Below are 57,671 nucleotides of genomic sequence, written 5' to 3' on the forward strand. Positions count from 1 at the left end.
CTTCAAAAAAAACACCATTTTCTAGCCAACCCAGCTACATGATAAAAGTATTTTTCTAATGATATTTTACCATATAAGTAATATAAGAACATATAAACTTACATGATCTTACATTTCTTATATGGTTAGAAACCGTTTGAGGTATTGCACCTGAAAAATATATTTTTACAACCTAAGTCACCTTAGTATTTCATGAGATTAATAATTATGTACTTCAAACTTACCTGTGACGAAGGTGGTGAATGAATACCCCGGGTGTTTCTAGACTCCTACCTTACGGTTGTGAACAAGGTTAACCGGAATTAAAATTATATATTTATTATTGCGATTAAATCATCCCTAACCTCATGTACAGATTTCTACTTGTTATTTTATGCTTTCTAACTGGTTACCATGCCTCCGCTCAGGATCTTTTGGGTATTCCGCAGATTGTAAATTACAATAACGAACAATATAACGGGGGGATACAGAACTGGGAGGTTAAGCAGGATAAAAATGGGATCCTGTATTTCGGGAATAATGAGGGGCTACTCACCTTTAACGGCCGGTATTGGAACCTGTACCGCCTGCCTAATTATACTTCGGTCCGCTCTATAGGCATCGACTCTAAAAACAGGATTTACGTTGGCGGACAGGATGAATTTGGTTACTATTATCCAAACGAACATGGCATTTTAAAATACACCTCTTTATTAAACCTGGTGCCTGAAAATTTGCGTAAGCTGGCCGATATCTGGGATATCTCGATCGTTAACGACGAAGTTTTCTTTAGATCGGTTAACGCCATTCTCCATTATAAAGATGGCGTAGTTAAAAGCTATAAAATCAGCACTACCTGGCAGTTTATGGGGATGGCCAATAATCAGGTTTTCTCGCAGAACCAGTTGGTTGGACTCATGGTTTTCGACCACGATTTGTGGAAGCCCTTTTGCACCGATACCATTTTAAAACGTTTTGTTGTTACGGCTGTTTTACCCTACGCCAAAGATACCTTATTGGTTTCTACCCTGAAAAAGGGTTTCTTTCTGATTGCCAACAGTAAGCTTATTCCACTGAAAACGAAGCTTGATCCGGTTTTTTTTAACGACAGGATTTATTTTGCCAACCGGATTAACCAAAATTTATATGGAGTGGGCACAACATCGGGCGGGGTGTACATCATGAACAAACGCGGCGAACTGGTACAGAAGTACAACTATAGGGAAGGTTTACAGAACAATAATGTGAGGGGCATCCTGCTCGACAGGGATAAAAATATGTGGCTGGCTTTGGATGATGGCATTGCCTATGTGGCCATTAACAGTGCCATTAAAAACATCTTCCCCGACCGCAACAAGCAGATTACCAGTTATGCTTTCAGGAAGTTTAACCAAACGGTTTATATCGGCACTTCGAACGGTTTATACACGGCGAAAGTAAATGTTGCCAGCCCCGATTTAAGCTATGCTACTGCAAATTTTGAGGAAGTGAAAAATACGAAAGGGCAGGTGTGGGGATTGGACGAAATCAACAATCAGTTGCTGATGGCGCATGAGGATGGTACTTCTGTGATTCAGAACAACACGGCCAGATCGCTCTATAATTTGCCGGGCACCTGGATGTACCAAACCGTAGATAATGTATATCCCAGCAGTGAGGTAATTGCAGGTACCTACTGGGGCCTGCAACGGTTGGTATATAATGGCAGTACTTTTACCAATGGCGGTAAAATTGAAGGATTAAGAGAAACCCTGCGTTTTATTGTAGCTGATAATAACAATCCCGATCATATCTGGGCCTCGCATCCCTACCATGGGGTGTATAAAATAGAATTAAAGCCCGATCATAAAAGCATATTGCGTACCACTATGTTTACCGACAAGGATGGATTGCCGTCTAAACTCTATAATTATGTTTATCACGTAAAAAACAGGGTGTTAATTGCCACGGTTGATGGCGTATATGAGTACGATGCGGTAAAAAGGAAGTTTATCAGGCTAAAACTGCTGGGTAATGCACTTAACGGGGTATCTATTCAGTATATGAAAGAAGATAATGATGGCAATATCTGGTTTGTGAGCAATAAAAAAGTGGGTGTAATTGATTTCAGAAAGCCCGCCGGTGGCAATGCCTTTACTATATTTTACCTGCCCGAGCTTGATGGGAAAGCAGTGGGTGGTTTCGAATCCATTTACGCATTAGATAGCCGCAATATATTTATTGGTGCCAACAAGGGTGCTTACCACATCAATTATGATAAATACATCGAGAACATTACCAAACCAAACGTGGTGTTGGGGATGATTAAATTATTCGGTAAAAAGGATAGTGTGGTTTTTGGGGGTTATTTTGTTAAAAACGGCGCAGTTGCAGGTAAACAGGACGAACGGAATTTGCCGGAGTATGTGAACAGCTTAAATTCCATCCATTTTGAATATGCATCTACACTGTTTGAGCACGACAGGAATATCAAATTCAGCTACCAGTTGGTTGGTTTCGACCGCGACTGGTCGGAATGGGGCGTTAAAAGTGAAAAAGACTATACCAATTTACCTGCAGGCAAATACACCTTTAATGTTAGAGCCAGAACCGATGTTGGCAACGAATCTGCAGTGGTGGGTTACACCTTTGTGGTTTTACCGGCCTGGTATAATACCATCTGGATGAAGATGGTTTACCTGATCCTGGTTGTTTTACTGATCAGGTTAATCATCAGGTGGCAAAAGCAAAAACACATTAAAGAGCAGGAGCGGATGAGTTACCTCCACCAGCTCGAGCTAGACCGTAACGAAAAAGAAATTGTGCGCCTGCAGAACGAAAAGTTAGAGGCTGATGTAAACTATAAAAATAAAGAACTCTCTACCATGACCATGCATCTGGTACAGCGTGGTAAGGTATTGGCAAAGATTAAAGAGGTGATTTCTACCGTAATCAAAAACCACGATATCAGCGAAAGTTCGCCCAGTTTCAGGCACCTCATCAGGCTGATCAGGGATGTGGAGAAGAAAGACCAGGAACTGGATCACCTGAGCGTGCACTTTAACCACGTAAATACCGAATTCTTTAATAAACTTAAAGATCTTTATCCCGATTTAAGTCAGAATGATTTGAAGTTCTGTGCCTATTTATCGATGAATCTTTCTTCAAAAGAAATGGCACAGCTGATGAATGTAACCATTAAAGCCATCGAAGTGGGGCGCTATCGCCTGAGAAAGAAACTCCAGCTTAAACCGGAAACCAATTTATATGAGTTTCTGATCGAAATAGCACGGCAAAAGAACGCATAAATCAATGTTTTTGTTACAATTGTAATATTGCATGGTGTTATTATTTAAATAACTGTTTATCAGTTATATTATGTTTGCTGTGTAGGGCTGATGTAGGCCTGTATTTCTTCTTTTTTTCTTAAATGAGGGCTTGTGTATGGTTTGTGTAGTAGCACTAAATTGTGCTATTGTATTGCGCCTCTATAGATTTGATTTTAATAATGGGCACCAAAGCCCACGGTGTTAACTAACCAAATATTAACTTAAAATTAAATTCTATGAGAGGAAGATTTACATTCGTATTCTTCATGTTCTGTATTCTGGCATTTCCGCTGGCCTTACTGGCACAAGACATTCCGGTTACAGGAAAAGTAACAGAACAAAATGGCGGGCCGTTACCGGGTGTAACGGTTAAACTTGACGGAACAAGCAAAGCGGCATCAACTGATGCCAATGGTGTTTTCGCTATCCAGGCACCGGTAGGTGGAAAATTAACCATCAGCCTGATTGGCATGGCCACGCAAACCGTCACTGTTCCGGCAGGCGGCCGTATCAATGTTTCGCTTAAAGCCGATTCGAAAGATTTAACCGAGGTGGTTGTAGTAGGTTATGGTACACAGAAGAAAAGTGTGGTAACTGGTGCAATTTCGAGCGTTAAAGCATCAGATCTGGAAAATCAACCGGTTGTGCGTATCGAGCAATCGTTACAGGGTAGAACTTCGGGCTTAACCATTGCGGCTACATCTGGTCAGCCGGGTTCGAGTTCAACAGTGCGTTTAAGGGGTTTTACTTCTTTCGGTAACAGTAAGAACGATCCGCTTTGGGTAATCGATGGTGTGGTAATTGATGCCGGTGGTATTGGTTACCTAAATCAGGATGATATCGAATCAATCGAGGTATTAAAAGATGGTGCATCTGCAGCTATTTATGGTACACGTGCTGCAGCCGGAGTAATTTTGGTAACCACCAAAAAAGGTAAAGCAGGTACGCTGAACATTAATTACAGTGGTTATTACGGCATACAATCGCCGGCCAAAAAACTCGATCTGCTAAATGCTACACAATATGCTACATTGCGTAATCAGGCATTGGTAAGTGCAGGTAAGGCTCCGGCTTTTGCCAACCCGGCTGCTCTTGGCGAAGGAACAGACTGGCAGGATTTAATTTTTAATAACAGTGCGCCAAAACAAAGCCATGAGTTTAGCGTATCAGGAGGAAGCGAAAAAGCAACTTATTTTACCTCTTTTGGCTATACTGATATTACGGGTATAGTAGGTTCTCCTGTTTCTAAATTTAACAGGGCAAACGTTCGTATCAATACCTCATTTAAACCGATTAAACAAATTACTTTTGGCGAGAACTTAGGTTATAGCCATGGGGTAAACAGCGGAATTGGCGAAACCAACCGCGAATTTGGAGGGATATTAAGTTCTGCAATCAATTTAGATCCGATTACACCATCGGTAATTACCGACCCTACGGGCCAGTCTGTTTTTTATCCTGCGTTAGGTTCGCCGCAATACAATGCTGCAACTAGAAATGGCGACGGTCAGTTATTTGGTATTTCTCCTTACGTAGGTCAGGAAATGAAAAACCCGCTTGCCCAGATCCAGAACAGACTAGGTAATTACGGTTATGATCATAATATTGTAGGTAATGTTTTTGCAGATGTTGAGCCGATTCCTGGTTTACATGTACGCTCATCATTAGGTACAAAATTAGCTTTTTACGGAAGTAATTCGTTCAGTCCGGTAGCATACTACAATACTTCTACACCAATTAATCAATCTGGATTAACCAGAGAAAACACTTATGTAATTAATTGGAATATAGAAAATACCATTTCTTATAATAAGATTTTTGGCAAGCATAATGTTACCTTCTTACTCGGGCAGGGAAAATATAGCGATGGTAATGCACGCAGGGCAACAATTGTTTATAATAATATTCCTGCTAAAACTTTTGATGAAGCATCTTTCAGGTACAATTCGTTACCAGCTGACAGGCAGAATAGTACTGGTGGTGATGGTACCGACCACAGGATCAACTCACTATTTTCGAGGATCCAGTATAACTATGGAGAAAAATACTTATTATCTGCTTTAATCAGACGTGACGGATCATCGAGATTTGGTGGTAATAATAAATTTGGTTATTTCCCTTCTGCATCTGTAGGTTGGGTGCCAACTTTAGAAGATTTTTTCCCTAAAAACAATGTATTAACCTTCCTTAAAGTAAGGGCAAGTTATGGGGTAACCGGAAATGATGGTATTGGTGATTTTTCTTTTATCCCGATTGTAGGCGCAGGCGCCGATCGTAATTATGTGTTTGGTTCAACTAACGAAACCGTTTATGTAGGTTATAGTCCTGGTGCTCCGGCTAATCCTAACCTGAGATGGGAGGAAACCCGTCAAACAGATATTGGTATTGATGCAACCTTATTTCAAAACCTAACCCTAACAGTTGATATTTACGATAAAAAAACTACGGGTATCCTTCAAAATCCACCAATTCCGGGTTATGCAGGTTATGGAAGTTTCGCACAGAATGTTGCTGATTTACAAAACAGAGGTTTAGAGATCGAACTTGGCTATAAAAAGAAATTTGGCGAGGTAGACTTCGGAGTGAACGGTAACGTTTCTTTTTATAAAAATAAAGCAACCAAATTGTTGCCGGGCAACCAGTTCCAGGAAGATAACAGTGCTACGTTCCAGAATTTGGGAAATATTACCAGAACAGGATTAAACCTGCCATATCAGCAATATTTTGGATATAAGAGTTTAGGTATTTTCCAAACCCAGGCAGAGATAGATAGTTATGTAGGTGCTGATGGTGTAACCAAATTACAGCCAAATGCAAAACCAGGCGATATAAAATTTGCAAATTTAACTAACGATAACCTGATCAATCCTGACGACCGTACTTACTTAGGCAATCCGAATCCAACAGTAAGTTATGGTATCACCATTAACCTGGCTTATAAAAACTTCGATTTTACTGCTTTCGGAAGCGGATCGGGTGGCAACAAAATTTTTCAGGGCTTAAGAAGACTGGATATTTCAACAGCAAATTACCAAACTAAATACTTAGATGCGTGGACACCAACCAACACCGGTGCTTCATTACCAAGAATTGTTGATGGTGATCCAAACAGAAACTATTCGAACTTTACCGATTTATATTTAGAGAACGGAAACTTTTTCAGATTAAGAACAATGCAGCTGGGTTACTCTTTGCCTAAAGATATCATCAATAAATGGGGTATGAAAAGACTTAGGGTATATGTACTTGCCGAAAACTTATTTACCATAACTAAATATACGGGTTACGATCCTGAACTGGGTGTAACAGGCGACTCGGGTGGCGGTGCTCAATATGGCATCGATCGTGGTGCATATCCACAGGCAAGGGCATTTTTGTTTGGATTAAATGTTGGATTTTAATATAATTTAAATCATGATGAAAAAGAATTTTTTATACTTTACAGTGATGGCAATTGCTGTATCGTTGGGTTCCTGCAAAAAGGAATTAGATACAAACCCCCAGGAAAGGATAACTTTAGATAATTACTATAAAACACAGGCTGATGCTTTTACAGGCTTAGTTGCCATTTACGATAGATTTGCATTCCAGTCAGGCGGTTTGTATGATAAATCGGCTATAATGGATGTTGCCAGTGACGATCAACTGGCAGGAGGCGGTAGTTCGGGCGATATTAATGACCTGCAGGTAATGCAAAACTATACCCTTAATGCGAGCACAGGGCCTCATGGCTACCTTTGGAACAGGGGTTACAGTGGGATATTCAGGGCAAACGTGCTGTTGTCTAAAATTGACGCCATCCCGATGGATGCAGCTTTAAAAGCAAGATACATTGCAGAAACAAAAGCCATGCGTGCAGCATTTTACTTCGATCTGGTTACTTTTTTTAAAAACGTTCCGTTAATTGAAGGAGTTGTTGAAATTGGCGATATCTATAACATTACCCAGGCACCACCAGCTTCTATTTATGCTTATGTAGAAAAAGACCTTAACGATGCTATACCTAATTTGCCCAACACTGTTCCTGCTGCAACAGAAGGTGGCCGCTTAACCAAAGGTGCTGCACAGGCACTATTGGGTAAAGTATTATTGTATGAGAAAAAATGGCAGGCTGCTGCAGATCAGTTTGCTGTGGTAAATGGTACAGCACCTGGTGTTTCACCCTCAGTGTATGGTTATAAACTATATCCTGTATTTGGCGATTTATGGAAACCAGCAAATAAATTCAATTCAGAATCAATTATCGAATTTGTTCATAGCAGTAAATCGAATGGAAACTGGTCGGCTGCTGGTAATAGTGAAGGTAACTTATTATCCATTACTACTGGTCCGCGGGGATATAGCAAAGTCTTAAGTACAGCACCTGATTATTTTAGTGGCTATAGCTTTCTGGTATTTACCAAAGATTTCTTTGATTTTATTCATAAAGACCCAAGAAATGCAGCAACTGTAGCAAATTTAGATAGCTTACAAACCAATGGCATTGCGAAATACACGCCGGGCTATAATAACACAGGGTATTTCTTTGCTAAATATATGGGCTTAACCACTCAGGCTGCGGCAACTATCCCTGAATTAAATTTCGGTATAGACGAATACGAAATCCGTTTGGCCGATACATATTTAATGGAAGCAGAAGCTTTAATGAATGCTGGCGCTGCTGTTGGTGCAGGCTCCAGGGCTTATATTTTACTGAATGCGGTGCGTGCAAGGGTTGGCTTAAATCCAGTTGCAGTAACACAGGATAATATTGAAAAAGAGAGACGTTTGGAACTTGCGGGCGAAGGTCAGCGTTTCCCGGATTTGGTACGTTGGGGTAAAGCTGCAGCAACATTGAAATTCAAAGGCTTTATTGCTGGCCGTCACGAAGTTTTCCCGATTCCACAAAACGAATTGAATAACACCAAACTCGAACAGAACAAAGAGTGGGGTGGAACAAAATAATTGCTCATCATCTATAATGCTTAAAGTTTAATTGTCAACAGGGAGAAAGCTAAACCTTTCTTCCTGTTTTTTAATCTGAACCATATTTTACCTATGCTATCTACAAGACTATTTCAGCTTTTGGCTGCCTGCATCATTACCTGTTCATCATTTTCGGCTATTGCACAAAACCAGGCCGATGTTTGGTTAACCAGGGCCGATCGCTCTGTCTTATTCACAAAACAGGCCACAGGTTTAAGTTTTTCTGCTGCAAAAAACGATTATCCAACCATTGTGGTTAATGAAAAAGAAACTTTTCAAAGCATTGATGGATTTGGTTATGCCTTAACCGGTGGCAGTGCTCAGCATATCATCAAAATGTCGGCACCCGCCAGGGCGGCTTTATTAAAAGAACTGTTTGCTACCGATGGAAATAACATTGGTGTAAGCTATATCCGTTTGAGTATCGGCGCTTCCGATTTAAACGAAAAAGTATTTTCTTATAACGACCTTCCCGAAGGGCAGACCGATTTAGCACAGTCAAAATTCGATTTGGGCCCCGATAAAATGGACGTGATTCCGGTAATGAAGGAGATCCTTGCAATTAATCCCAAACTAAAAATTATGGGTTCGCCATGGTCTCCTCCCTTATGGATGAAAACCACTTATGATGCCCGTGGAGGTATGCTCAAGCCAGAATATTACGATGTTTATGCTAAATATTTGGTCCGTTATGTGCAGGAAATGCAAAAACAGGGAATCCCGATCGACGCCATTACCATTCAGAACGAGCCTTTGCATCCGGGTAATAACCCGAGTTTGTTGATGGTGGCACCAGATCAGGCGTTTTTTGTAAAGAAATTTCTAGGCCCTGCTTTTGCAAAGGCCAGTATTAAAACTAAAATTCTTATATACGATCATAATGCCGACCGGCCTGATTACCCGATCACCATTTTAGATGATCCCGAAGCCAAAAAATACATCGATGGCTCTGCCTTTCACCTTTACGGCGGTAAAATTGATGCCTTAACTGATGTGCACAACGCCCATCCCGATAAAAATATCTACTTTTCAGAACAAATGGTGGTTGAGCAGCCAAACGCTGCAGGAATTAATATTGTAAACCCGGTCAGGCGCTTAATTATTGGCGCTACCCGCAATTGGAGCAAAAACGTACTCGAGTGGAACCTGGCTGCCGATCCTGAAAATAAACCTTACACCGATAGGGGAGGCTGTTCCATGTGCCAGGGTGCAGTAACCATTGATAAAGATCATTACAGCAGAAACCTGGCATATTATTCCATCGCACATGCTTCTAAATTTGTGCGCCCCGGTTCAGTGCGGATTGCCACAAACGATTTACCCGATCTGCCAAATGTTGCTTTTAAAACACCTGATGGAAAACATGTTTTAATTGTAGCCAGCAGCGGCAAAAATAATACTGAATTTAACATCAGCATTAACGGTAAAACGCTTGTAGCCACGCTCGATAAAGGATCTGTAGCTACTTATACCTGGTAACCTCTAAAACCTAACCTTATTTTTATGAATTTTACAAAATCAATTTTATATACTTTTTTGCTCTCTCTCCTTTCATTTACAGGTTTTAGTCAGGGGTTTTTAAAGGCCGGTGGTAAAAAAATAGTGAACGAAAAAGGCGAAAATGTGCTGCTCCGTGGCATTGGTTTAGGTGGCTGGATGTTACAGGAAGGTTACATGTTGAAAATCAATAAAGAATCGCAGCAGTACCGGATCCGAGAGCGGATAGAAGAATTAATGGGCCCCAAACAGACACAGCAGTTTTACGATGCCTGGCTGGCCAATCATACCCGCAAAATTGATGTCGATTCGATGAAGAGCTGGGGTTTTAATTCCATCCGTTTGCCCATGCATTACAATTTGTACACACTGCCGGTAGATCAAGAACCAGTTGCCGGCCAGAATACCTGGCTGGAAAAAGGTTTCGCTTTAACTGATAGCCTTTTAGCGTGGTGTAAAGCCAATAAAATGTACCTGATTTTAGATTTACATGCCGCACCCGGCGGACAGGGAAACGATGTAAATATTGCCGACCGAGATCCATCAAAACCCTATTTGTGGGACAGCGAAGCCAATCAGCAAAAAACAATTGCCCTTTGGAAAAAACTGGCCGAGCGCTATAAAAACGAAGCTTATATCGGTGCCTACGATATTTTAAACGAGCCGAATTATGGTTTCGAAAACCCGAATGAGGATAAAAACGGGACAAAAGAAAAAACGAATGCACCGTTACGGAAATTAATGGTCGAAATTACCAAAGCCATCCGTGAAGTTGACCAAAAACACATCATTATCATCGAAGGAAACGGTTGGGGCAATAATTATAATGGTATTTTTCCCCTTTGGGATAAAAATATGGTATTGAGTTACCATAAATACTGGAATTATAACGATCAGAACTCAATTGCGCATATTTTGAAAGCTCGTGATGAGCAAAATGCACCGGTTTGGCTGGGCGAAACAGGAGAAAACTCCAATGTGTGGTTTACCGATGCCATCCGCCTTTTAGAAAAGAATAATATTGGCTGGTCGTGGTGGCCTTTAAAGAAAATCGGTTCAAATAATCCGATGGAAATTAAATCGAATCCCAATTATGATGCATTGGTGCGTTATATGAACAACGGTGGCAATAAACCAAAGGATAGTAATGTGTACAGCGGCTTAATGGAACTGGCCATTTATTCGAAACTGGAAAATACCATTATCCATCGTGATGTAATTGATGCAATGATCCGCCAGCCTTTTAGCAACGAAACCAGACCTTTTAAAGCTAGTGTAATTAAAGATAAAAGCATTGTTTATGCCGTAGATTACGACCTCGGTAAAAACGGTTTTGCTTATTTCGACACTGATACAGCTGATTATCATGTTTCAACCGGGAAAAGATCGGCCGGAAACAGGGGCAGGATTTACCGTAACGATGGGGTAGATATTGCAAAAGACTCCATCCGGTACGAAAAATATTATGTAAACCACATCGAAAATGGCGAATGGTTGCAATACACGGTAAATGTTGCACAAAGAGGCACCTATACTTTAAAACTAAATACTGCTGCCGATAACGCTGATGGCAAAATTACCATTCTGATTGATGGGAAAGAGGTGGCAAAGGCTGTTGCCGTTCCAGATACCGGCAATGCGAAGAAGTTTATGCCTTTCGAAATCAAAAACATTGCTTTAAAAGCAGGTAGACAAAAAATTAAGGTACTGGCCGCTACAGGAGGTTATAATTTTAGTTATATTCAGTTCGTAAAATAACCTAACCAAAACATCATCTTGAAAGGCACAAAACGAATCCTGCATATTTTAGCGGCAATGGCAATTGTCATTATTGTCCTTTCAAGATGTATGAATGTTGCCGGTCAGTTGCCAAAAGATATCAGGGGCGAGGCTTATACCGGGGCCGCTACCTGTATCAAATGCCATAAAGATTTATCTCAGTCTTATGCGCACAGTCCACATGGTTCAACCTCTAAACCTGTGGCAGATGCACAGCTGTTAAAGGTTTTTGCCGCTGATTCAAACAGTTTTTTATTTGATGCACATCAAAAAGTAGTCATCGAAAAACGGGATAGCGGAATCTTCCAGGTGGCTTATCAGGATGGTAAAGCCCTTCGTGCCCAAAAGTTCGATATTCAGTTCGGTTCAGGTGAAAAAGCTTATACTTATGCTTACTGGCAGGGCAAAAAACTGTATGAATTACCTTTATCGTATTTTGCTGCCATTCAAAACTGGGCCATCAGTCCTGGTTTTCCCCGCGACAGATTTTATTATGATAGAGGCATCACCAGCCGCTGTCTCGAATGCCATGGTTCTTATGTAGAAAAAAAACTCAGCCAAAAATCAGCTTTTGTAATAGATGAGGAAATGGAAAAAGGTTCGTTAATCTACGGCATCGATTGCGAACGCTGCCATGGTCCCGGCAAACAACATGTGATATTCCACACGGAAAACCCTGAAGAAAAAACCGCAAAATTTATTGCCATTTATAAAAAATTATCACGCAAGCAGAAAATGGATGCCTGTAGCGTTTGCCACTCAGGCAATACTTTGGTTACCCAGAAATCAGTTTTCGGGTTTAAACCCGGCGATAATTTAGATGAGTACTATCAGCAGGATTTTGTAGGTTTTGGGGGTGGTAACCCTGATGTACATGGCAACCAGGCCAGTATGCTAAGGGGCAGCAACTGTTACCGGAAAAGTGAAACCATGACCTGCCAATCGTGCCATAATACCCACGAAAGTATAAAAGGCAACTTAACTATTTATTCGCAGCGCTGTATCAGCTGTCATCAAACTACCAGACACAGCAAGGCTACTTTGGCAAAAGGATCGCTCAGCACCAATTGTATCGATTGCCATATGCCCAAAGAGCCCTCAAAACTCATCACTTTTCAGCAGGCCGGTAAAAATGATTTAAGTGCTTATCTGTTGCGCTCACACCATATTGCCATTTATCCCGTTAATAAGTAATAAAACCAAACTTGTATTAAGAAAATCCCGATTTCCCCTTAAAAGGGCATGGATTTCGTACATTTGGTTTCCATCTTAAAAATTAGATAGTAGCCGATATGCTCATAAAACACTACTTAGCTTTATTCCTCCTTCTTTTTTCCGGTACAGCCCTTTTTGCTCAGAATAAATTTACCCTTAGTGGTACCATCCGCGATGCGGGCACAGGCGAAACGCTGATTGGTGCTACTGTAAAAATTTCTGGTACCCCTGCTGCTGCAACCCTGACCAATAATTATGGTTACTTCGCCCTCACACAGCCCGAAGGAACCTACACGGTAACAGTGAGTTATACGGGTTATGCCTCCATAATCAAAACGATTAATTTAACAAAAGACACCAAGTTAAACGAGGAGCTAAAAAGTGCAAATGATTTGGCAGAAGTAACAGTAAGTGCAAATAACCGTAAAAATGAAAACGTTAAAAGTGCACAAATGGGGCTCGAAAAGATTGATATGAAGCTGCTTAACTCGATTCCGGTATTATTGGGTGAAAAGGACATTTTAAAAACCATCCAGTTGCTGCCGGGTGTGAAATCGGGCGGGGAAGGGAATACCGGTTTTTATGTGCGTGGCGGAGCGGCCGATCAAAACCTGATTATCCTGGATGAAGCCGTAGTGTACAATTCATCACATCTTTTGGGGTTTTTCTCCACCTTTAATGCCGATGCCATTAAAGATGTGAGCTTATATAAGGGTGGCATGCCCGCACAATATGGCGGCCGTTTGTCGTCTGTTTTAGATGTTAAAATGGACGACGGGAACAGCAAGGAATTTAAATTTCAGGGCGGAATTGGCTTAATTGCATCGCGTTTAAAAGCTGAAGGACCGATTGTAAAAGACAGGGGTTCGTTTATGGTGAGTTTCCGCCGGACATATATCGATCTGTTTTTACGTTCCTCTCCAGATTCGACTGTGAATGGCAGTACGCTAAATTTTTACGATATCAATGCCAAAGCGAACTACAAAATAAACGATAGGAATACGATTTACATCTCAGGCTATTTTGGTAAAGATAATATCGGGGTAAAAGACCTTTTTGAAAACAACTGGGGCAATGTAACCACCACCATTCGTTTAAACCATATTTTTAGCGACCGGTTATTTTCCAATACCTCCTTAATTTACAACAACTATAATTATACGGTGAGGTTATTAAACGATGCCACAAATTTTAAGGCTACTTCTTTGGTCCGCGATTTTAACTTTAAAGAAGATTTTCAGTATTTCAGCAATAAACATACTTTAAGGTTTGGTTTAAATGCTACACAGCACCGTATTTCGCCGATTGATATTGATAGCGATGAAGCTTCACAGGTAAACTCGCTTACACAGGAAAGACGTTATGGTATAGAATCTGCAGCTTATATTTCTGATGAATGGGCCGTTAACGAACATTTAAACTTTTTGTATGGCATGCGTTTAGCTGCTTTCTCTTTAATGGGGCCGGGCAATTTTAGTACTTATGATGCGGATGGAAATATCCTTTCTACCCAAAATGTAGCCAGGGGCAAATTTTATAAAAACTATTTTAATCTCGAGCCGCGTTTTTCGGTAAGCTACCTGTTTAATGAGCAAAACTCAATAAAGGCATCTTACAACCGCAATACGCAAAACGTACATATTTTAACCAATGCTACCTCCAGCTCACCTACCGATCAGTATGTGCTGAGCAGCAATAACATTAAACCCGAAATTGCCGATCAGGTAGCTTTAGGTTATTTTAAAAATATTGAAGATAACAATTACGAATTTTCGGGAGAGGTTTATTATAAATGGCTGCAAAACCAGATCGATTATAAAAATGCGGCAGAATTGTTGGCCAATTCGAATGTAGAATCAGAATTGTTATATGGCGTAGGCCGTGCTTACGGACTGGAGCTGTTTTTTAAAAAGAAATTCGGTAAACTGAATGGTTGGGTGGGTTATACCTTATCGCGCACCGAGCGCAAATTTACAGAATTGAACAATGGCAAGTATTTCCCGGCAAGGCAAGACCGTACGCATGATGTTTCGGTGGTAGGTATTTACAACATGAGCAAGCGATGGACGTTCTCCTCAAGCTTTATTTACAGCACAGGAAATGCGGTAACTTATCCGGCAGGAAAATATAGCATTGGCGGCCAAATGGCTTATTATTATACACAGAGAAATGCCGGCCGGATGCCTTATAATATGCGTTTAGATGTAAGCGCCACTTTAGAAGGAAAACCCGGAAGGAAATACCAGTCGAGCTGGAATTTTGGCGTGTACAACTTATTAGGAAGGAAAAATCCTTATTCTATCGAGTTTATTACCGATCCGAACGACCCGAATAAAACGGCTGCGCAGCAAACTTCTCTGTTTGGCCTTATACCTTCAGTTACCTGGAACTTTAAATTTTAAAACAATGAAAAAACTGATTATATATCTTTCGCTGTTCACTTTTTCTTTTGCCGGTTGTAAGAAAATTATCTCTATTGATACCGAGAATGCCGATCCCCAGATTGTAATTGAAGGGAAAATTAATGATCAACTGATCGATCAGCAGATTAAGATCAGCAAAACCATCGGTTATACCGAGGCCAATGTTTTTCCTAAAGTTTCGGGAGCGAGCGTAACCGTAACCGATAATAAGGGAAATACCTATGTTTTTAAAGAAGGTACCACACCAGGCACTTATATCAATAAAATGAAAGGGGTACCGGGTGTAACTTACAGCTTAAACGTTACTGCCGAAGGACAAACCTATACGGCCAGTTCGAAAATGCCCAATGTGGTTAAAATGGATTCGATCGGCGTAATTAAAAACTTTTTCTTTGGAAGAGAGCGCAAAACCGCAGCTGTATTTTTAAAAGATCCGGCTAACGAAACTAATTTTTATCACTTTAATTTATACGTAAACGATATATTATCTGAGCGTTTTTATGTCAATAACGATCGGTTAACAAACGGTAACGACCTCAGGCTTCAGTTGTTTTTTAAACCGCCTACCAACGATCATGACAGCGACGAGCTGAATTCCAACGATAAAATCAGAATAGAAATGGAGTGTATAGATTCGAATATTTTCGATTACTGGTATGCGCTAAGTCAGCAATCTAACCGCGGGCCAAACCAGGGGACTACACCTGCTAATCCAACTTCTAATATTTCGAATCAGGCTTTGGGCTATTTTAGCGCGAATACTTATGAGGTGCTGTCAGCAACAGTGAAATAATATTTTATTGATTCGCATTATCCAAAACACCTCAAAAGTTTTACTGTTAAATAAAACATGAAAGTATTTATAAGCGGCAACATTGCTCCGGTTGGATTAAAAGAACTGGAAGAGAACAACATTTCGGTTACCCAATGGAAAGAAAACAGGCAGATTACACCAGAAGAACTGATTGAGGCCTGTAAGGATCAGGATGCATTGATCAGCGTAGGTCCGAATAAGATTACCACTGAATTTCTGAAAGCCTGTAGTCATTTAAAAGTGATTGCGCTCCATTCGGTAGGTTACGATAATGTTGACGTACCTGCAGCAAAAGCATTAAATATTCCAATCGGTAATACGCCAGGCGTGTTAAGCGCTGCCACCGCCGATACAGCTTTTTTATTGATGCTTGCTGTTTCGAGAAAGGCCTTCTACTCACATAAAAAAATTATAAAAGGCGAATGGAAAAACTATGAACCCAGCCCTGAATTGGGGATTGAGGTAAATGGCAAAACCCTTGGTATTTTCGGCCTTGGGAAAATTGGTTTGGAGATGGCAAAAAAATGCATTGGCGCATATAATATGTCGGTAATTTACCATAACCGCTCACGCAATGAAGAAGCTGAAAAGGAAATCGGTGCCAGGTATGTATCTTTCGAAGAACTTTTGGCACAAAGTGATGTGCTTTCCATTCATACCGCGCTTACACCAGAAACAAAGGATAAATTTACGCTTGATGTGTTTAAACAAATGAAACCCAATTCGATTTTCATTAACACGGCCAGAGGCGGCATTCACAATGAAAAAGATCTGATTAAAGCTTTAGAAGAAAAAATAATCTGGGGGGCAGGTTTGGATGTTACCAACCCCGAACCGATGGATAAAGATAATCCTTTGTTATTGATGGAAAACGTTGCGGTTTTACCGCATATCGGTTCTGCCACCGAAGAAACCCGCGCAGCCATGGCACAGATTATTGTAAAGAATATTTTAGCCGGACTGAAAGGGGAGAAACTACCTTTTGAGGTATAATGGTTGATGGAAGATGTTTGATGTAAGATGGATAAGGGGCGAAAAGTCATTTCCATCATTCATCTTACATTTTCCATTTTAACGGATGCTTTGAGATGTAAGATGGATAAGGGGCGAAATGCCAATTCCATCATCCATCTTACATTTTCCATTTTAACGGATGCTTTGAGATGTAAGATGGATAAGGGGCGAAATGCCAATTCCATCATCCATCTTACATTTTCCATTTTAACGGATGCTTTGAGATGTAAGATGGATTAGGGTCGAAAAGTCATTTCCATCATCCATTTTACCTCTTACATTTTCCATTTAGGCCTTTTGCCGTCTTACTTAACCGTATATCTCAGCACCGATCGTCCTAAATTTCCGTTAGCATCAATACCTTCAATAATCACTTTGTACTGGCCTTTGCCATCTGCGTTATAATATTCGAAAGAGGCATTTCCTGTTGCATCTGTTACTACTTTAGGATTCCAGTAGATTGTTGTTCTTAAATCGCTGCGGTTCATGCTTGCAGGCACGTCATATTTTGGCGAATAGAACTGTTTTTCCTTGTTATATCCTTGTGGTGAGAAAGTAAGCTCGTAATATTTAGGCAGCATATCCATTAACTGCGCTTTCGAAATTTTAGTCCCTTTAGGTGCTTTCTTCTGGTTAAATACAATTACACCATTTACATTGTTGGCACGGTTTACCAAACCTAACTCATCTCTTAAAAATACCTCAACCGATTCGATCTGGTTGGCATCAAGTGTATTAATCTGGTTTACATCAACGTTCATTCCATTGATAAAAATACCCATCGGGATTTTTTTGCCCTGGTTATAATCTCTGCTCACATAGAAGTTGTTATCAACAAAGGTTACCCCGGCAAGCATGCCTTGTAAACAATTAATTAAAAGGCCACAGCCCTTTAAACGATCGCCACTGATCTCGTGGTCAGCCATCTGACTAAGTCCCGTTAATGCCGGGTAGTCTTTATGACTTACTTTCGGAACCACGGCTGCCTTAATGGTTACATCTTTTAAAGTATGTAAATAAGCATATTGTCTTTTGCTGTTATCCAGGTAACTCGTTAAAGCACTGTCTATATTTAAAACCTCTTCTGCTGCACTAAAGTTTCTGGTTAACGAAGGAACCGGTGCACCATTTAAACTTAAGGTCATGTTTTTATAGTTTACATTGTATTTAGCCGAAATGGTCACTTTCGATGAATCGTTAAAAACCAGGTTCGAAAATTTAAAATTTCCAACCGGGTCGGTAGTGCCTTCCAAATTGAAACGTTTATCCGGAATACTCAACAATAACGCACCTTTCCTCACCGGAATACCATTATTCTGACGTAAAATACCAGAAATTTCAATTCCCTGTTCTGGAAGGAAATCTATTTTAGGCAGTTTATTGGCAATTATATCGGTGTATTTAAAGCTGCGGTATCCCTGGGTAAGCAACAATACATCCAAATCGGCATTTTTCTTGGCATCTGGTGCGTTAAAGTAATAGTTTGCCTTTTCAATATAACCTTTAACATCACTGCTTAATAGCAAGCCTGTTAAAATGGTACTGGTTGCATCCTCGCTGGATGGTACTTTTGTTTCATCAGCTACCGTAACAGAAAAACTTCCCTCTATCGGAGCGCCATCCTTTTTAGCGGCTACGTTGATTTTTACCTTTTTCTTAACTCCATAAGTAGTTGCAGCGGTGGTAAGATTAACCGCCATCGTATTTTTTTGCTGTACAAAAACCAGTCTCTCACTTAAGGGTTTACCAAACTCGTTAAACAAGGTAAACTGGGCAATTCCATTAGGGAATTTAGATTTAAGTACCGTGGTATTGTATTCTTTGTTTGATAAGGCAGTTTGCGCACCATAACAGATTACGCCTTTGCTCTGTGCAATTAAATAAAGCTTTTTGCCCTGATTCTGCTCAAAAAAAGCATCATTCGCCGAGATTTTTATCGCTACCTGTTCTGCACTGCTGTTATCAATGCTGATGGTTACGCCATTTGCAGCAACCGAAGGTAAATTATAAGTCTGACTGGTGCCATCGGCATAAGTAACCGCGGCTTTGTAGGTTTTTCCAGCCTCAGCAGCTAAATTGAAACTGCCCATACCCAAATGCTGAGCGGTAAAAGTAGCTACTGTTTTGCCATCGTTATCGGTTACTGTACCTTTAGAGCTGATGCCCAAACCATCGCTTTTAATGGCTTTAAACGCAACTTTATTGGTTAAACCGGCAATTAAACTCCCACCTTCAGGGAAAAACTGGAAATCTTTGCTTAAAATGGCATTTTTTAATGAAAAAGTACTGTTAGCTACATCTTTATCAGTAGTATTGATGGCGGTAATCAGCTGGCCTTTTTGTAATTGGTATTCAGCCTTTTGTGCATTGCTCATTGCGATGGTTAAATAACCATTGGCATCGGTTGTGCCCCTGCCTTTGGCAATTACAGTATAACTCGTAACTACCTGCCAGCTTACATTTTTGTTGGCATAGGGCTTGTTATTTGCATCTTTAAACTGTACCCTGGCATCAATTTTTTCTAATTTATCCGTTGAGGTATTTTTATAGGTAATGTGCGTTTTTACTTCTTTATCAATTGCTTCGCCCACATAAAAAGTTTTGTTAAAATAAGCGGGATCATCGTTGTTCAACATCCACAAAGTATAGGCCCTGATGTGATAATTGCCCTGTTTATAATTCACCTGATCTAAGGGGAAGTTCCCATAGGCAAAACCTCCTGTAACCGGTAATTTAAGGGTCTGAATAAGTGAATCATTCTGGTTGATCACATCTACATAGATGATTTTACTGATTCCTGATAAGAAATTCTGATTTTCGGTTACATAAGCCTTAAACCAAACGGTATCAGCAACAGCATAATAAGGTTTATCGAAATGAAGGTAAATTTTTTCGGCTGGATAATCGCTTAAAACCTTGTTGGTTTTGGTAATGATGGTATTTATACTTACGGTATCGGTTTGGGCCGACGAAGAGAAACTGAGCGCTGATAAAAGAGAAAGTATAATAAAAGATAGTCTAAAAATCTTCATGGATTGGTTATTAAATGCTAAGCGCGTAAATATATCCAATTATAAAGAGAGCGCCTAAATTGTAGGGAGGTTTAACATTTTTTTACAAAAGATTTAAGTTCATTGGTTCATTAGTCATTGGTTTATTGGTCATTGGTTCACTGGTTATTTGTTTATTGGATTAACTGTTTGCCCTTCGACTACGCTCAGGGGGGTAATCGGTTAATTGTTTAAATCGGTTAATTGTAAACTGCAAACTGATAACCGGAAACCGGTTAATTGCCACTAAACACCAACGGCTTTACGCTATTCGCACAAACAAAACAAGCCGCTTAAAAGCGGCCCGTTTTAAATATAATAGTGTTTGCCTGTTATTTAAACTCGATTAAGAATTCCTCTTTAGGAGAACGTACTTTTTTAAGGTTTACCAACCAGTCGCCGGCTTCATCTCTGTTTCCTAGTGGTAATAAGGTAACACTTTTTAAGCCTTTTTTATCTAAACCTAAAAGTTCATCTAATGCTGGTCCGTTAAAACCTTCCATTGGGGTAGCATCTACCTTTAACAAAGCTGCTTCTGCAATGGCAATACCGAAACCAATATAAGCCTGACGGGCAGCATGGTTAAAGTTTTCTTCGGCAGTTCTCGATAAGATCATGCCTTTTAATTGTGTTTTGTAAGCATCTGTTGCATCCAATGGCAAACCGCGCTCAGTATTCATTCTGTTAAAAACAGCGTCAATTCCTTCTTCAGTGTAGTTTTCATTAGCTGCGAAAATCAACAGGTGAGAAGAATCGATTACCTGCGATTGATTAAAAGCAATCGGCGCAATTTTCTCTTTTAATTCCTGATTGGTTACCACGATTACTTTAAAAGGCTGTAAACCTGATGAAGTTGGCGCTAAGTGGGCAGCTGCAATAATTTTATCAACCTTTTCTTGTTCAACAGGCTGACCGTTCATTTTTTTAACGGCATAACGCCAGTTTAGGGCATCTATTAAGCTCATATTTTTGGAGATTTTTTTTAAATTTTATGCAGCAAATATGCAGATAAGCTTTAAACCTAATGTTGATGTATGGTAAGAAAATTTTTTGTTTAGGCTCCGTTAGCCAATAGCCGTTGACTTCAGTCAACGAGAATAAAATGCGAAATAGAATTAGAAAATGATTGGCTTGTGGTTCTTGGCAGTTGGCAGTCCCGCTTTCGCTTATAGTCCTCGCTACGCTGCGGGCTATTCCGCTCAATCGGGTTTATTAACAAGGGTTTTTGAAGCAATCGCAAAAATGAAAATAAATAACCGTTGACTGAAGTCAACGGGAATAATCGTAAAATAAACTAAGGCAAAAACCTCAAATCGCTCCGTACCGGGAAATGGTCGGATAATTTGGCCTGGGTAATTTTGTAGTTCAGCACCTCTAATTCTTTAGAAGTAGCAATATAATCGATCTGAAAATTGGGGAACTTGCCATTATAGGTTTTGCCAAAACCATTTCCCTTTTTAATAAAGCTGTTGTTCAATCCGGCCGTAATCTGCGTAACCACGTAAGAAGCCGGTGTATCATTAAAATCGCCTGCAATAAGGTAAGGCGTTTTACAGGCAGCCATTTCCTTTTTCATAATATCCACCTGACCGCTGCGTTTTAAAAAAGCACTTTTCAGCATGCTCAAAATCCGTCTGGATGGTTTTAATTCTGTATTCATTTCTTTTACCTTATCCAGGTATTCGTAATCCTGTTTTTCAAAAGAAATAGACTGGAAATGTACATTATAAATCCTTAATGTTTTTCCTTTAATGTTTAAATCGGTATAAATACTCATGTTACCCGGATAGCCGGTAACAAAAGGGATTTTACCTGAGTTTTTAATGGGGAATTTTGAAAATATGGCTAAACCAGTGGCTTCGTAATCGTTTTTATTGGTTGGAACGAAGTAATAATATTTAGTGTTCAGCAATACTTTTAAGCTATCAACAATATCAAAAGCCCCTTTATAACGGGTAAAAAACTCCTGAAAACAGATGATATCCGGATTTTGGTCTTTAACTACCTGAAGCATTTTTTCCTTCACCGATTCGGTATTGTCTTCGCCGTAAAGTTTAAAGCTATGTACATTATAGGTCATCATCCTGATGCTGTTTTCTGTTTTTTCTGCACCACCTTCATCGCCACCAATGGCAAAGGTTGCCTTTAACGTTTTGGCGCCAATGGCAATAACCAGAACGGTGGCAATGGCGAAAATCCATTTTTTACTTAAAAACCACCAGATCAGAAAAATAATATTACCAAATAAAACGAAGGGGTAGGCAAGGCCAAAAAAAGCTATCAGTGCATGTTTGCGCGGATCCATATTCCCGGCAAGCACCCCCAAAAGCAAGGCTATGGCCAGTGCAACAGCAATGGGCAGGAGGAGTTTATCCAGAAAACTGTACTTCTTCTTTTTTGTAGCCATTAATCTTTACTTGCCTTAAACAGTTTTTCTTTTTCTACAGCGCTTAGTTTATCATATCCCGAAGTAGATATTTTATCTAAAATGGCATCAATTTCCTGTTGCGAAACACCACCTTTAAACTCTGGCTTTTTAACCGGTTTTTCGTTACGTACTACCTTTAGTTTAGGTTTGCGCCCGAACATTTTACTCCAGTCGCTTCCGCTTTGCAGGCGTTTAATAAAAACAAAACCAAGCAGCGCACCACCAATATGGGCCAAACTTCCTCCTGCATTTACCGATCCGATGGCAAGAAAATCAAGAACGAAATACACAATGGCAATCCATTTAATTTTAACTTCCCCAAAAATGAACAGCATAATGGTGTAGTTAGGTACCAGCGTTGCCGCCGCAAAAATAATGGCCATTACCGCTGCAGAGGCACCAACAATGGTTACACCCGCTAATCCACCTGCATATACCGGGAATATATTTAATACTGCAACTGCAAATAACCCTCCGAATAAACCACCCGCCAGGTACACAAAATGGAATTGCCTGCTTTTTAAAAAATTCATAAATATGCTGCCGAACCAGAACAATCCGAGCATATTAAACAGGATGTGCAGAATCCCATCATGGATAAACATGTAGGTAAATACTGTGTAAAAACGTTCGGGTAATTTGGTGATGCTTGCCGGTAAGCCCACATATTCTCTAACCAGCGGACTAATCAAATCTCCCTTGCCGCTGAGCCAGCTAAATACCCCAACAATGGCGATGATCAGAAATAACAGCACATTAATGCCAATGTAAAAGAATATCGGGTTGCCAGATTGAAAAACCTTGTATTTTAAATCTTTGAAAGTATTATTCATAGAGTGTATAAAATGTATCGTTTTTATCTTTCCATAATTTAACAAGTATAAAGCCGATTAATGCACCACCCAAATGGGCATAATGTGCAACAGAATCGCCTTCAAACTGTGCTACACCCAGAGATAATTCTACCAGGATGTAAATGGGTATAATGTATTTTGCTTTTACCGGAATTGGGATAAACATGATTAATAATTCTGCATTTGGATACAGCATGCCAAAAGCAACCAGTAAACCGAAAATAGCCCCCGATGCACCTAGCATTCCGCCAAAATATATGCCGAATAACGTTTTAATTTTAGCTGGCGAAGCTTCGGTTGCATTGTATAAATCACTTAGGTTTAACTTATTCTGTGCTGTAAAAGTTCCTAATATCTGATGAACCTCGAAAGCTTGCACTGCCCATTGTAAAAACAGGGCACCCAAGCCCGTTACAAAATAAAATATTAAAAATTTCTTTGCCCCCCAGCGTGATTCCAGTAAACTTCCAAACGAATACAGCGCAAACATGTTGAAAAAGATGTGTGCTAAATTACCGTGCATAAACATGTAACTTATGGGCTGCCATATTTCGAACTTTGGCGAATCGAAATAGTAAACGGCCAGTATATCTTCCAGATGAAGGCTCGTTAACAGGTAAGTAGCCGCGAAAAATAAAATATTAATAATCAGCAGGTTTTTTACTACCGGTGGAATATGTATGTTGTTCATTTATTTTTAAAATCGGTTAATTGTTTAATTGTTTGAGCAGGTTAATTGTTTAAACTGGTTAATCGGTTAATTGTCTCCGAACTCCAAGCTCCGAACTCCAAACCTGGGCCTTCTGGACCTCCGTCTTCGGACTTTCGGACCTCCGACTTTAGACTAAAGACTCCTGACTTAGGACTCCAAACTTCTCAGTTCTTCTCAAACTTCTTATCCAGCTCTGCTAAAGTAATGGTTTGGATTACCGGTTTCCCACTCACGCTAAAGTTAGGGGTTTTGCAGGCAAAAAGCTCATCAATCAGCGTATTCATTTCTTCCTGACCAAGGCTTGTGCCGGCTTTAATGGCGCTGTTCTTTGCCAAACTCCGGGCCAGGCTATCGCGTTTGCTCAGTTTTAGCTCTTGCTGCGAGTTTTTAAACCCTTCAATCAATTGTTCAAATAACTGTGTTTCGTTAATGTTGCTGCTGCCCAGATCAACCGGAACGCCCTCTACTACCAACGTATTTTTTCCAAACTCACGTACATCAAAGCCCAAACTTTTTATATCATCCAGTAAACTTTTGGCCAGTTCAAAATCGTTGGCGTTAAGTGTAATGGTTTGTGGAAATAAACTTTGCTGCGATGCGCCTTTGCGGTCATCCAGATGTACGAGAAAACGCTCGTAAAGGATCCGCTCATGTGCCATTTGCTGGTCGATTACCATTAATCCCGATTTAATCTGCGAAACGATATACCTGTTGTGCAATTGCATGTACTGCTTTTGCTTAGTTTCTAAAACGGTTTCGTCCTCGTAAATCGAAGTTTGCTCAACAACAGGCTGTTCCGTGATATCGTAAAGTGAGCCCCAGTTTTTTGCACTCGGTTTTGCATCATAATTTCTGGGCGATGAAGCGTAGCCCGATACAGAACTCTTATCGCTGGTAAAAGGATTAAAATCAGGGTTGAAATTAATACTCGGTGGCACAATGTCTTCAACCGCTTTGTGCGTAATCATATTACTAAAGCCCGTTTCCTGATCAAAATCTAAAGTTGGCGCAATGTTGTAACGACCAATAGAGCGCTTTACTGCCGATTTCATGATCGCATAAATGGATTTCTCGTCCAGATATTTAATCTCGGTTTTGGTAGGGTGGACGTTTACATCAATTTTCGAAGGATCAATCTCGATAAATAGCACATAAAGCGGATAACTGTCATCTGGTAATAATTCTTCAAAAGCAGAACTTACCGCATGGTTTAAATAAGGATCTTTAATGAAACGGTTGTTTACAAAAAAGAACTGTTCGCCCCGGGTTTTCTTTGCAAAAGCAGGTTTGCCGATATAACCTTTAAGGTTGATGATAGTCGTTTCCTCCTCAACCGGAACCAGACGTTCGTTGTAATTATTGCCAAAAAGATGGACAATACGCTGTTTTAAATTGCCTTTGGGCAGGTTAAAAATTTCTACGCCATCGTGGTGCAGACTAAAAAACACACCCGGATGCGCCAATGCTACCCTTTGAAACTCGTCTAAAATGTGGCGCATTTCTACCGGATTGCTTTTCAGGAAATTCCTTCTGGCAGGCGTATTAAAAAACAGATTTTTAATCGAAATCTGTGTTCCCGCTGGCGTAGCAACAGGTTCCTGGTTGGTTATCTGTGCACCTTCGATAGAAATACAAGTGCCTATTTCATCTTCATGCCTGCGGGTTTTCATCTCTACCTGGGCAATTGCCGCGATAGAGGCCATAGCTTCTCCACGGAAACCCATCGTGCGGATGGCAAACAGATCTTCAGCCTTTTTTACTTTCGAGGTAGCATGGCGTTCGAAACACATCCTGGCATCCGTAACGCTCATTCCACAGCCATTATCAACAATCTGAATCAGTGCCTTACCGGCATCTTTTACCACCAGTTGGATTTTATCTGCGCCGGCATCTATCGAATTTTCGAGCAATTCTTTCACTGCAGAAGCAGGTCGTTGTACAACTTCTCCGGCAGCAATCTGATTGGCAACAGCATCAGGCAATAAGTGAATAATATCAGTCATGTATTAAGGCAAAGTGAATTCGCTAAATTATGCAAAATAAGCTTAAAGAACCCGATTTGTTTAAAACTCAACATGTAAATGACTGTAGGTAAATAGATTTAATTGCTTCTCTGTCATTCTGAACGAAGTGAAGAATCTTTTAGTGATAAAGGATTTCTTTTTACTTGATCCCTGATGGTAAATGGTGAAAAATGAATATATGCAGGGGAGATAAAGATTGTCATTAAAAGCAATGCCTTATTTTTTTTGGAAAGCAGGGTTCTGCGTTAATCGCTTCCGGTTAGTCCTGCTGTACACTGTATGCCGATAGAAAAAATCGGGATGCCGTTCCCATCAGGTTTATTTTACAAAAGCTTGTGATGCAGTACGCAGGAAAGAATCAGGCCCATAATGGAAACCAAAAATTCGTAGTCCAGTGGTCTGTGGGGACACAGACCACTGCTTATTCGCGTATTTTATTCTACTAAAGCTATATTCTCTGAGTTTCCGTGTCTCCGTGGCAAAAAAATACTGATCAATAGTTTTAACGAAACGCTAAGAAAAAAGAAAGTTGTCTGTGGGGATACAGACCACAGCTTATTCGCGTATTTTATTCTACTAAAGCTATATTCTCTGAGTTTCCGTGTCTCCGTGGCAAAAAAATACTGATCAATAGTTTTAACGAATGCTTAAAAAAAAGAAAGTGGTCTGTGGGGGGGTACAGACCACAGCTTATTCGCGTATTTTATTCTACTAAAGCTGTATTCTCTGTATTTTCTGTGTCTCCGTGGCAAAAAAATACTGATCAATAGTTTTAACGAAACGCTAAGAAAAAAGAAAGTACTCTGTGAGGATACAGAACACAGCTTATTCGCGTATTTTATTCTACTAAAGCTATATTCTCTGTATTTTCCGTGTCTCCGTGGCAAAAAACTGATCAATAGTTTTAACGAAACGCTAAGAAAAAGGAAAGTGGTCTGTGGAGACACAGAGCACGGCTTATTCACGTATTTTATTCTACTTAAGCTATATTCTCTGAGTTTCCGTGTCTCCGTGGCAAAAAATACTGATCAATAGTTAACGAAACGAAGAAAAAAGAAGTGGTCTGTGGGGACACAGACCACGGGGTAAGGGGTAAGATGTGCTGATCGGTTACAGATGCTTCGTGCCTCAGCATGACAATAGTCCTTTCTGTAAAGCTGAATTTACAAAACCAAATGCTTTCAATTTTCTATCTTTATCGGTATGAAATCCATCTTACCCTGCCTTTTTATGGCTTTGCTTTTCGCTTCCTGCTCCAAAAAAGAGGAAGTTGATGTAATTGTTTACAACGCCAAAGTTTATACTGTTAATAGCAATTTCGATACCGTTGAAGCTTTCGCCGTAAAGAATGGTAAAATCCTTTCGCTAGGTAAAAACGATGAGATTAAAGGAAAATATGCTTCTAAAGAAGAGATCGACGCTGAAGGTAAAGCCGTTTATCCGGGTTTTATTGATGCTCATGCCCATTTTTATGGCTACGGACAAAGCCTGCAAACGGCGGATTTAAGAGAAACAAAATCGTGGGATGAAGTGCTGGCCCGTTTAACTGCTTTTGCCAAAACCCATCCCGATGGCTGGCTGATTGGTAACGGCTGGGACCAAAACGATTGGGCAAATAAAGCTTTTCCTACCAATGAAAAACTTACCGCGCTTTTCCCCGGTCGTCCGGTATTTCTAAACCGCATCGACGGTGATGCTGCAATTGCCAACCAAAAAGCATTGGATGCTGCAGGCATTAAAGGCGAACAAAAACTGGTTGGTGGCGATATGTTAACGCAAAACGGGAAACTAACCGGGGTTTTAATCGATAATGCAGTTGCTCTGGTAGAACGTAAAATCCCTTCGCCAGACGCTAAACTAGCTGAGAAAATATTTACAGATGCGCAGAAAAACTGCTTTGCTGCTGGTTTAACTACCATTGATGATTGCGGTTTAAGTTATCTGGCGGTCGACTTTATCGAAAAACTCCAGAAAGAGAATAAACTCAAAATGAGGCTTTATGTAATGCTTTCTGATGAACCTGATAATTACAAATATTTATTTAGTCGCGGACCGATAAAAACCGACCGCTTAAATGTGAGGGCATTTAAGGTTTATGCCGATGGTGCTTTGGGCTCGCGTGGGGCCTGTTTAATCCATCCTTACAGCGATATGCCCAATAAAACCGGTTTTTTGTTGAGCAATCAGAAACATTTTGAAGAAGTGGCTCAAAAAATCGCAGCTAATCATTTCCAGATGTGTACCCATGCCATTGGCGATTCAGCCAACCGCGTCATCCTCAATATTTACAATAAAGTTTTAAAAGGTAAAAACGATCAGCGCTGGCGTATCGAACACGCACAGGTGGTTAACACAAAAGATTTCGGCCTGTTCGGCAAAGCCAGTATTATTCCTTCCGTACAGCCAACACATGCTACTTCTGATATGTATTGGGCCGGGCAGCGTTTAGGTGCCGAAAGGTTAAAAAGTGCTTATGCCTACAAACAATTGTTAAAGCAAAATGGTTGGATTCCTTTAGGTACCGATTTCCCGGTCGAAAACATTAATCCATTATTAACGTTTTATGCAGCAACAGTGAGAGAAGATGCAAAAGGCTTTCCGAAAGGAGGCTTTCAGATGGAAAATGCCCTAACACCCGAAGAAGCCCTGCGCGGCATGACCATTTGGGCCGCCAAAGCCAATTTCGAAGAAGAAGAAAAAGGAAGTTTAGAAAAAGGCAAACTGGCCGATTTTGTTATTCTCGACCACGATATTTTAAAATCAACACCACAGAATATATTAAAAACCAAAGTCTTAAAAACCTATCTGAACGGAGAAAAAGTATATGAAGCGAAATAAATTGTATATCCTGGCTGCGGCGAGTTTTTTTAATGTTTTATGCTTAATGGCCTGCGCGCAGGAGCATACCACAAACGAAAAGAAACTTTCCATTGCCAATGCCATATCAAATACAACAGTATTATTAAATAATCAGGATACCATTATTCCGCTAAAATCGCTTGAAAAGAAAAATATTGCTTCGGTGAGTTTAAGCTTTGCTTACAGTGCCGTGTTCGATAGTTTAGCCAATAAATATGATAAAATTACTTCATTTTCTGCCGATTCGTATAAAGACAGCCTGAATCTGAACAATCTGGAAGACGATCTTAAATATTTCAACACCATTTTAATCAGCATCGACGATCAGAATGTAAACAAGGAGAAATACATCAACTTTATCAACAGCATTAGCAAGAATAAAAAAGTAATTATCTCTTTCTTTGGTAACGGACCGGGTTTAAAATCATTCGATTTATTGCAATCGCCGATTATATGGACCGCCCAGAACAATGCCGATGCCGCTGCAATTGTGCCGCAATATATTTTTGGAGGTATTGCCGCCGCGAATAAATTAACCACAGCATTTTCTGCCCGTTATACCATGGGTTCGGGCTTTACAACAACAGCTACCCGCTTAAAATATACCGTGCCCGAAGATGCCGGAATCAACTCCAACAACTTAAAAGAAATTGATGCCATTGCTGCAGAAGCCATCAGCCAGAAAGCAACCCCTGGTCTTGTGGTGCTGGTAGCTAAAGATGGTAAAGTAATCTTTAATAAGGCTTATGGTACGCATACTTACGATACTAATGTGCCTGATAAAGTAACCGATATTTTCGATCTGGCCTCGGTAACCAAAGTAACCGCAACTACTCCGGCCGTAATGCGTTTAGTGGAAGAAGGAAAACTAAAACTCGATACAAACATTGGCGCTTATATCGCTAAAGCACGTACTACACCAATGAACAATATCCAGGTGCGCGAAGTAATGTTGCACCAGGCCGGTTTTATTCCTTACATCCCTTTTCATGATTATGTAAAAACCGGCGATTACAGCAGAGATTCGTCGGCAGCTTATCCTACCAAAGTAGCCGATAATTATTACATCAAAAAAGGCTTTTTTAAAGATTTTATGTGGCCTAAAATGCTCAATGCACCTATTAAAACACGGGGTAAATATGTGTACAGCGATATCAGCATGTATGTGATGAAAGATATTGTGGAGCACATTAGCGAAGAGCCGCTCAATCAATACACCTACGAAAACTTTTATAAACCATTGGGCATGCAAACTGCAGGTTTCCTGCCGCGTAACCGTTTTAAACCAGAGCAGATTATCCCGACAGAAGATGATAAATATTTCAGAAAAACCTTGCTGGTAGGCTATGTGCACGATCAGGGAGCAGCGCTGGCAGGTGGAGTTTCAGGGCATGCCGGCTTGTTTGCCAGTGCCAACGATCTTGCCATTATTTATCAGATGTTGTTAAACCGCGGTACTTATGGTGGGGTAGCGTATTTCAAAAATTCAACGGTTGATATGTTTACTTCAAAACAGTCGAATGTAAGCCGCAGGGGTTTGGGTTTCGATCGCTGGGATCCGGACAGTACCAAGCATTACCCATCAGAACTGGCTTCGCCACAAACTTATGGCCATACCGGTTATACCGGAACCTGTGTTTGGGTAGATCCATCACGTGGTTTGGTTTATGTGTTTCTGTCGAACCGCGTTAATCCTACCGTTACCGATAAACTTTCTAACCTGAAAATCAGGGGAAGAATTCAGGATGTGGTAAATAAGGCCATTGATGAGTCTAAGAAATAATAATGCAGCACTGTCAATTTAAATATTTTGCTTAATTTCAAGATAAACCTAATATCAATGCTATGAAATGGACTAGAACGTTAACAATTTTACTGCCTTTTTTGGCTATAGCTTCCGCCTCAAATGCACAGCAGATTAAAGATGGTGAAACTGTAAATATAGACGGAATTGCCGTAACTTATTCTGTTACAAATAAAGAAAAGCTGACCATAAAAGATCAGAATTTCGACCGCTATAAAGTTTTAGCCTCTGTTAAAAACAATACCGGTAAATCTTTTAACATTCGTTTGGCCAGCTCACTGGACCTTACCGGGATCAGTAATTCGAAAATTATAGAATTGGATTGTGTAAATGCCACAGGAGCAAGGTTAACCTCAAAAAAGGTTCAGGTGAGCATGAAAAGCCATCTGATTAATGTAACCTATCCTACAAAAGATAAGGATGGGAAAGCCATTACCGCCCTATTGCCGGTAACTGCCGGCTATTATTTCGATCAGGGTCAGGTAATCGAAAACGACGCCATTTTTATTGTGCCTGCTGGAGAAGTGCCTCAGGTTACCGTACGAAGTTTATTGAAGAATTAAAAATTTAGAGCGGTCAACCTTAATGACTAATTGCTTACTAAGGTTGACAACTCTTATCTATTCGCTTCTGGTATTAATACTCGTCTTCCAATAAACTCACACAATTTGCTACATTTTTCTTAAGTCTGTCATCAAGTGAAGCAATAGCAGCATTGTCTTTAAGGCTTCGGTACAAATTAGTGATAATCGTTTTGGTTTCTTCATCCGGATCGCAAGCCTGCGATTTTTCCAGATATGGCAATGCTTTAAGTGCAACTACTTTATACTGGGCGTAAAGTTCGCCTTGTAATTTTGAATCTTTTGCCTTTCCTGCTTCATTTATTTTGGCGCTTAGAGCATTACATTTTTTAACAAAAATAAAACCTAAGGCACGGTACGGAACATAATAGGCCGGCGTAATTTTTATGGCTTCTTCATATTGTGGGATGGCCTTTTCTGTTTGCCCGGTTTCTTCATAAAGCCTTCCTAAATGATAACTCACATTGCCCAGCTGGGTTTTTGTAAGTTCCGGAGATCTTTTAATCAGTTCTTCTGCCAACTGAATAACTTTTGGTTTCTCGGTATCGGTCATTCTGATTTGAGAATAATCCCAATAGAGATCTTTAATGCTCTTGCTTTGAGCGAAGCAGGTTTGCATCGTTGTTAAGGTAAACAAGAGGGTTAATAAGCGTTTATACATAGATTTTAATTTTTTTTCTAAGATAAATGAAATTAACTTTTAGTTCAACTTTGTAAAAATATATAGCAGTGCGGTTAAACCAAGGCGTTAAATAATGATGTTGATTTAATATTTACCATTAGTAAACTTGAGTAGCCCATATGTCCGGATCGCTTTAAATAATCAATTTTTATTTAAAAAATATTTGGCTTTTTCTTTCACGGAAGCAACCGGATGATTTAAGCATTTATTAAGAAAGTTGATGGATCGCTCATCTTTTTTATTTTTAAAATAATCCATCAGTTGATAAAGCTGTTTTTCATTGGGTGTTTTCATGATAATTTCACATATCTGATCAAAATATCTGTCATCATAAAATAAGCTGTTTCCAAAAAGGTCGATATAGTAATTGTCCGGAAGTTTTTCATCTTTAACAAGAACAAACCACTTCCTTAAAGAAATATCATTTTCGGAACTTAAAAGTGCATGTAACAATGCATCATCTGATTTCGGACTTCTAATTAAACTATCCAGGTATTGAATATCAATAAACGAAGTGCTGCTCGCAATTGCCTTTAAACAAATTTGATGAAGATCTTTATTTGCTAAATATGGCTTTACAACAGGAAACATTTCTTTAGCGTGTAAATGCGCTAAAACAGCAATCGCCCAGCCTTTCATAGCTGTGTCAGTTGTAATTACAGTTTCTTTAAGTACTTTTTCTTTTTGGGCACTATTTTCTGTTTTAGCTAAAGTCCTAATGGCAAGGCATTGAATAACACGGTCTTTACTGCTAATACTATCCATGCCAAACTTGTTTAAGCGCTGTTTATCCATTCTTAAAAAATCATCTATTAAGTAACTTGTACCATCATTATCTTTGTGGCGGATAATACATTTTATTATAGGTTCAAAATCCTTTGAATGCAAATAAGTTAAGATAGTAGCAAGCCAGAAATCTTTATAATCACTCCTTTTTAATAAAGCTGTTATTTTGTCCGTTTTAGAAGTATCATTGGCCGCACAGGCAAGAAAACATCCAAATGAATATTTTCGATTCAACGTATCAGCGAGTAATGCATCAATATTTTCTTTATAAACATTTGATTGCTTAAAGTTGCTTAATGGATAGTTGGCAGTTTCCATATTTTTCATACCGGCAGCCAATTGACTATTGGGATTAAACCAGAATAATATATGGTTGTACTTTTTATATAGGGAATCAACTTTTTTATCAGGAAAATGCTGCTGGGCTATTTCTTTAAATTCTATTTCAAAATCAGAAACACTTTGTGCGCTGGATTTAGTGTAGGGCAAAACGATTAACAATAACAAAAATAAGTATTTCATAGCGGGTTAAATGTTTACTCAAAACTATATTGAATTACTTTCTTAGCTTTTGACTTTTATCAAAAAAGAGATTAGTTTATCTAACTATTATCCAACGTACGCCTCGAATACAGGAGTAAAGCAATCCAGATTACCAGATAAGGAACAAGCAGAATAATCATTAACGGAAAATAAATAAGGCTGAATATTAAAAATGTGGATGGAATATAAATAGCACCGATTTTATTAAGCCTGGTAAACACCAGAACAGGAGCCAGGTATAAAAGTATATTACTGATGAATACAAAAAAGTCAAATACTGAAAAATGAACAGAAGACATTAAGAAATAGGTCCTGTTCGCTAAATAATCTCGAAATATGCCATTTACATACATCCAGCCTTTATCTCCGCCATTTAAAGGAATACCGATGTAGGTGGTTAGAATAAGCAATAAAACCAGAAGAAATTGAACAGTGTGCCTGTAATTGAAAGTGAAAATCATTGCCCTAAATTTAGTTGAGTAAAGCTATTAATACTTAACGGATTAGGTTTTGATAAAAGTCAAAAAATAGCTGATGAACAGTCATCAGCTATTAAGATAGATTATGAAATTCAATGAATTTAATATTTTTCAGGTAATCCCTCTTTTTTTCTATTCTCTAAAATTTGTTCTTCAGAAATATAGGGAAGTGTAAATCTTTTATAGTGCATAACCCATTCATGCCATTCCCAAAATCGCCAGGGTTTTAGTGTGAAGGTTCTATATAGTTGTTTGTCCTTAATATTTGGATCGCTTTTAATTCTTTTATCAAAGCTTTCAGCGTAGGTGTCAAAATTTGTTCCTTTCTTTAAATTTTCTTGATATTGAATTACTCCATTATAGGATGAATAGGTATAATCTTCGGTAATGATCTTACAAAACCATGATATTGGTGGAATATTAATCAGTATCAAAATACAAAGGCAAATTATTAGTATCTTTTTCAAATTCTTGGATAATTATCTAATGTTTTTTCTCGTATGTTATTTGTTTATACTATAATTTGAATCAGCTGTCGAGGAATTAAGATCATCCAATGGCTTAAAAATCTTTATTGTTAATATCGCAGAACTTATTACAAACACTAACAACGGAAATATAAACCAAGGTTCAATTCTATTGTAGTGACGAAGAATGCCCGACATGTAGGCTCCAGTACTGCATAAAATTATAAAAGAAACTAGGATTGGATAGCGATCTTTATATTTCCTTGATAATAATATGATCAAGATAGAAACAATTGTTGAGAGGCCAACTAGGCCTAATGACCAAGAAATATCTACATTTTTATTGTGGGTGTATGTGAGTAAATCACCTACAAACTGAAACGTACAAAGCCCAATCCCAGCAAAAATTGGAATCCCGTGTTCTCCTAATCCATTGATGAGCAGAAAGGAAATGATCGATAAAGTTTTTAAGTATTTCATAGTATTAAATTAATCACAACTCCTTTGCGTTTTTGGGGCCTTACCATTCGTAATTGTTCCAAATGGTTTAATTAAATCATATATATTATCTGGAGTGCAAACCCCCGTCATATCAGTTACTCCCATTATTCTTAGTACTTCTAGCGCAAAGTTAGCACAGTTATTATTGGTTAAAGTATAATTACTTGATGAGAATTTGATGGCAGTATCAATAATTTTCTCTAGTTTTTCAGCTGAGATATCCCCATAATTGGTAGCTGCATTATATGCATGCTGACCATTGTCTCCCATTACTCCAGGTCCTGAAAGAGTACTAGGGAACGTTTCTTTAGGGTAAAATCCGAACACCATAGTATTAGATCCCTGTTTAATGGATATAAAAGCATGCCCAGGAAATGAATTTGCTATCTTCTCTGCGTAAACAGTGAGACTTGCAGACTTACTTTTATCAAAGCAACTTAAAAATTTTTTCATGTCGGTTATTGGAGATTCGGGAGGAGGGGGCATTGACATAACTCCCGAATTAGCTTCTCCACCATCACCGCCACCCCCACTGCCACCGCTCTCCCCAGGATCAGCCGGTGGATCTGGAAACCAAACATCTTCACATATAGTTTCTTCACTCGAATCTATAAGAGAATAAGTAACGCCGCACATACTCGGCGGCCATTGGCAGGTTTCGCTGGAAACAATCTGTATTCCACTGCAATACCCAGGGCTGTCAGAAGCAAATAGGCAACTCCTCAATTCAGTGTGGCACTGAGTTTCTATATAAGAGGTGGCATCTGGACGTTTAATTGTCTGCCTATTTACTGCCAGTAACCTTCTTTTACTATAAGACTGGCTAACAGTTCCATTTACATAATCTAACAGAAAACTTTTTCCATTTGACAGGTTTTTCAATAGGAGGTTCCCTGTAAAGTTTTCAACCGAGAATGTCTTTGAGTTTTGAGCCTTGTCTGCTACATTTACAGGATGGTAATAAAAAGCTTTAAAGAATTCTTTTTCATTTTTTACCATCAGATAAGTGGCCATGCCAACTTCTTTTGCCTCCAGTAATTTGCCATCTTGTTTAAGATAGGCCTTTAAGCGGTAAAAAATATAGGATACACTGTCGTTTACCACCTGTGTACTGGGGTGTTCCCAGTCTGGTTTCCATACAATGGATTGTTTGACATTGGGAATTAATTTTTGATCTAGTTTATTAGCATAGAATTTTTCCTTTATTGCCGCGAGTCTGGAAGAAAAATCAGGTGAATCTTTCGAAAGTACCTTTTTCGTAATGACTTCATGATCTTGTTGAAGAAAATTATTCTTCTTACAAGACCAGAATGCTATTAAAGCAAAAACAAATAAAAATGGGATAGTAAATTTGGGATGAAAGCTGAATTTAGTTTTTAATATCATAGACTTTCGTTTTTTAGTTTAACCAAATCTACATCTACCTGATCTCCAAACTTTTGATAAATATCAAAAAAGACAATTACTTTCTGATTCTACTCAACGTTTCCTGCGAGATACCTAAATATGATGCGATATGCCCCAAAGAAACCCTTTGAAAAAGCTGCGGACTCCTTTTAAGCAATTGCCCGTAGCGCTCTTTTGCGCTTAACATCCGCAAGTCGTTGGCCTGTATTTCGTTCCGGATGTAATAATATTCCGTGAGTTTTCTGCCGATAAAATTAAACTCCATAAACTGCAGGTACATTTCGTCAAGTTTTTCGCGCTTTACAGCAATCAATACCGAATCTTCGAGCGTTTCTATATATTCAAAACTGGGCTGAGCGGTGAAAAAGCCATACACCGAAATGAGCAGTTCATTTTCGAATAGAAACCAGGTGTTGGTCTGTTTGCCGTCTTTATTGAGGTAATATACCCTGGCTGCCCCCGATACAATAAAATAGATGGTATTGCTGCTTTCGCCGGCATTTAACAGTATGGTTTTTCTTTTAACATTAACCAGATGGCTATTGTTAACAATAGCAGCTTTAAGTTCATCGCTAAGCAGATGAATGACATTAAAAACTGCAAATAAATTTTGGTAAGCTTCCGGATAATCCTCTTTTAGCATAATTCTTTTTTTAACAGGATGCTATAATTAAATGGGGATTAATTCAAATATAATATTTATTCGTTAGTTGTACAGATTAGCTTTTAATTAATATAGTTTTTGATTAGTAATTATAAAGGGCAGTAAAACGCTAACAAAAAAAAGCACCGGTTTCTGGCCGATGCTTAATTTCTTATTTAGGGTTGGATGGAGGCTCCAAACTGACAACTCCAGGCTCCCAAACTACTTTTTCAATCCAATTTCTCTTAATCTTTCATCCAGGTATTCTCCAGCGGTCATATCACTATAAGCTTTTGGATGTTCCGCATCTATGGTTGATGGTAAGCTGGTTAAATCCATGTCACTGCGTGGGTGCAGGAAAAATGGTACTGAGAAACGCGAAGTTTTCATCAGTTCGCGCGGAGGGTTCACCACACGGTGGGTGGTCGATTTTAATTTGTTATTGGTTAAACGTTGCAGCATATCGCCAACATTTACCACGATATCCGTATGGTGCGCTTTAATCGGTAACCACTCATTGCTGCGGGTTAATACTTCCAGTCCATCTGCACTGGCGCCGATTAATAAGGTAATCAGGTTAATATCTTCATGGGCTCCCGCACGTACAGCATCATCAGGAATAATTTCAGGATTTTCGATCGGGAAGTAGTGAATGCCCCTTAAAATCGAATTTCCATTATGCACATGTTTGTCGAAATAGTTGATTGGCAACTCTAAATAGGTAGCAATGGCACGTAATAAATGCGTTCCGTTTTCTTCCAGTTTTTTATAGATATCGCCTGTTACTTTGTTAAATTCAGGAAGTTCTTCTAAAATCTCATTGTCAGGATATTCATTTTTAACCGGATCTCCATCAGTCACTTCCTGACCAATTTGCCAGAATTCTTTTAAATCTGGCGTTTTAGCACCCTTGGCTGTTTCCTTACCTGCGCTGGTGTAACCACGTTGACCAGCCAATTCTGGTTTTTCGTATTTTCTTTTCGTTTCAACAGGCAAAGAAAAAGCTGCTTTAATATTTTCATAAAGCTTATCGATTAATTCCTGGCTTAAACCATGGTTGGTAATGGTAACAAAACCCGAATCGTTAAAAGCCCTGCCCAATTCATCAGAAAACTTTTTACGTTCTTCTTCAGAACCATTGATGTAGGAACCTAAATCTAAACAAGGAATATACGGTGTAGACATAATTTTAAATTTTAATGTTATACGAATTTAAAAAAGAATTGTTAATAAGTGCATTTAGCTGGTAAAATAGCTATTTAAAATTTTGTTAATCAGTGATTTAAGTTATTAACATTAATATCGAAATCAACAAATTGTTACGATTGTCATACAAAATCCATTATTAATTTAATGCAAACTACAGCCTGTTTTTTTGCGTATAATTAGATGTAAATAATTCAATCCGCAATGAGGTTTATGGATTATTTTCGATTAACAAATAAAAACACACATGAAAAAAATAATTTTAATCCTGTTTGCGGTATTGGCCTTAAACCAGGCGAATGCACAAGGAAAAAAGACAGAGAAAGCAACTTTCGGAATGGGTTGCTTTTGGTGCACCGAAGCAATATTTCAACGTTTGAAAGGTGTAACTTCGGTTAGATCGGGTTATGAAGGAGGTACTTTAACCAATCCTACTTACGAAGAAGTTTGTACAGGTGCAACCGGGCATGCAGAGGTTTTGGAAATTACCTATAACCCGATGGTGATTTCTTATGATGACTTACTGGAAGTTTTTTGGAAAAGCCACGATCCTACAACTCTTAACCGTCAGGGAGCTGATAGTGGCACTCAGTACCGTTCAGTTGTTTTTTACCACACACCTGAGCAGAAACAGCTGGCAGAAAAATATAAAGCAGAGTTAAATAAAACCAATGCTTACGGCAAAAAAGTAGTTACCGTCATTGAGGCCGCCAAACCATTCTATGTAGCCGAAAACTACCACCAGAATTATTTTAACAAAAATGGTAGCGAGCCTTATTGCAGATTGGTGATCCAGCCAAAAATAGATAAACTGGAAAAAGTATTTAAAGCGAAACTTAAAAATTAAATACTTATTTTGTTAAGCCCTGCAATAAACGTTGCAGGGCTTTTTATTTTTTAAAATTTTAATTATCTGGTTATGGTAAAAAGGATTGTACTCAACATCGATACCCAAAAAATTGCCGATGCAGCAGGTTTTTATAAAGATGTCTTAGGTTTAGATTTAATAATGGATCACGGCTGGATTGCCACCTATGGAGCTGCTAATCAAAAAATGGGTGTACAAATCAGTTTCGCTTCCGAAGGCGGATCGGGTACGCCAACGCCAGATTTATCCATCGAGGTTGAAAATGTTGATGTGGTATTTGAAAAAGTGAAATCAGCCGGATTTCCTGTCGAGTATGGTCCGGTTAATGAACCTTGGGGCGTCCGTCGGTTTTACACCCGCGATCCCTTTGGGAAATTGATTAATATTTTAAGCCATATTGAGGACTAATTTATCATAATTAATATGCTTTTCCAGTTTCTTTTTGTCGAGTTAGAGCAGCAACTTGTCGGTTTTCTCTCCACCGCATGAAGTAAAAAACAGTACAGTGCAGAAGAGGAATAACTTTTTCATGAGGTAAATTGTTTTATAAATAGATGTATAAAGCTAATTTTTTGGTTGGGAAAAAAATATAAAATCATTTTTTATCATTGTTTGTATGAATTTATAACGGTGATTTTATTTTTTATTGAAGAACTAATAAAAATTACTGCGCTTTTAACGGTTGATGATAAAATTTCCTGTCTAATTAGAGGGCTTTTTAAGAGATTGGCAATGCCTTGCTAATGTTGTTTTAATGTCTTTTTAAAATTTAAGGATTAAGCTTTTAAACTTTGGACTAAACTTTGATAAATGCCTATCAGAAAAGGGAATATTTCTAATTTTTAGGCAATTTTTTTCAGAATTAATGCCTTAAAATTCGTGGGATGTTTAAAATCATTCTAAATTTGTAAATCCTTTAAAGTAAGATGACAAAAAAGAAAAAGACAGTTGGTAAAACTGACGCTGATGTAATTTTAATAGGGGCCGGCATCATGAGTGCAACCCTGGGTGTTTTATTAAAACAGCTAGAGCCCAATTTAAGTATCGAAATTTACGAACGTTTGGATATTGCGGCAGCAGAAAGTTCTGATGCATGGAATAATGCCGGAACAGGACATTCGGCTTTTTGCGAATTAAATTATACCCCCGAGAAGAAGGACGGTACGGTTGAAATTAAAAAAGCGGTGCAGATTGCAGAGCATTTTGAGGTATCTAAACAATTTTGGTCTTACCTGGTAAATAAAGGATTGGTTTCTGACCCTTGCAATTTTATCCGCAATATTCCCCACATGAGTTTTGTTTGGGGCAAAAAGAATGTAGATTACCTTAAAAAACGCTACGATGCATTAACCCAATGCGATTTGTTTAGCGATATGCAATATACCGAAGATGCGGAGCAGGTAAAAAACTGGGCGCCATTAATTATGGATGGCCGCAAAAAAGGTGAAAAAGTTGCTGCAACCAAAATGGATCTTGGTACTGACGTCAACTTCGGAACCTTAACCCGCGACATGTTTAACAACTTAAAGGAGCAAAGTAATGTTAGCATGCATTTTAACCACGAAATCCGCGACCTGAAAAAGAATAAAGATGGTAACTGGATTATTAAGGTTAAAGATCTTGAAACTGGAGATAAACGTAAGCGTGTAGCAAAATTTGTATTTATAGGTGCAGGTGGTGGTTCGTTACCATTGTTAGAGAAATCGGATATCCCGGAAGGAAAAGGTTTTGGCGGTTTTCCGGTAAGCGGACAATGGTTAAAATGTACCAACGAGGAAATCATTAAAAAACACCATGCAAAGGTATATGGTAAGGCTGCAGTTGGTGCGCCACCAATGTCGGTACCGCATTTAGATACCCGGATGATTAATGGCAAACAGGCTTTATTGTTTGGGCCTTATGCTGGTTTTTCGACCAAATTTTTGAAAAATGGTTCTTTTTTAGATTTACCGAAATCAATTAAATTCAATAATATCCGTCCGATGATTTCTGCCGGATTGCACAACCTCGATTTAACGAAATATTTAATCGAGCAGGTAAGGCAATCGCCAGAAGACAGGTTGGAAGCTTTAAAAGAATATTTACCAACAGCCGAACTTAAAGACTGGGAACTGGAATATGCCGGACAACGTGTTCAGGTAATTAAAAAGGACGAAAAGCAAGGTGGTATTTTAGAATTTGGTACTGAAGTGGTAAGTGCAGCCGATGGTTCTATCGCAGCTTTGTTAGGTGCTTCGCCTGGTGCTTCGACAGCGGTATCGATTATGCTCGATTTGTTAAACCGTTGTTTTGCTGAAGATCTGGCAACTGACGAATGGCAGGCTAAAATTAAAGAGATGATTCCAACCTACGGAAAATCACTTGCGCAGGATGCCGAGCTTTGCAAAGCAACCAGAAATAAAACTTCGAAGGTATTAAAAATAGAAAATACTGTTGTAGCTTAGACTATAACAATCATAAATTTTAAAAGGTCCTGATGTAAATCGGGACCTTTTTTTTGATCCGATCCTCGGTCTGCGTCCTCACAAACCGGAACTATAAATCCCAATACACGAAACGTTCCTACTGAACGAACACAAATAATAAATTATCTGTGTCTACCCATGATTCGTCCCGCTGGGACGGCACCCTTGTATTTAATTAATTATTGGCAATATTCTACGTTCCGTAAGAGCGATTCATAGATAACATTTAAGAAAAGCGGCTTCTTTCGTTCAGTAGGAACGTTTGGTGGTTTCAAAACATAAAAGCCTCCAATCCTCGGTCTGTGTCCTCACAGACCGGAACCATAAACCCCAATACACGAAACGTTCCTACGGAACGAACACAAATAATAAATTACCTGTGTCTATCCATGATTCGTCCCGCTAGAACGGTACCATTGTATTTAATTAACTATTGGCAATATTCTTCGTTCCGGAAGAGCGATTCATAGATAACATTCAAGAAAAGCGGCTTCTTTCGTTCCGTAGGAACGTTTGGTGGTTTCAAAACATAAAAGCCTCCAATCCTCGGTCTGTGTCCTCACAGACCGGAACTATAAATCCCAATGCACGAAACGTTCCTACTGAACGAACACAAATAATAAATTACCTGTGTCTACCCATAATTCGCCCCGCTGGGACGGCACCCTTGTATTTAATTAATTATTGGCAATATTCTACGTTCCGGAAGAGCGATTCATAGATAACATTTAAGAAAAGCGGCTTCTTTCGTTCCGTAGGAACGTTTGGTGGTTTCAAAACATAAAAGCCTCCAATCCTCGGTCTGTGTCCTCACAGACCGGAACTATAAATCCCAATACACGAAACGTTCCTACGGAACGAACACAAATAATAAATTACCTGTGTCTACCCATGATTCGTTCCGCTGGGACGGCACCCTTGTATTTAATTAATTATTGGCAATATTCTACGTTCTGGAAAAGCGATTCATAGATAACATTCAAGAAAAGCGGCTTCTTTGGTTCCGTAGGAATGTTTGGTGGTTTCAAAACATAAAAGCCTCCGATCCTCGGTTTGTGTCCTCACAGACCGGAACTATAAATCCCAATACACGAAACGTTCCTACGGAACGAACACAAATAATAAATTACCTGTGTCTACCCATCATTCGTCCCGCTGGGACGGTACCATTGTATTTAATTAACTATCGGCAATATTCTTCGTTCCGGAGGAACGATTCATAGGTAATATTCAAGATGGGTGGTTTCTTCGTTCCGTAGGAACGTTTGGTGATTTTCTGTTCACTGGCCTTAAGGGTATAAACCTGATGGGAACGGCAGCTTCCGATTTTTTCTATCGGAACTACAGTGTATAGCAGGACTACCGTAACCGATGAAAAACCGGACATTGCTTTTCTAATAAAAAAGAAAATTATTTTTTAACCCTAAGCCTTTGAAATAAAAAAATGCCCAAATTTTATTTCAGGCATTTAAGATCCTGAAATAAATTCAGGATGACGTTTTTTTATTTATCGTTAAGCTGCAATTACCTCTGCAACTTCTTCGGCAGAAATATCGCTGTGCGAGGCTTCCAATACGCAATCGCCGTCTTTGATCAATAAAATCTGTGGTGATTGATGCGCTACCTGAAATACTTCGGCAATTTTGTTGGAAATATCGCGGTAACTGATCAGGTCTAAAAAATAAAGTTTGGTATCTGCCGGAATCACATCCCAATCAAATTCGAAATTCTTTTTAGCCATTAAACTGATGGAGCAACGCGTGCTGTGCTTAAAAATAAGGCTAAAACCGCTTGCATTTTTGATTTCATCAAGTTGTTCTATTGAAGTTAAGTTAACCCAAGTCATGATATATATTATTGTTTACAGGGATAACACTTGCAGTTGAATAAAGTTCTGCAAATGACCTGAAAATGAAGATTGTAGATAAGAAGCTTAATTTCTTCTGCGTTTGCCTTCAGGGTAAGATCCGTAAGCAGGGCAAAGTTTAGAAGAACAAGATTCTAAAATGGTAATGGTGCAGAACACCGCCAATAACAGGATGGCTACTTTTTTCATCGATCTGATAAATTTTAAACTTCTAAGTTACAAATAATTATTAAAACACAAGTTTAAATCTGTGCAGAAAAATCGGCCATTTTAATTGCAGTAATTGCAGCCTCATCGCCTTTATTGCCATGTTTACCACCTGCACGGTCTTGCGCCTGCTCTAAATTATTGGTGGTTAATACCCCAAAAATAACGGGTTTGCTGTATTTAATGCCAACATTGGTTACACCTTGCGCCACTGCATCGCAAATAAAATCGAAATGTTTGGTATCGCCCTGTATTACACAGCCTAAGCAGATTACGGCATCAATATCGCTTCTTTTACTTAGCAAAATTTCTGCTCCACCGGTTAATTCGAAGCTTCCGGGTACAGGTAAAGAAATAATGTTTTCTTCGGCAACGCCATTTGCTAACAGGGTTTTTAATGCACCATTGTACAGAGCACCGGTAATTTCGGCGTTCCACTCGGCTACAATAATCCCGAATTTATAGTTTGCACCACTTGGAACAGTGGTGTGAGAGAAATCGGATAGATTTTTTAATTGTGTTGACATAGGGACAAAGATAATGTTATGGCCCGAATGTTAAAAACCTTAATGTTTGCTGGTTGTAACATTTAATTCTTTAATACTTAGATTCGTAAAAGAATCAGATAAATTTTAACGGCTTATGGAATTTCTACGCGCCAGCCATCTATATTAAAACGCAACGTTATCTTATGAACATATTATTACGCCTCCCTGCATTATTTATTTTAATCTTTTTGCTGACGTTTAATGCCTCCGCGCAACGAAAATATACAACCAACGATTTTTACAGGGTCGATTCCATTGCTAATCTGGCTAAACCCAAAGATGCACTGGCCCTGGTAGAAAAAATAAATAAACAGGCTCATGAAACACACAATACGCCATTAATAATCAAATCGGTTATTTATCGGATGATGTTTCAAAGCTATTTGGAAGAGAATGCGTTTGATAAGATTTTAGTTGATTTACGTAAAGATATCAGTAATGCCAAACAGCCCGAGAAAAGCATTTTGCAATCGCTTTTAGCCGAAACCTATTGGAATTATCTGCAGCAAAACCAATGGCAGATTAACCAGCGTACACAGGTGCAGGGCGATATTGGAGATGACATTAAAACCTGGAGTATAAAAAAACTGAATGATGAAACGGTTAAATATTACCTGTTATCGTTACAAGAAAGTCAGGTTTTACAGCAGACTAGAGTAGATTCCCTTGATGCAGTTTTAGCTGGCGATAAAAAATACAGAAGCTTTAGGCCAACTTTATACGACCTGCTGGCGCACCGTGCCATCGATGTTTTTAGCAATACACAGATCGGCCTTACCCAATATGATGATGAATTAATTGATATGACTAATGTAAACTGGTTTAGCAACAGGCAAACTTTCCTTGCCACTACAATACCAGCCGACAGCACTTCATTTAAACCGCAGGCAATACAGGTGTTTAAAAACCTGATCAGGTTTCATCAACGCAGCAATAATTTTTCGGCACTGGCAGATGTGGATTTAAAACGGTTAAAATTTGTGCAACAGCATTTTACGGGTGAAGACCTTGAAGCATATTACAAGGCCTTAGGTGAGTTGGCTGAGCAAAGCAAACAGACCGAAGTTTATGCTGATATTTTGTATGAACAGGCCCTGATGCATAAAAATGCACAATTACCGGTTGATACCAATAAACAAAACCTGATTGCGGCAGTTGCTTTAGCCGAAAAAGCGATTAATGCTTTTCCAAAAAGTATTGGTGCAGAAAATGCCCAAAATTTAATCGAAGAAATTAAAAGCAGTAACTTATCGGTTAAAGTAAAAGAATTTGTACAGCCTGATCAACCCAGCCAGTTATATCTATCATATAAAAACACAGATACCATACAGTTAAGGTTGTACAATTCACCTCAATTTAAAAATGATTATGAACAGTTTAGGGATAAAACAGAATTTTTAGCCTTTTTAAAAAAGAATAAGGTTATCAGGCAATGGGCAATAACTACGCCTAAAACAAAGGATTATCAAACCCACACTCTGGTTGATAAAATAGATGCCTTACCTTTTGGTAGTTACACTTTAATTGTTGAAACCATTAACCGTGCACAAAACGATACTGTTTACAGTAACATCAATTTTAAGGTTACAGCAATGGCGGTAATTAATAGACGTAATGTGGATAAACACGAATATTTTGTTAGTGAGCTAAAGAACGGTGCTCCTTTAAAAAATGTGAAGATCAGGCAGCGCAGGTATAATTACAATACCCGTAAATATATTGATGGAGATTTGTTAACTACCAACGATAACGGTTATGCCAGTACCAATGAAATTCAAGGAAGTATGAGCGCCGCATCCATAACGCTTGGTAAAGATGAATTACAGATCAAAATTAATAATTACAATAGCTACCGGGATGATGATGAAGATAAAGAACGTATAATTCTATTTACCGACAGGCCGATTTACCGCCCGGGACAAACGGTTTATTATAAAGGATTATGTTTGAAAGTCCAAAATGGGAAAAATAAAATTGAAGTAAATAAAGCTGTTGATGTTTCTTTTAAAGATGCCAATAGAAAAGAGATCGCAACTTCAAAAGCAATGAGTAATGATTATGGCACATTTCAGGGGTCTTTTAGCATTCCGATGGGTTTATTAAATGGCCAGATGCAAATTGAAACCGGATATGGAAGTATTTATATCCAGGTTGAAGAATATAAACGACCAACTTTTGAAGTGGTTTTTGATAAGCCTGATCAGCATTATAAACTGAACGATAGCATTAAAGTACAGGGAAAAGCCAGTTCTTTTTCAGGATACTCCGTAAGCAACGCGAAAGTAAATTATAAGGTTTTTAGAAGGGTGATGGATGATTATCGCTTCACTTACGAACAACGTAGTGCTGTTTATGGCTCAAGAATGTACGCGGAAAGAAAACAGGTAGCCATTGGTAAAACAACTACACAGGCAGGTGGTAAATTCGGGATCGCGTTTTTCGCAAAGGCAACTGATACCCGGGCAAATTATAGCTACGAAATTGTGGCTGATGTAACCGATTTAAATGGTGAAACCCGCTCGAAGACAACCACTATAAATGTAGGAAAAAAGGATATTGCACTTAATATCAGCGGTGAGCAAGTTGTGTATTTAAGCAATAAAACCGATAGCATTTCCTTTTCGGTAACCAATTTAAATAACGAACCTGTTAAGGCCGATGTTAAAGCAGAATGGAATTTGTTGCAGGCACCATCAAGGCTGACGAACAAAAGTCCGTTTTATGCCGAAAATTATACCATGGGCAGGGAGGCCTTTATTAAAAACTTTCCGGATGATGATTATAACAATGAGCTCGAAGTAGCCAAATGGCCAATAAAGTCGGTAGAATTTAAACAGAACCTGATGGCTAAAAACGGTCGTGGAAATTTAACCTTCAGCCAAAAAGACCTGAAACCAGGATATTATAAAATCACTATTGCGGCGGTAAGCGGGCAAAATGATACGGTTAAAACAGATAAATACCTGGTCGTTTATCAGGCACAGCCTGCAGTAATACAATCAAACATCGAATGGATTACACCAGAAGTTAGCGTAATCAAACCAACCGAAAGCGCCATATTCCGTTTGGCGGGGCTGGCAGAGAACAGCAAGGCTTATTACGAGGTTTATTATCGCGATAGCATTGCCGAAAAAGTCTGGATTAACTTATCGCCAAAACAGACCATTGTTAAAATTCAACCAAAAGCTTACTACGAAGATGGTTTTGCCGTACAGTTTACCATGGTGCATCAAGGTACCGTTTACAATTCCATGCAACAGGTTAAAATTGCAGATCCAAAGAAAGAGCTGAACATCCGCTTTTTAACCTTCAGGGATAAATTACAGCCTGGTGAAAAGGAAAGCTGGAAACTGCAGATCAGTAATAACAAGGGTGAGAAGCAAATGGCCGAAATGGTGGCCACACTTTACGATGCAAGTTTAGATGACCTTAAACAAATGAATTGGAATACGAATTTGCAAACCAGTTTTAACTATGATTTTTATAACTGGAACTTCAATGCAAACAATGTTGCCAACCCGGGTTACTTATGGTTTTTAAGATCTGATAACAATTATAGTGTAATTACACGTGGTTACGAAAGCCTGAATTTATTTGGTTACAACTATTACGGAGGCTACAATTATGGCTACCGTAACTATATGAATAATTTACAAAGACCTAAAAGAAAGGGTTTATCTCCTGAAGCATTTAAAAAGCTGGCAGAGTTAGAAAATGGTAAGCTAATTTATGGCGTGGTATTCGATAGCCAGGGCGAAATATTACCAGGTGTACAGATAAGATGCGGTAAATTGGTAACCACAACTAATGTTTTTGGTATTTATACCATAGATGCAAAAATTGGCGAAACCTTAAATGTTGGCTTTATCGGTTATAAAAATCAGAAGATAAAAGTAGGGGCAAAAAAACGAATTGATATAACCTTAAAAGAAGATGGACAGGCTTTAAATGAAGTAGTAGTTGTTGGCTATGGTGCGCAAAGAAAGGAAAGTATGACCGGGGCAGTAATGCAGATACGCGGAGCGGCTCCTTTACAGGGAAAAGTTGCCGGATTAGCAACATCAGCGGTTTATGGTAGTAGATCTGCAGATACTTTGACTTTTGCCATGGCAGGTGATGAAAAATCAGCAGGAGTGAATCAAGAAATAGAGGCGCTTAAAGATAAAAAGACTAACATTACTCCCCGTACCAACTTTAACGAGCTTGCATTTTTTTATCCGCAGTTATTAACTGATGCCAAAGGCGAAATCAAAATAGAATTTACCATACCGCAGAGTTTAACCCGTTATAAGATGATGGGTTTCGCGCATACCAAAGATTTAAAAACCGCATCCATCACCAACGAGCTGGTTACGCAAAAACAATTGGCCATTGCCATTAATGCTCCGCGTTTTTTCCGTGAGGGTGATACCATTTTATTAAGTGCCAAACTTAATAACCTGGCTGGTAAAAAACTAATCGGTGATGCCAGTCTAACACTTACAGATGCTTTAACAGGAAAACCAATCCGGATTTTCGGCACAAATGATAAATCAGAAAAAACTTTCGAGGTGGATAATGAAGGCAATGCCGTTTTAAAATGGACACTCATTATTCCATCAGGCATTAATGCCATTACCTATAAAGTTTTGGCCCAGAGTGGCAAATTTAGCGATGGCGAAGAAAATACCATTCCGGTTTTAGCAAATGCCATGTTGGTAACTGAAAGTATGCCGATAAATGTGCGTGGCAACACCACCAAAACATTCGATTTCGAAAAGCTCGAAAAATCAGGAAGTTCCAAAACCATGCGTAACCAGGGCCTAACTTTCGAATTTACCTCCAACCCGGTTTGGTACGCCGTACAAGCCCTGCCATACTTAATGGAATATCCTTACGAGTGTGCCGAACAAACTTTCAGCCGTTTTTACGCCAATAGTTTTGCAACGGGGATTATTAACTCATCGCCAAAAATTAAAACGGTTTTTGAGCAATGGAAAAATACCAATAACGGCGAAGCACTGTTATCCAATCTGGAAAAAAACCAGGAATTGAAATCTATTTTATTAGAAGAAACCCCGTGGGTACGTAATGCAGATCATGAAAGTGATCGTAAAAAACGTTTGGCTGTACTTTTCGACCTTAACAGAATGACTTATGAATTAAAAGCCAATTTTGAAAAGTTAGAAAAAATGCAGTTTAATAACGGTGCTTTCCCCTGGTTTAGTGGCATGCAGGAAGACAGGTACATTACCCAACACATTGTTTTAGGCATGGGCCAGTTAAAAAAACTGAAACTAATTGATGAAAAAGCCTATCCGAAATTTAATGCCATGCTCAATAAAGCCATTATTTATTTAGATGCAGCCCTGGTAAAAGATTATAAAGATGAAATAAAAGGAAAACGATTTGCTTATTTTCCACTACATTACCTTTTTGCCAGAAGTTATACCGATCAAAAAAATACCAGTTCTGATTTCGTTAAGGCTAAAGATTTTTACCTCAAAAAACTGGCATCCACCTGGAAAACCTTCGATACTTATCAGTTGGCGCAAACAGCATTGGTGCTAAACAGAAACGGCAATAATGTAGAAGCAAAAAAAATCATCACCCTGTTAACCCAAACCGCACAACAAAACGACGAACTGGGCATGTACTGGGCCACCAATAAAGCTGGCTGGTGGTGGTACCAAAGTCCGGTTGAAACGCAGGCTTTATTGATTGAAGCTTTTGATGAAGTGGCCAATGATACCAAAGCGGTTGAGGAAATGAAAATCTGGTTGCTCAAAAATAAACAAACAAACGATTGGAGAACAACTAAAGCAACCACAGCAGCCTGTTACGCCTTATTAATGAGGGGAACAGATTTATTAACTGAAAATAATGAACCTGAAATAACCATTGGAGGTCAGAAATTGGCGGAATTACAACAACCCAATGCTACAAAAGAGGCCGGAACCGGCTATCAGAAAATAACCATTGCAGGTGTAAATGTTAAACCCGAAATGGGCAGGGTAGAAGTTAAAAATAATAATCAAACTATCGCCTGGGGAGCATTATACTGGCAATATTTTGAGCAACTGGATAAAATTACGTCAGCGAATACCGGTGTTAAAATTAAAAAACAATTGTTTATTCAGAAAGCCAGCGATAAAGGCGATGTGCTCACTCCACTTACTGGTGCCAATATTTTAGCACCGGGCGATTTATTGAAGGTACGTATAGAAATTTACTGCGATAGGGACATGGAATATATCCATTTAAAAGATATGCGGTCCTCAGGTTTCGAACCCGTAAATGTGATTTCGCGCTATAAATACCAGGATGGTTTGGGTTATTATGAGAGTACAAAAGATGCCTCAACTAATTTCTTTATCAGTTACATGCCAAAAGGAACTTATGTTTTCGAATATCCGCTGCGGGTTACCCATTCCGGAAACTTTTCGAATGGCATTACCAGTTTGCAGAGCATGTATGCACCTGAATTTACCACGCACTCAGCCGGAATAAGGATAAACGTAAAATAATGCGTTACAAACCTCGCAGACTTTTAAAATCTGCGAGGTTAAGATACACGCAGTAACTCAGGTGCTCAATTTTTTTTGGAAAAGCAGGGCCCGGTGCACATGGGTTAAGAAAGTCCTGCTATCCGCTTCAAAGCCTGGGTTCGTGCCTCACCTGCGGGTTTTACGCTACTATCAGGTTTATTTAACAATGGTTCTGCCTTCTATAGCGCTGTTCCACACCTTGCCTATTCGAAAATCTGCGAGGTCTAAATTAAGTAAGTTGTATTCCACCATAAGTGGCCCCAATTGGGATAATTTTATCACCGATCCAGATTTGGTTGCGGTCATATTTGGATACTTTGTTTTTGGCCACAATAAAAGCCCGGTGACAGCGGATAAAATCTGTTTTTGGCAACAATTCGGCCAGGTCGTTAATGGTGATGCGCGAGCTTAATAGTTTATCTTTCAGTTGAATCTGGGTGTAATTTCCAGAGGCTTCCACATAGAGGATTTCGTCTAAATTAACCTTAATTTGTTCATAACCATCCTTTACAAAAATGTACTCCATTTTTGCGTCCAGTTTCAGGTTTCGAAGATTAAAGAGTTCCTGTGCTTTATTACAGGCCTTTAAGAAACGCGAAAGTGAAAAAGGTTTTAACAAATAATCAACAGCATCCAGTTCAAAACTTTGTACCGCATGTTCAGTATAAGCTGTAGTAAAAATCACCATCGGTGCTTTACTCAAACTCTTTAAAAAATCAATGCCGCTGATATCAGGCATTTTGATGTCCAGAAAAATCAGGTCAACCTTATTATGCTGAAGATAACTGATGGCCGCAAAAGCATCAGTAAAAGTTTGCTGCAACTCTACAAACGGAACTTTTGAGGCATGAGATTTTATAATATCCAGCGCAATCGGTTCATCATCTATAGCAATAGCAATCATTTTTTATGGTCTTTTCTTTTACTTTTTTCTCTTTTTTTGTTGTGTTGAGAAAGGAGGCATTTCCGTAGATACACAAGCGATCTTCATTTCGACCGTAGCGGAGAAATCTTTTAAACATCATTCAAAGATTTCTCCATTACGCTGCGCTCCAGTCGAAATGACGAATCACCCAAATTTATCAATATAAATTATTCTACCCGGTTATTTAATTGCTGAAGATACGTATCACTAATCCAACTGCAAAGTTAAATGAACAAAAAACTCGTTGGCACTTTCGCGGATAATCAGTTCGTGTTTTCCGTAGTAAAGCAATGATAAACGTTGTTTTACATTCTCGAGTCCGATACCGCTTTTCAATTTCTCAGGGTCGTTATCTGCCTTAATGTAAATGCTGTTGCTTACATCGAAATATAAAGTACTTTCTTTAGTTTGTAAGGTGATTTTAATATAAGATGGCTGCTGCAAACTAATGCCATGTTTAAATGCATTTTCGATAAAGGGGATCAATAACATGGGTGTAATCTGCAAATTGTTCAATTGTTCTTCAATATGGGTGTCAATCCTGATATCAGCAGAGCGAGAGGTGCGGAGCTTTTGTAAATCGATATAGTTGTTCAGGTATTCTACCTCGCGGGTTAATGAAATCTTATCCTGTGTATTTTCATGGAGCATAAAACGCATCATATCGCCCAGTTTCTGTATCCCTTCGCCCGTTCTTTCTGCATTTTCCTGTAAGGCTGTTCCAAACAAGGTATTTAAAGCGTTAAACAAAAAGTGCGGGTTGATCTGCGATTTTAAGAAATTCAGGTTCGCATCCGATTTTCCCAGTTCCGTTTTCAGCATCTGGATTTCGCTTAGTTTTTCAAATTTATGTTTGTAAATATACCAGGCAGATGGCGTAGTAATGCAGATTAAGCATATAGCATTTAAAATTAACGTAACCGGAACAATTGCGCCATTACGCATAAAAGGAATAAGGATAATTAAGAGCAGGAGTGAGATAATAATGGTGATGCCCACATTTCCCCAAAAATACCGCCCAAAACCTTTAAAATCCTTTCTGAGGTTTGGAATAATGTAATAAATGGCACAAAAGGCAACAAAAATATTTACCGGAGGCACAATACTCCAGATCACCAGTAATTCATAATCTATCTTCACAGAAAGTACTGCAGTGAAAATCATTAGTGTAATCAGCCAGATTTTGGTGCTTACAAAGAGTTCCGGAACGATGTTGTTATGGTAATTTTTTAATACCGGGATTCTTTTTAGTAATTCTAAGCCTCGCTCATTAAAATAGGCATAAGCATTAAAGAGTAGATATAAAAAGAAAATATAAGTAAAAGCTTCGCCAAAAAAGATCCCGTAAGCATTATCGATGTTATCATATTCAACTAACCGATATGCTTGAGAATAGGTGTTGTAAACCATCCAGGCAACTACAGAGAACGCTGTGACTAAAACCGTAAGAATAAGATTAAGTGTTATGTTATTCTTATTGGCAAGTTGGGGCATGAAGCAAAAATTGAACAATAAAAAGCTGATATACAGGCTGGTGATCTTAAATAATTCCGGAATAAAGAAGTTAGCCATTACATTATAGTCGATATGGCTTTCTTCAAAACGATAAGAATTGCCCGAACTATAGATTGTAGATGAGCAGATACCAATTAGGGCCAGCACATATAGAGTTGTAGAAATCCAAAATTCAAGCTGGTTGATGTTTTTGGATTTGATGGCAGATGAATGACCAGAAAGAATTTCCATTTTATTTTAATTAATGAGACAATTTTACAAAGAGAATCGCCTGCAATATTTAAAATGTGACAAATGGCGCAAAAAATGTGACGAACGAATAGGATTTAGAAGATTACAGGATTTTAAGATCGTAATAGTCATTCCATCATCCGTTTTCCATCTTCCATTATTCGACCATTAAGAATTTAAGGACATTAAGGTTTTTGAGTTAGTTTTCAAACGCCTGGCATTGGTTATTTTTCCTCTTTATCTTCCATTTTACATATTTGATATTGGACATTATTTCCTCCTCCATCCTCCCTTTTTTATTATCTTTGAAACGGATAGCTGGATTCGTCTCTCCATCGTCCATTATACATTTTCCATCTTACATTATTCAACATGACCGTTTACGGAATTCCAAATTGCAATACAGTTAAAAAATCGCTCGATTGGTTAAAGGCCCATCAGGTAGATTTCGAATTTCACGATTTCAAGAAAAAAGGCATAACCGAAGAAAAATTAAACGAATGGTGTAATACTTTCGGCTGGGAAACTGTGTTGAACCGAAAAGGCCTGACCTGGAAAAAACTGACTAAAGAAGAGCAGGCAAAAATTGATAATCAGGCACTTGCTGTTGCTTATTTAAAAGAGAATACAAGCGCCATCAAACGCCCCGTTATTGAGCAGAACAACAAAGCCATATTAATTGGATTTGACGATGACAATTATTTAAAAACACTAGCCTGATTCATTTGTTCTAATGTTAAAGTTTGTTAAATGCAGATTTTAAATGTCGAACTAAGTTACTTTTGAGTATGTACAAACTGATCATTTTTCTATTGCTTGCCTTACCTATGGGTGTTTTTGCACAAACGGTAACTACGGGTACAGTTTTCGATTATTCGAAAAAAACACTCTCATTGCCTGGCGTTTCCATCAGAAACCTGAACAGTAAAAAATCTACCAGTACCAACAGAGAGGGTAAATATACCATTGCTGCCAACATTGGCGATCTGATTGAATTTTCTGCGGTAGGCTATCACACTGACACACTATATTTAACCAACCTGTTAAACAGAACCATTTACCTTCCTGTAAAATCGAACAGTTTAAAAGATGTAGACATTACCGCAGTACGTATGAACAGCCAGGTTACGGATGCAAAGGATCCGTTGGCAGAGAAATATACTTTATTGAATACCGGCGGTAACCTAAACCGTAAGCGCATGACTGATAAGGTTGGGGGCTTAAACCTGAATTTAGGTTATGGTAAATATAAAAGACAGCAGCGTAAAGAAGCCGATTTAGAAGAAAAAGAAATGTACCAGGATGAAATCGACGAAAACTTTACGCCAAAAGCCATTACCGATCTTACCAAACTGGAAGGCGAAGAACTTAAAAATTTTATGATTATTTACAGGCCTTCTATTGAGGCTGTAAAGGCAGAAAGACCGTTTCGTTATGCTTTTTATATTTCACGTGCCTTTGCTGCATGGAAAAAGTTATCACCACAGGAAAGAAAATTACAGGATCTGCCAAAATTAAAAGCTAATTAAGCATATTTAATAAATATTGATCATATAGTAGCCATAATTGGTAACATTATAACCACATATAAATCTATATGTGGTTATTTTTTATATTTACCGCCGTATTACAACCTTATTATTATCATGAAATTGACTAAACTGATTAATTTTGGTTTGGTTTGTTGTGTTTTTGCTTTTTCAGCATCAGCCCAACAGGCTACAACCCCTGCCCCGGCAACAAACTATAATCCCGCTGATGCCTTTGGACCACTATTTTACACCCAAAACGGAAATGAATTCCGCTCGGCAATTGGCGCACCAGGGCCAAAATACTGGCAAAACCATGTAGATTATAACATTACCGCCAACCTCGATGAAACCAAAAATATGGTTTCGGGAACGGTGACCATCACTTATAAAAATAACAGTCCTGATAAATTGCCCTATTTATGGTTACAGCTAGATCAGAATACCTTTAAAGAAACTTCACGCGGTTATGCCATTACCCCTTCACGCAGCCGTTATGGTGCGCAGGGCGAAAAATTTGATGGTGGCTATAAAATCCAGAACATCAGTGTAGCACAAAAAGCTGGCGCGGTAAAATTCACTTCTATTGTTGAAGATACCCGTATGCAGATCCGTTTAGATCAGCCTTTGGCTGCCAATGGCGATTTAGTAACCATTAAAATGGATTACTCGTACATCGTACCTAAAGAAGGATCAGACAGAACCGGTCATTTAACCACCAAAAACGGTGAGATTTTTGCCATTGCGCAATGGTTCCCACGCATGTGTGTTTATGATGATGTAATCGGCTGGAATACTTTGCCTTATTGGGGCGGTGGTGAGTTTTATTGCGAATATGGCGATATCAATTTTGCCATTACTGCACCGGCAAGCCATATCGTAATGGGTTCGGGCGAATTGTTAAACCCTGCCGAAGTATTTACACCAGAGCAATTAAAAAGATGGAACGCGGCTAAACTAAGTGATGCTACTGTACACATCCGTAGCGAAGCAGAAGTAACCGATCCGAAATCGCGTCCGGCGAAGGATAAATTAACCTGGAAATTTAAAATCACCAATGCACGCGATGCAGCCTGGGCTTCATCAAAAGCATTCGTATTAGATGCTGCAAGGTATAAACTGCCAAGCGGTAAAACAGGTTTAGCTGTTTCTGCACAGCCGGTAGAAAGTAACGGTGTTGATTCTTATGGCCGTGGGGTAGAATATGTAAAATCAACCATCGAACATTATTCGTCAAAATGGTTCGAATATCCATACCCAATGGCTGTTAACGTAGCAACAAATATTGGTGGTATGGAGTATCCGGGTATCGTATTTTGCGGTTGGACAGCTAAAAAAGCAGGTGCCTGGGGGGTAATCGATCACGAATTTGGTCACACCTGGTTCCCGATGATCGTGGGGTCTAATGAGCGTAAATACGGTTGGATGGACGAAGGTTTTAATACTTTTATCAACGGTATTTCTAAGAAAAACTTTAATAAAGGCGAATATGCCGGTCCTCCTGCTGATTTACATAGAATTGGTAAAAGTGTAATCGGTAACCCGGTTTACGAAAACATTATGCAAATGCCTGACGGTATGGCCGAGAGAAATATCGGCGTTAACTTATACAGTAAACCAGGATGGGGCCTTGATATCTTAAGAAATCAGATTTTGGGCGAAGATCGTTTCGATTATGCTTTCCGCCAGTACATTAAAAACTGGGCATTTAAACATCCAACACCATTTGATTTCTTCCGTTCGATGGAAAATGGGGCAGGTGAAGATTTAGCCTGGTTCTGGAGAAGCTGGTGGTTAAATAGCTGGAAAATGGATCAGGGCATTGCAACTGTTGAGGCTGTTAAAAAAGACGATAAACTGGTGGGTTATAACATCAAAGTTGTGAACCTCGAAAAAATGCCGATGCCGATCATCCTTCAGATCAAAACCAAAAGTGGAAAAACAGAAATTGTTAAAGTTCCGGTTGATGTTTGGATGAAAAACACCAGCTGGTTGGTACGTTACCCAACTACAGAAGAAATTGAGTCGGTTACTTTAGATCCGGATAAAGTATTGCCGGATTCAAATCCTGATAACGATACATGGACCGCTACAGGCAACTAAGCTTATTTTAAATAATGCAAAAACCTCCTGATTTTAAAAGATCAGGAGGTTTTTTATTGCAAACTACCGACGGTTTACTGTAAACTATCGGATAATTTAGCAATTATAAAATTTACAGATATGGAAAAACCGACTTTAGAAATTACCAATCCCGCTGGCATATACGATCCCCGTCCACATGCTTATTCTCACCTTGCCTCCGTTCCGGCTGATCGTGAACTGGTATTTGTTGCCGGCCAGGGCGGGAGCAGAACAGACGGCATTTTAAGCAATGATTTTAGGACGCAGGTAAGTATTGTTTTCGAAAATATTGCCTTAGCTTTAAAAAGCAAAAATTTAACCATGGCTAATATTGCAAAGTTGACAACATTGGTGGTTGGTTATGATGAGGATAAACATCATGTGCTGATCGAAGAATCGAACAAAATATGGCCCGATCAGAAATTTCCGGTTAATACACTTATTCCGGTACAAAGGCTGGCTTTAAATGGCATGTTGATTGAAATTGATGCCGTTGCTGTTGGTTAATTTATAAATCCGGTTAGAATTATTATTAAACCTATATTATTTTGGAAATGAAGGGTTCTGTTCTTTTGGGAGTGGTGCGGCCCCGCTATTTAGCGCCATGCTGGGAGCAGACTTTTCATTCTAAACCTGACAGTAGCGGGCATGAGGTGCAACGAAATAAAGCGGATGGCAGGACTGCATTTGCCAAGAACCATTGTACATTAGTTTCCAATAAAATATTATTAATCTGGCATTGTTAAAGCATGATACAGATGGAAAAAGGAGAAAGAAAAAACGTTTACAAAGTTTACAATAAAATAGGCCGCTGGTTTGCCGAAAACCGTTATGCCGATTCGGTG

40 protein-coding genes (1 of these 40 running past the window's edge) are annotated in these 57,671 nt (G+C 39.0%); 21 read left to right on the top strand and 19 right to left on the bottom strand.

Features of this window, described 5'->3' with window-relative positions; translation table 11 throughout:
* Nucleotides 1-347 precede the first annotated feature (347 nt).
* The 9 genes from ABD769_RS17435 (at nt 348) to ABD769_RS17475 (ending at nt 16,973) form a co-directional block, all read left to right on the top strand.
* Nucleotides 348-3,266: a triple tyrosine motif-containing protein gene (locus ABD769_RS17435; protein ID WP_344852666.1), complete on the top strand. Its 2,919-nt coding sequence runs from the start codon at nt 348-350 to the stop codon at nt 3,264-3,266.
* A 257-nt stretch (nt 3,267-3,523) separates the two neighbouring features.
* The gene (locus ABD769_RS17440) at nt 3,524-6,688 is read left to right on the top strand and encodes a SusC/RagA family TonB-linked outer membrane protein (protein WP_344852667.1); all 3,165 of its coding nucleotides are present in this window, start codon (nt 3,524-3,526) and stop codon (nt 6,686-6,688) included.
* Nucleotides 6,689-6,701: 13 nt separating this feature from the next.
* The gene (locus tag ABD769_RS17445; RefSeq protein ID WP_344852668.1) at nt 6,702-8,231 is read left to right on the top strand and encodes a RagB/SusD family nutrient uptake outer membrane protein; all 1,530 of its coding nucleotides are present in this window, start codon (nt 6,702-6,704) and stop codon (nt 8,229-8,231) included.
* Between the two features lie 93 nt (nt 8,232-8,324).
* A complete protein-coding gene (locus ABD769_RS17450; RefSeq protein WP_344852669.1) occupies nt 8,325-9,731 on the top strand; it encodes a glycoside hydrolase family 30 protein in 1,407 nt (468 codons plus the stop codon).
* Nucleotides 9,732-9,755: 24 nt separating this feature from the next.
* On the top strand, nt 9,756-11,507 hold the full coding sequence (locus tag ABD769_RS17455; protein ID WP_344852670.1) for a cellulase family glycosylhydrolase: 1,752 nt from the start codon (nt 9,756-9,758) through the stop codon (nt 11,505-11,507).
* A gap of 18 nt (nt 11,508-11,525) precedes the next feature.
* Complete coding sequence (locus ABD769_RS17460; protein ID WP_344852671.1) at nt 11,526-12,722, top strand: multiheme c-type cytochrome; 1,197 nt, start codon at nt 11,526-11,528, stop codon at nt 12,720-12,722.
* 98 nt (nt 12,723-12,820) lie between these two features.
* Nucleotides 12,821-15,145 carry a TonB-dependent receptor gene (locus tag ABD769_RS17465; protein ID WP_344852672.1) on the top strand — a complete coding sequence of 775 codons (2,325 nt, stop codon included), beginning with the start codon at nt 12,821-12,823 and terminating at the stop codon, nt 15,143-15,145.
* A gap of 4 nt (nt 15,146-15,149) precedes the next feature.
* On the top strand, nt 15,150-15,959 hold the full coding sequence (locus ABD769_RS17470; RefSeq protein WP_344852673.1) for a DUF4249 domain-containing protein: 810 nt from the start codon (nt 15,150-15,152) through the stop codon (nt 15,957-15,959).
* Nucleotides 15,960-16,016: 57 nt separating this feature from the next.
* Complete coding sequence (locus ABD769_RS17475) at nt 16,017-16,973, top strand: 2-hydroxyacid dehydrogenase (RefSeq protein ID WP_344852674.1); 957 nt, start codon at nt 16,017-16,019, stop codon at nt 16,971-16,973.
* A gap of 326 nt (nt 16,974-17,299) precedes the next feature.
* Here the strand turns inward: ABD769_RS17475 and ABD769_RS17480 are convergent, their stop codons facing one another.
* From ABD769_RS17480 to mutL, 6 genes are all read right to left on the bottom strand, one after another.
* Nucleotides 17,300-20,026, bottom strand: a complete 2,727-nt coding sequence (locus ABD769_RS17480; protein WP_344852675.1) for a carboxypeptidase regulatory-like domain-containing protein — start codon at nt 20,024-20,026, stop codon at nt 17,300-17,302.
* A gap of 350 nt (nt 20,027-20,376) precedes the next feature.
* Nucleotides 20,377-21,009 carry a nitroreductase family protein gene (locus ABD769_RS17485; protein ID WP_025145276.1) on the bottom strand — a complete coding sequence of 211 codons (633 nt, stop codon included), beginning with the start codon at nt 21,007-21,009 and terminating at the stop codon, nt 20,377-20,379.
* Nucleotides 21,010-21,338: 329 nt separating this feature from the next.
* The gene (locus ABD769_RS17490) at nt 21,339-22,451 is read right to left on the bottom strand and encodes an endonuclease/exonuclease/phosphatase family protein (protein WP_344852676.1); all 1,113 of its coding nucleotides are present in this window, start codon (nt 22,449-22,451) and stop codon (nt 21,339-21,341) included.
* On the bottom strand, nt 22,451-23,305 hold the full coding sequence (locus tag ABD769_RS17495; RefSeq protein ID WP_344852677.1) for a rhomboid family intramembrane serine protease: 855 nt from the start codon (nt 23,303-23,305) through the stop codon (nt 22,451-22,453). Before ABD769_RS17495 ends, ABD769_RS17490 begins: the two co-directional genes overlap by 1 nt.
* A complete protein-coding gene (locus ABD769_RS17500; protein ID WP_344852678.1) occupies nt 23,298-24,017 on the bottom strand; it encodes a rhomboid family intramembrane serine protease in 720 nt (239 codons plus the stop codon). Before ABD769_RS17500 ends, ABD769_RS17495 begins: the two co-directional genes overlap by 8 nt.
* A 185-nt stretch (nt 24,018-24,202) precedes the next feature.
* Entirely contained in the window at nt 24,203-26,041 is a 1,839-nt protein-coding gene (gene mutL, locus ABD769_RS17505) for a DNA mismatch repair endonuclease MutL (protein ID WP_344852679.1), read from the bottom strand.
* Between the two features lie 1,224 nt (nt 26,042-27,265).
* Between mutL and ABD769_RS17510 the strand changes: the two genes are divergently transcribed.
* The 3 genes from ABD769_RS17510 to ABD769_RS17520 all read left to right on the top strand — a co-directional run bounded on the left by ABD769_RS17510 (nt 27,266) and on the right by ABD769_RS17520 (nt 31,288).
* Nucleotides 27,266-28,900 (top strand): amidohydrolase, encoded by a 1,635-nt coding sequence (locus ABD769_RS17510; RefSeq protein WP_344852680.1) that lies wholly within the window; start codon nt 27,266-27,268, stop codon nt 28,898-28,900.
* Nucleotides 28,887-30,704: a serine hydrolase domain-containing protein gene (locus ABD769_RS17515; RefSeq protein WP_344852681.1), complete on the top strand. Its 1,818-nt coding sequence runs from the start codon at nt 28,887-28,889 to the stop codon at nt 30,702-30,704. The genes ABD769_RS17510 and ABD769_RS17515 overlap by 14 nt, the downstream gene beginning before the upstream one ends.
* A 62-nt stretch (nt 30,705-30,766) precedes the next feature.
* Complete coding sequence (locus ABD769_RS17520; RefSeq protein WP_344852682.1) at nt 30,767-31,288, top strand: hypothetical protein; 522 nt, start codon at nt 30,767-30,769, stop codon at nt 31,286-31,288.
* 73 nt (nt 31,289-31,361) lie between these two features.
* On the opposite strand, the gene ABD769_RS17525 is transcribed toward ABD769_RS17520, so the two are convergent.
* From ABD769_RS17525 to ABD769_RS17560, 8 genes are all read right to left on the bottom strand, one after another.
* Complete coding sequence (locus ABD769_RS17525) at nt 31,362-31,967, bottom strand: tetratricopeptide repeat protein (RefSeq protein WP_344852683.1); 606 nt, start codon at nt 31,965-31,967, stop codon at nt 31,362-31,364.
* Between the two features lie 162 nt (nt 31,968-32,129).
* Complete coding sequence (locus tag ABD769_RS17530; RefSeq protein ID WP_344852684.1) at nt 32,130-33,296, bottom strand: hypothetical protein; 1,167 nt, start codon at nt 33,294-33,296, stop codon at nt 32,130-32,132.
* An 80-nt stretch (nt 33,297-33,376) separates the two neighbouring features.
* On the bottom strand, nt 33,377-33,778 hold the full coding sequence (locus ABD769_RS17535) for a hypothetical protein (protein ID WP_344852685.1): 402 nt from the start codon (nt 33,776-33,778) through the stop codon (nt 33,377-33,379).
* A gap of 119 nt (nt 33,779-33,897) precedes the next feature.
* Nucleotides 33,898-34,263 carry a hypothetical protein gene (locus tag ABD769_RS17540; RefSeq protein WP_344852687.1) on the bottom strand — a complete coding sequence of 122 codons (366 nt, stop codon included), beginning with the start codon at nt 34,261-34,263 and terminating at the stop codon, nt 33,898-33,900.
* A gap of 36 nt (nt 34,264-34,299) precedes the next feature.
* Nucleotides 34,300-34,743: a hypothetical protein gene (locus tag ABD769_RS17545; protein WP_344852688.1), complete on the bottom strand. Its 444-nt coding sequence runs from the start codon at nt 34,741-34,743 to the stop codon at nt 34,300-34,302.
* Nucleotides 34,744-34,752: 9 nt separating this feature from the next.
* Entirely contained in the window at nt 34,753-36,150 is a 1,398-nt protein-coding gene (locus tag ABD769_RS17550; protein ID WP_344852689.1) for a hypothetical protein, read from the bottom strand.
* 76 nt (nt 36,151-36,226) lie between these two features.
* Nucleotides 36,227-36,814 carry a Crp/Fnr family transcriptional regulator gene (locus ABD769_RS17555; RefSeq protein WP_344852690.1) on the bottom strand — a complete coding sequence of 196 codons (588 nt, stop codon included), beginning with the start codon at nt 36,812-36,814 and terminating at the stop codon, nt 36,227-36,229.
* A gap of 222 nt (nt 36,815-37,036) precedes the next feature.
* Entirely contained in the window at nt 37,037-37,999 is a 963-nt protein-coding gene (locus tag ABD769_RS17560) for an isopenicillin N synthase family dioxygenase (RefSeq protein ID WP_344852691.1), read from the bottom strand.
* Nucleotides 38,000-38,267: 268 nt separating this feature from the next.
* Between ABD769_RS17560 and msrA the strand changes: the two genes are divergently transcribed.
* The 3 genes from msrA to ABD769_RS17575 all read left to right on the top strand — a co-directional run bounded on the left by msrA (nt 38,268) and on the right by ABD769_RS17575 (nt 41,332).
* Nucleotides 38,268-38,867, top strand: coding sequence for a peptide-methionine (S)-S-oxide reductase MsrA (gene msrA / locus ABD769_RS17565; RefSeq protein ID WP_344852692.1), 600 nt, complete (start codon nt 38,268-38,270; stop codon nt 38,865-38,867).
* Nucleotides 38,868-38,939: 72 nt separating this feature from the next.
* Entirely contained in the window at nt 38,940-39,296 is a 357-nt protein-coding gene (locus ABD769_RS17570; protein WP_344852693.1) for a VOC family protein, read from the top strand.
* Between the two features lie 518 nt (nt 39,297-39,814).
* Nucleotides 39,815-41,332: a malate:quinone oxidoreductase gene (locus ABD769_RS17575; RefSeq protein ID WP_344852694.1), complete on the top strand. Its 1,518-nt coding sequence runs from the start codon at nt 39,815-39,817 to the stop codon at nt 41,330-41,332.
* Nucleotides 41,333-42,866: 1,534 nt separating this feature from the next.
* Here ABD769_RS17575 and ytxJ read toward each other — a convergent pair.
* The 3 genes from ytxJ to ribH all read right to left on the bottom strand — a co-directional run bounded on the left by ytxJ (nt 42,867) and on the right by ribH (nt 43,954).
* Entirely contained in the window at nt 42,867-43,199 is a 333-nt protein-coding gene (gene ytxJ / locus ABD769_RS17580) for a bacillithiol system redox-active protein YtxJ (RefSeq protein WP_344852696.1), read from the bottom strand.
* An 87-nt stretch (nt 43,200-43,286) separates the two neighbouring features.
* Nucleotides 43,287-43,409 carry a hypothetical protein gene (locus ABD769_RS17585; protein ID WP_255420130.1) on the bottom strand — a complete coding sequence of 41 codons (123 nt, stop codon included), beginning with the start codon at nt 43,407-43,409 and terminating at the stop codon, nt 43,287-43,289.
* A gap of 53 nt (nt 43,410-43,462) precedes the next feature.
* Entirely contained in the window at nt 43,463-43,954 is a 492-nt protein-coding gene (gene ribH, locus ABD769_RS17590) for a 6,7-dimethyl-8-ribityllumazine synthase (protein ID WP_025145257.1), read from the bottom strand.
* Between the two features lie 164 nt (nt 43,955-44,118).
* On the opposite strand from ribH, the gene ABD769_RS17595 reads away from it, so the two are divergent.
* Entirely contained in the window at nt 44,119-50,481 is a 6,363-nt protein-coding gene (locus tag ABD769_RS17595; RefSeq protein WP_344852698.1) for an alpha-2-macroglobulin family protein, read from the top strand.
* 250 nt (nt 50,482-50,731) lie between these two features.
* Here the strand turns inward: ABD769_RS17595 and ABD769_RS17600 are convergent, their stop codons facing one another.
* Both ABD769_RS17600 and ABD769_RS17605 read right to left on the bottom strand, forming a co-directional pair.
* Nucleotides 50,732-51,406 carry a LytR/AlgR family response regulator transcription factor gene (locus ABD769_RS17600; protein WP_344852699.1) on the bottom strand — a complete coding sequence of 225 codons (675 nt, stop codon included), beginning with the start codon at nt 51,404-51,406 and terminating at the stop codon, nt 50,732-50,734.
* 228 nt (nt 51,407-51,634) lie between these two features.
* Nucleotides 51,635-53,173, bottom strand: a complete 1,539-nt coding sequence (locus ABD769_RS17605; RefSeq protein ID WP_344852700.1) for a sensor histidine kinase — start codon at nt 53,171-53,173, stop codon at nt 51,635-51,637.
* Between the two features lie 372 nt (nt 53,174-53,545).
* Between ABD769_RS17605 and ABD769_RS17610 the strand changes: the two genes are divergently transcribed.
* The 5 genes from ABD769_RS17610 to ABD769_RS17630 form a co-directional block, all read left to right on the top strand.
* Nucleotides 53,546-53,893, top strand: coding sequence for a Spx/MgsR family RNA polymerase-binding regulatory protein (locus ABD769_RS17610; protein WP_344852701.1), 348 nt, complete (start codon nt 53,546-53,548; stop codon nt 53,891-53,893).
* 68 nt (nt 53,894-53,961) lie between these two features.
* Nucleotides 53,962-54,702 (top strand): carboxypeptidase-like regulatory domain-containing protein, encoded by a 741-nt coding sequence (locus ABD769_RS17615; RefSeq protein WP_344852702.1) that lies wholly within the window; start codon nt 53,962-53,964, stop codon nt 54,700-54,702.
* A 117-nt stretch (nt 54,703-54,819) separates the two neighbouring features.
* The gene (locus ABD769_RS17620) at nt 54,820-56,805 is read left to right on the top strand and encodes a M1 family metallopeptidase (protein ID WP_344852703.1); all 1,986 of its coding nucleotides are present in this window, start codon (nt 54,820-54,822) and stop codon (nt 56,803-56,805) included.
* A gap of 120 nt (nt 56,806-56,925) precedes the next feature.
* On the top strand, nt 56,926-57,333 hold the full coding sequence (locus ABD769_RS17625) for a RidA family protein (protein ID WP_344852704.1): 408 nt from the start codon (nt 56,926-56,928) through the stop codon (nt 57,331-57,333).
* A 251-nt stretch (nt 57,334-57,584) separates the two neighbouring features.
* Nucleotides 57,585-57,671, top strand: partial view of a class I SAM-dependent methyltransferase gene (locus ABD769_RS17630; RefSeq protein ID WP_344852705.1) — the 5' portion only. It continues 525 nt past the right edge of the window; the window shows 87 of its 612 coding nt (coding positions 1-87); the start codon lies at nt 57,585-57,587; its stop codon lies off the right edge, out of view.

Source organism: Pedobacter jeongneungensis (assembly GCF_039538295.1).
Taxonomy (GTDB): domain Bacteria; phylum Bacteroidota; class Bacteroidia; order Sphingobacteriales; family Sphingobacteriaceae; genus Pedobacter; species Pedobacter jeongneungensis.

Bases quoted from the DNA above. Each gene is read 5' to 3' on its own strand.
- ABD769_RS17605 (WP_344852700.1), bottom strand. From the start codon at position 53,173: ATGGAAATTCTTTCTGGTCATTCATCTGCCATCAAATCCAAAAACATC.
- ABD769_RS17555 (WP_344852690.1), bottom strand. From the start codon at position 36,814: ATGCTAAAAGAGGATTATCCGGAAGCTTACCAAAATTTATTTGCAGTT.
- ABD769_RS17455 (WP_344852670.1), top strand. From the start codon at position 9,756: ATGAATTTTACAAAATCAATTTTATATACTTTTTTGCTCTCTCTCCTT.
- ABD769_RS17535 (WP_344852685.1), bottom strand. From the start codon at position 33,778: ATGATTTTCACTTTCAATTACAGGCACACTGTTCAATTTCTTCTGGTT.
- ABD769_RS17560 (WP_344852691.1), bottom strand. From the start codon at position 37,999: ATGTCTACACCGTATATTCCTTGTTTAGATTTAGGTTCCTACATCAAT.
- ABD769_RS17585 (WP_255420130.1), bottom strand. From the start codon at position 43,409: ATGAAAAAAGTAGCCATCCTGTTATTGGCGGTGTTCTGCACCATTACC.
- ABD769_RS17575 (WP_344852694.1), top strand. From the start codon at position 39,815: ATGACAAAAAAGAAAAAGACAGTTGGTAAAACTGACGCTGATGTAATT.
- msrA (WP_344852692.1), top strand. From the start codon at position 38,268: ATGAAAAAAATAATTTTAATCCTGTTTGCGGTATTGGCCTTAAACCAG.
- ABD769_RS17485 (WP_025145276.1), bottom strand. From the start codon at position 21,009: ATGAGCTTAATAGATGCCCTAAACTGGCGTTATGCCGTTAAAAAAATG.
- ABD769_RS17545 (WP_344852688.1), bottom strand. From the start codon at position 34,743: ATGAAATACTTAAAAACTTTATCGATCATTTCCTTTCTGCTCATCAAT.
- ABD769_RS17445 (WP_344852668.1), top strand. From the start codon at position 6,702: ATGATGAAAAAGAATTTTTTATACTTTACAGTGATGGCAATTGCTGTA.
- ABD769_RS17570 (WP_344852693.1), top strand. From the start codon at position 38,940: ATGGTAAAAAGGATTGTACTCAACATCGATACCCAAAAAATTGCCGAT.
- ABD769_RS17435 (WP_344852666.1), top strand. From the start codon at position 348: ATGTACAGATTTCTACTTGTTATTTTATGCTTTCTAACTGGTTACCAT.
- ABD769_RS17510 (WP_344852680.1), top strand. From the start codon at position 27,266: ATGAAATCCATCTTACCCTGCCTTTTTATGGCTTTGCTTTTCGCTTCC.
- ABD769_RS17595 (WP_344852698.1), top strand. From the start codon at position 44,119: ATGAACATATTATTACGCCTCCCTGCATTATTTATTTTAATCTTTTTG.
- ABD769_RS17600 (WP_344852699.1), bottom strand. From the start codon at position 51,406: ATGATTGCTATTGCTATAGATGATGAACCGATTGCGCTGGATATTATA.
- ytxJ (WP_344852696.1), bottom strand. From the start codon at position 43,199: ATGACTTGGGTTAACTTAACTTCAATAGAACAACTTGATGAAATCAAA.
- ABD769_RS17550 (WP_344852689.1), bottom strand. From the start codon at position 36,150: ATGATATTAAAAACTAAATTCAGCTTTCATCCCAAATTTACTATCCCA.
- ABD769_RS17520 (WP_344852682.1), top strand. From the start codon at position 30,767: ATGAAATGGACTAGAACGTTAACAATTTTACTGCCTTTTTTGGCTATA.
- ABD769_RS17525 (WP_344852683.1), bottom strand. From the start codon at position 31,967: ATGTATAAACGCTTATTAACCCTCTTGTTTACCTTAACAACGATGCAA.
- ABD769_RS17480 (WP_344852675.1), bottom strand. From the start codon at position 20,026: ATGAAGATTTTTAGACTATCTTTTATTATACTTTCTCTTTTATCAGCG.
- ABD769_RS17615 (WP_344852702.1), top strand. From the start codon at position 53,962: ATGTACAAACTGATCATTTTTCTATTGCTTGCCTTACCTATGGGTGTT.
- ABD769_RS17500 (WP_344852678.1), bottom strand. From the start codon at position 24,017: ATGAACAACATACATATTCCACCGGTAGTAAAAAACCTGCTGATTATT.
- ABD769_RS17610 (WP_344852701.1), top strand. From the start codon at position 53,546: ATGACCGTTTACGGAATTCCAAATTGCAATACAGTTAAAAAATCGCTC.
- ABD769_RS17495 (WP_344852677.1), bottom strand. From the start codon at position 23,305: ATGAATAATACTTTCAAAGATTTAAAATACAAGGTTTTTCAATCTGGC.
- ABD769_RS17515 (WP_344852681.1), top strand. From the start codon at position 28,887: ATGAAGCGAAATAAATTGTATATCCTGGCTGCGGCGAGTTTTTTTAAT.
- ABD769_RS17625 (WP_344852704.1), top strand. From the start codon at position 56,926: ATGGAAAAACCGACTTTAGAAATTACCAATCCCGCTGGCATATACGAT.
- ABD769_RS17465 (WP_344852672.1), top strand. From the start codon at position 12,821: ATGCTCATAAAACACTACTTAGCTTTATTCCTCCTTCTTTTTTCCGGT.
- ABD769_RS17530 (WP_344852684.1), bottom strand. From the start codon at position 33,296: ATGAAATACTTATTTTTGTTATTGTTAATCGTTTTGCCCTACACTAAA.
- ABD769_RS17475 (WP_344852674.1), top strand. From the start codon at position 16,017: ATGAAAGTATTTATAAGCGGCAACATTGCTCCGGTTGGATTAAAAGAA.
- ABD769_RS17440 (WP_344852667.1), top strand. From the start codon at position 3,524: ATGAGAGGAAGATTTACATTCGTATTCTTCATGTTCTGTATTCTGGCA.
- ribH (WP_025145257.1), bottom strand. From the start codon at position 43,954: ATGTCAACACAATTAAAAAATCTATCCGATTTCTCTCACACCACTGTT.
- ABD769_RS17470 (WP_344852673.1), top strand. From the start codon at position 15,150: ATGAAAAAACTGATTATATATCTTTCGCTGTTCACTTTTTCTTTTGCC.
- mutL (WP_344852679.1), bottom strand. From the start codon at position 26,041: ATGACTGATATTATTCACTTATTGCCTGATGCTGTTGCCAATCAGATT.
- ABD769_RS17620 (WP_344852703.1), top strand. From the start codon at position 54,820: ATGAAATTGACTAAACTGATTAATTTTGGTTTGGTTTGTTGTGTTTTT.
- ABD769_RS17450 (WP_344852669.1), top strand. From the start codon at position 8,325: ATGCTATCTACAAGACTATTTCAGCTTTTGGCTGCCTGCATCATTACC.
- ABD769_RS17490 (WP_344852676.1), bottom strand. From the start codon at position 22,451: ATGGCTACAAAAAAGAAGAAGTACAGTTTTCTGGATAAACTCCTCCTG.